The organism is Shewanella sp. SACH, from assembly GCF_001887095.2.
Lineage (GTDB): Bacteria > Pseudomonadota > Gammaproteobacteria > Enterobacterales > Shewanellaceae > Shewanella > Shewanella baltica.
The window spans coordinates 749,575-807,245 of the sequence record NZ_MPDG02000002.1 but is presented as its reverse complement, the minus strand read 5'-3'; the positions used below and the strand labels follow the sequence as shown (position 1 = coordinate 807,245).

Below are 57,671 nucleotides of genomic sequence, written 5' to 3'. Positions count from 1 at the left end.
CAGATCTGTGCCAACGGCTTTATCGTCAATCAAGATACCTTCATAAGCGCCACTACCTGCGGTGCGAAGACGAGCAAACAAGCCAGGCAATAAGCTATTGTCTTCATTGTCAAAAGAGGCTCTCACGCGAATGGTACCGGTCTGTTTATCCATCGCATTATCAACAAAGTCGACCATACCGATATGTTGATAATCACGCTCATTGGCTAAGGCCATGTACACAGGGTTGTCGCCAGCGCGGGGATCGTTACGTTTCTTCTCGGCCGTTAATTTCACGTATTTAAGATAGGTTTGCTCATCCACATCGAAATAGGCATACATGCTGGCGGTAGAGACTAAGCTGGTCAGCACACTCTGCCCTGCGGTGACATAATTGCCCGCGGTGACATTTGCGTAGGACACGCGACCATCAATCGGCGCTTGCACTTGGGTATAAGCTAAATCAAGCTCGGCGCGCATCAGGGCCGCTTTCACCGAAGCCACTGCAGCCGCGGTCTGACGTTTGTTTGACTCACGGGTATCGAGTAACTCGGCAGACACCGCTTTTTGGTCAAACAATTTATGGGCTCGTTCAAAGTCATTTGTGGCCAGTTGCTCTGCAGAGAGTGCGCTAGCAAGATCTGCTTTTAACCGGGCCACTTCCACTTCAAAAACACTTGGATCGATGCGGAATAATACGTCGCCTTTTTTCACTAAGGCGCCTTCTTTAAAATTCACTGAGTCGATATATCCAGATACACGCGGGATAAGGATGACACTTTCTGGCGCCTGTAAACGGCCGGTAAACTCGTCCCATTCGGTCACTCGCTCATGCAATACTTGGGCGACATCCACCATAGGCGCACTTGGTGCTGGCCCCTGCTGCGCTGTTTGCTCACCACAAGCAGAAAGAACGAAAGCGGCCACAGCCGTTAACATCATTATTCGTAAGGGTTTATTGCTCTTCATATTACTATCCTCAAAGTGGCGGGCATGTCACGCTGTTCGAACCACACACATTTAAATACCGACTGGTAAAAAATATTCTGTACTGGACGGTAATATATAGCGTAAAATGACTCTGTCAACAAATTTATGTACCGATTGGTATTAAATTAAAAGCGCGCACTGACCTTTACTTTGCAATGCGCCCTTAGGCGGAAAGCCACAAGTTTGATCTTCAAAGCATTTTTATGAATATTGAGGCGAACGCTGACTGACACGGATTGAATGCTGAACTTAGGTGACACCTTGGATGACTAAGTAGACAAATCCCCTTAGTCGGTCATCAGTCAGCAAGTGTGGCTGGACACGGACTAAACCCATGTCTATCCTAGGGGCAATTGAGAATTGAGGAGCCTAATGATGTCAACCGTCACCCAGACGCCCTGTGTAGGTCGCCCACGTGCCTTCGACACTGACGATGCATTAGCCAAAGCCTTAGAAGTCTTCTGGCGCAAAGGTTTTGAAGGTACATCGTTAACCGATTTAACCCAAGCTATGGGCATTAATAAGCCAAGCCTTTATGCCGCCTTCGGCAATAAAGAACAGTTATTTCTCAAAGCGATAGAATTATATGAACAACGCCCCTGTGCGTTTTTCTATCCCGCGCTGGAGCAGAAAACCGCCTATCTAGTGGTCGAGTCAATGCTGCTCGGGGCAGCGAGCTCTTTGGTGGATAAAAGCCATCCACAGGGATGTTTGATTGTTCAAGGGGCATTAACCTGCAGTGAAGCAGGGCAAGCGATTAAAGACACTTTGATTAATCGTCGCCGCGACGGTGAAATCGCTCTGTGCGAAAGATTGCAACGCGCCAAAGATGAAGGGGATTTGCCCGCAGATGCCGAGCCGTTACTGCTTGCCCGTTATGTCGGCACAGTATTGCAAGGCATGGCCGTACAAGCGACCAGTGGGATTTGCCCGAATGAATTACGCAAAGTCGCCGAGCTAGTGCTCGCTAACTTTCCGCGCAATGATGAGTCCTGATCCATAAATCCTGATGCGCACAAACAATAAACCCCAGTTGAGTTCTCACTTAACTGGGGTTTTATTTATGCTTTGCTTTATTTCTGTCCAACTATTTATTTCTGTCCAACCAAGAGTTCTCTAAACAGTTGCCTGAGTCGTTTCAATAATGGCAGGCTGCTTTTATCTTGATGCTGGATCACATCGACGTTTGCATACCAGCCTATCTGCTCAAACTCTATGGGGACCCGAGTCAAGTTACCCGATAAAACTGAGCTGGATGCCATATGCTCTGGTAACAGACACCAACCATGGCCCTGTAATGCGAGCTCCAATAACACATAATAGTTATCGGCATACCAAACATCAGGACTGAATGCCTGCTGAAAACTACTGGTTTTAGTATTACGTGAGCGGATGCATAATTGTCGATACAGACGCAATGAGTCCATGTTCGGTGCAACTGATTTCGCTAAGGGATGCGAACTCGCCACATACAGATTGAATTCAATCACACCAATACTCTCAAAATCGATACTACTTGGCATAGATAATTCGCTAAAAATCAGTCCTGTAGATGCTCTTCCCGAATGCACCATGTCGATAATATCTATGCTTGAGGCACTGAGAAACTCGAGTTCGATATTAGGGAAATCACTTTCTAACAACTGAATGATTTCCGATATTCTCTGTATAGGAATGCCTTCATCCATCGCAAGGCACACTTCTGAAGATTGACGACCAAAAAGCGATAAGGCGGTATGTTTGAGTCTACGATGTTGAAGAATCGTCGCTCTTGCGTAGGGCAGTAATTTACTGCCTTCGGCCGTTAATACTGGGTAACGACCCGAACGGTCAAATAACTCAACCCCACAGTCAATTTCAAGATTCATCACATGCTGGCTAACCACGGATTGTGCTTTCTTAAGTTGCCTTGCGGCATTCGAAAATGAACCAGATTCTACGGTTTCCATAAAGGCTTCAAGCTGTTCGAGACTAAACATATCGCTTTTACCGATACTATCTAACTATTAGTTATCCCTATACTAGATAAAATTATGGCCATAGTCACATTGAATGAATGGGAATAGCCATGAAAACGACAGAACGTATCTTTAACGCCTTACTCTTTGAAGCGATTGCACTCGCGATTATTATCCCGGTTTCTGCCCTCATATCAGGCAAGGGAACCAGTGAGCTTGTCATAGTCGGTATCGCTTTGAGTCTTTATACCGTGGTATGGAACTACTTCTACAACCTAGGATTCGACAGGGTATTTGGGGCAAATCGAGAGCAACGCACTTTAAAAACCCGAATACTGCATACCTTTGGATTTGAAGGGGGACTTATTTTTATTAGCATACCGACCATCGCTTGGTTTTTACAGATAGGCTGGTTGGCAGCCATGGGCTTAGAAGCAGTTTTTTTGATCTTTTTCTTCTTCTACAGCACGCTATTCCATTGGTGCTATGACAAGTATCAGCCCTATAAGACTTGGTTTACGATGCAAGCCACCAAGGTCAAATAGCCCAGCGAACATCAACACAACACACCATCAAACGAACCTCACAAAGCACTTTAGTGGTTCGTTTGATGGCCGTTTTGAAACCTATCCATTTCAATTAATCAGCAAAAATGCTAATCCTGTTCATTCGTTGCCCAGCGCAAAATCCCACTTAAGCACAGTAAACACAGTAAACACAGTAAACAAAAGTAATAGACCCACACGGTGAACTGAGGCTGTAGGAAGATCATATAAACATCACAAAAGTACTCGCTATCAATAATTAATATTCAAATCATTAGTCTAGATATAATTCTTTATGCTATAAAAGCCATATATTAAGCAGGGAGATGGCAGCAAAATGCGTGTAGGGAACAGAGTGAAGCTCAGGATGCAGCAGGCATTAAATTTGCCATCAGCATTGATACTTAGCATCGTTTTATTACTCGCATCCATGACTTACAACATGGCATTCGCCCAAGAAAGCAATGCCGTGCCCGCAGAATCGCAGCCTCAGGCGATAACCTTAGCCGCAGAAGACAGTTGGCCGCCCTTTGCCAATCAATTTGGCCAAGGCATTTCCCATCGTTTAATCCAAGCCGCCTTTAAACAATCGCATATTGAAGTAAATAGCTTAGTCGTGCCCTATTCTCGCGCCTTAATGATGGCGGAAAAAGGCGCCGTAGACGGGGTATTTAACGTCACTCGCGAGAACAGCACCGAACAGCGCTTCATCTTCGGTAAAACCCCATTATTTATCGCCACCGCATCTTTTTATCAAAAGAAACAGAAGCCTATTTTGGCTGATAATAAATGGGCGCTACCTAAAGGCACGGTTATTGGGGTGATTAAAAGCTATGAGTATGGCGATGATTTTCCCAAGTTAGTCAAACAGCAACAGCTCAATATCGTCACCGTCGCTAATCAGCAGCAGCTAATCAATTTATTGTTGATTGGCCGCATAGATGCTGCATTGATGTTTGACTTAGTCGCCAAGGAGAACCTAAAAAAAATGGGCGTGGATGATGATGTCATTCCAGTATTTGCTAACCACAGCAGCGATATTTTTTTGGCATTCTCGAAGGAAAACCCACAGGCGCAGACCTTAGCGACCCAACTCGACGCGGGCTTATCACAGCTAAAAGCCACAGGCCAATACGAAAAGCTACTCTTAGTCGCTGACTAATTCCCTATCGCTGCAAGCGAATGATAGATTACCGCTGCGAGCGAATGATCTCTTGATTTACCCAATATAACAGCTGCTTGATGGCCTTAGACAGGATCTGATTCTGGCGCACAATATAGCCCAAACTGGTTGTGGGAAATTGTGGCAGAGGAGTCACTTTAGTGGTCAAATTCGCCTTAGTATAAACCGAAAACTCCGGCACGATCGCTACCCCAAACCCCGCCTCGGCCCAATCGATTTGCGCGTCAACACTGCCCACCTCCATAATTCGGTAATTCGGCAAACTCAGCGACGGCAGTGCGGGGTCCAGCAATTCACGGGTTCGCGTATCGTGACCCAGTAGAATTAACGTCGGTTGCTCGGCCAATGGCGTATCCACAGAGAGATTTGCCTGCTGCCATTGCTGTAAATTGTCCCCTATTGCACACCATTTAATCTGCTGTAACTCAGTAAAATGCAGCGGCTGACTCTCCTTTTGCGCGATCACAAACCCTAAATCGGCTTCAGCATTTTTCACCAGTTCAGAAGCTTGGGATGATGTGGTATTGAGCAGCGAGAAATCAATCCCCGGAAACTCCGCCTTAAAGAGCTGAAACGGCTGGATCAACAATAACCGCGAGATAATGTCGCTGGCGGCAATGGTTAAGGTGCCTTGGCTAAGGTCATTAATCGCATTGAGGTCCGCCTGACAAATTTGCAGCTCCATTAACGTCTTCTGACTGCTCTCTAACAGGCGAAATCCCGCTTGCGTTAATCGAAAGGGATTACGGTCAATCAGCTTGACTCGAGTGCTTTGCTCTAACTGCTTAATATGCAAGCTAACATTAGGCTGCGTCATGTGCAGCGCCGTAGCCGCTTTGCCAAAATGCTTATGTTCAGCCAAAGTCACAAAGGTCTTTAACCAATGGATATCGAGCATAAAACCCCCTTTTACTGTGTATTCGCGTTAATTATAGCCAATGATATATGAAATCCTTATTGAGATGATAACCATAATTAATTTCTCTTATTCAAATGACGGGTCTAGCATAGCGTCTTAATCAATGAGGAGATGTTGTTATGCCGTCGATCGTGGTTGTGGGTGCAAATTGGGGTGATGAAGGCAAAGGCCGCATCGTAGATTATTTAGCCGCGGATGCCGCTGCCAGTATTCGCTTTCAAGGCGGTAACAACGCCGGACATACCGTAGTCAACGACTATGGCACCTTTAAATTACACCAATTACCGAGTGGCATTTTCAACCCTAACTGCATTGCAGTATTAGGCCCTGGCATGGTGATCAGTCCAGAAAAGCTCAGCATTGAAATTGCTGAAGTACAAGCGACTGGTGTTGATGTTAAGTTATGCATTTCTGACCGTGCGACCCTGTGCTTACCTTTGCATGCATTAGAAGATACCTTAGAAGAACAACGTCTTGGCGATTTAGCCTATGGTTCAACCCGTCAAGGGATTGCACCTGCCTATGGTGATCGCGTGATGAAAAAAGGCATTTTAGTCGGTTGGTTAAACCAACCTGAAGTGCTGCAAGAACGTATTCAATTTATGCTCGACTGGAAAATGCCACAATTAAAGGCACTTTATCCAAGCTGCGATTTTAATCAAACCGCCGCTGAAATGACCGCATGGTTGTTAGAAGTGACTGCGCCATGGCGTCCATTTATTTGTAATGTGACTGAGCCATTAAAAGCATTACAAAAACAAGATGCAAGCTTACTGTTTGAAGCGCAATTAGGTGCTGGCCGCGACTTAGTCTACGGCGAATATCCTTATACCACCTCATCAAACGTGACTGCGGCTTACGCAGGTATCGGTAGTGGTTTACCTGCCCTGCGCCCAGAGCGCGTGATTGCTGTGGCGAAAGCCTTTAGCTCATCTGTGGGTACTGGCACTTTAGTGACAGCTATGGAAGAGCAAGACGCTTTCCGTGAAAACGCCAATGAATTTGGTGCAACCACAGGCCGTCCACGTGACATGGGTTACTTCGATGCTGTTGCCACCCGTAATGGTGTGGAGCTGCAAGCGGCAACTGAAATTGCCCTGACTAAGATTGATTGCCTGTCAGGCATGAAAGATCTGAAAATCTGCGTAGCCTATGAAGGTGAGCACACTGAGAACCCAATTTGGCCACAAACTGCCGCGTTGAGCCCAGTGTATGAGCAAATGCCAAGCTGGAGCGAAGATATTACCGGTTGTCGCACCTTCGAGAGCCTGCCAGTGGCAGCACAACACTATGTTGAACGTATTGAAGCCCTAATGGGTGTGCGCGTTAGCATGGTTTCTGTTGGACCTGAGCGCGATCAAATGATCATCCGCTAGTCGCGAAGTTTACCCTACAAAAAAGCCATATTCGCTTCGTTGAATATGGCTTTTTACTTTTATATCGTTTGTCATTGAAGAATCTCTCAAGACCTTGGTAGCTGCGATTCACATATCTAGTACTAAGTATCTGATATTCAAATATCGCAGCGTAATGAAATGGCATTACTCTTCGAATACGTATTTATCTATCATACCGACCATACGGCCAATTTCTGGTTTAGTAATAGTGTCATTTGCCCCCAATGCCATCGCTTTTGTGCGGTTATCCTCGCTCATTAAGGAAGAAAACATCACAATCGGCATTTGTTGGTATGCCTTGGATTCTCTTAATCGTTTAACCAGATGCATCCCATCCATCCGAGGCATTTCAACGTCCGTGATAACAGCACTGACAAAATCAGAAATAGAGGCATTATCTTGCTCAGCCAGGCTCTCAAATTCCATTAGCATTTCAAGAGCATCACCACCATCTTTAGCGGTGATAATGTTGTAGCCTGCGCTACGGAGCGTATTTTCAATCATTTTACGAATGAAGGCAGAGTCATCGACGATTAAAATCGTTTTCGCTTCACGTTTGGCCAGCATTTTGTCATTAATCAGCACACTCCTATCGAGCGTGACATCGTACTTATCCATACTCAGTTCAGGATTGATATCGGCAATAATCTTCTCAAAATCCAATATCATAATCAGCATACCATCACGGCGAACCACAGCAACGACACAATCATTTTCACCCGCTTCTAAAAATTGACTCGGCGATTCAACTTGCTCCCACGACACACGATGAATGCTACGAACACTATCAATTAAGAAACCATTAATCATCTTATTAAAATCAGTGACGATAACGACTTTGTGGGTTAAATCCTCCGGTGTAGAGATCCCGAGCCAACCGGCAAGATCGACTAAAGGGATCAGCTTTTCTCGCAACGAGAACACCCCCACCATGTGCGGCTGAGCATTGGGATAATCAGAGGTTTCTGGCACCCTAATCACTTCCCTCACTTTGGCGACATTGATCCCGTAATGACACACTTTATGGCCCCCATTAGGGAGTATCTTATGCAGATGAAACTCAATAATTTCGAGTTCATTTGTGCCACTTTCGGTCAATATTTCTGATTTTTTTATTTCGCTCATATAAAGCTCTCAACCTAGCAAATCAACTTAAGAAAGGTATTCCAGCTATCAGTATAGGAAGGGATTAATGATTTAGGCACGCACTTAGACACGATAGTGTGATTTTACTGCCTGATTAGCGTGATATTTCTTGAGCATGGATTAATCAGAGGCTTACTTTTATCGAAAAAAGAGGAAAACGTCCCATAATCGAATCTCATTGCTTTTTCAGCAATCACATTTAAATCATGATCAAACTCACCCTGCCTGTCGCCAACCTCAAATAGCCTTTGCGTTTCACATAACAGCGCTTTTGTATCTCCGTTTTAAAGGTTTTGTTTAAAGAGATAAGCCGCTAAACTATTGCGCAATAAAACTATCTAAAATAGCCGTAACCCATGCCGCAATTTAGCCCGACCTTCTCCTTCCCAGTGCAAATCTACTATGAAGATACTGATTTTTCTGGCGTGGTGTATCACCCCAACTTTTTGAAATACTTCGAGCGCGCCCGAGAGCATGTGATTGGTGCCGAGCGTTTAAGTGCGTTGTGGCAACAAAACCAACTGGGTTTTGCAGTGTATCGTAGCGATATGCTGTGCCATGAAGGGGTGGAGTTTGCCGATATTATCGATGTGCGCACTAAGTTTTACTTTGAGAGTAAGTACCGCACTGTGTGGCAGCAGGAGATTTGGCGTCCACAGGGTAAAAAGCCCGCTGTCACTGCCACAATTGAGATGGTATGTATGAATCAAGCCCGCCAACTAGCGCCTATGCCGGCAGATTTAATCGCCGTTTTAAGTCAGGGTTTTGTCTCAAATGAACAAAACTAATATTCTTACATAACCTTAACTCGGGATAACGAGTGTCGAAAAATCTAAATTTAACAAACTAAATCAATGCTATAAATGATTAGTTTGAAACAAAAAATCTATTTTATGACTGAATGCGCAGATTTTTGCGCATATCAAGGCGCTCTGTCGTACGCCATAGCGAGCTATGGTTAGACAGTGCAGTGCAACGCAGAGAGGTCCGAAAAGATGCCTATTCAGCGGCTCTGCTTATCCCGAGCTCAGGTTACATACACTTGCACGCGCGATTTCCTGAGCTGACTTTCGACATAAGCGTAAGCGGCGATTACAAATAGTAGCTGTTACAAAAGTGACTGCAACAAAAGCCTCTGCAAAACCACTTCAAACAACGGCAACTTGAAAAGGTGAGTTAGCAACACACTAAGGCTCTGTTGAGCAGCCTTAGTGACCGTGGGTTAATGAGCATTGGGTTTACATGGCGTTATGCAGCCGGGCCCAGTTCATTTCCAGTTCTGCTGCTCTCATGGGCTTAGCATAATACATGCCTTGTAGGGTATCGACGCCCATAGCGACGAGTATCTCCCTAATTTCAGGGGTTTCAATCCCTTCGACAGTCACCTCATAACCGAGTTTTTTAGCAATATTAATACTGGCTTCGAGGATATATTCCGACGGTTTATCCTGCTCAAGATCCTTTAGAAAAGCTTTATCGATTTTGACTTCATTGACGGGTAGATGCTTCAAGTAAGCCAGTGAAGAATGACCGGTACCAAAATCATCAATTGCGAGCCTAACCCCTAACGCACGAATTTTATCTAAGGTTTCGACCGCCTTAGTTAAATCCGCCATTAAGGTACTTTCCGTAATTTCAATCATTAAGGATTCGGGCGGAAGTTTGTAATGCGCTAATCTCGCCGCAATTTCTTGGGGCAAGGTTTCACTGTCAAGATCCCGTGTTGATAGGTTGACTGCGACGCACAATTGTATTCCTGCCGCGCGCCATTTTGCCTGCTGCGCTAAAACCTGATCGAGTGCCCATTGGCTCACTAAATCAATCATGCCGGCATATTCGGCTAAGGGAATAAACTCACCCGGAGAAATAACCCCAAGTTCGTCGTGTTCCCAGCGCATCAAGGCTTCAACCTGAAAACACCGTCCCGTCGCAATATCCTGTTTCGCTTGATACACCATATACACTTGATTGCGTTGCAAACCTTTAGGCAAGCTATCGATAATTCTCAGTTCTCTTAACTGTTGAATATCATCATTCTCGGCATAGTAAGCAATCGCGCTACGAGAGTGACGGGCTTTCTTCAGCGCCAAATCGACGCGACGTAACATCTGACTCGTGTCGGCGTGGTGTTCTTGTAAATGCACACAGCCGATTTGAAGTTTAACGCTGACTGGCGTGTTCTTAATGCTAAAAGGCACCTGCAAACGACCTCTTAAATGGACTAATTGCTCTTCAGTCAACGCTTGCTCGTAATATAGGCAAAATTCATCACCATTGAGCCGTGCGATTAATCTTGGGGATAAACTTAAGGTGTTTAACCGTTCCGCAAATTGCTTTAGCAGGATATCGCCAAACACAAACCCAAAGAGATCATTCACATAGCGAAATCGATAAATATCAATCAGCACTAATGTCCCTTGAGTCAGCGGCATCATGGAGGTCAGCGTACGTTTAAGGCCGACGCGATTCACTAGTCCAGTCAACTTGTCTTTACCTGCGCTTGCGGGTAAGGCCTTCAATAATTCATCTAAGGTATGGTAGAGAGGCGCAAACTCTTGGGGAACCGTGCCAAGGTTTAATGCTTGGCGCTCAACCTTTTGTTGCTCTAGCTGGAGACAAAGTTGAGCTAAGAATTTTTGCTGTGACCGTTGCGATCTATATTTTGCCTGCAGTATATATAATGAAAATATCAATAAAATGAGAGAAGCAACAACTAACCCGATTTCGAACATACCTTGGCCTCTGCTTTACCGCGTAAGCTTTTTATCAAATGGCACTGCAATTCAGTGCTCACGTGCCATTTGAGTTCCATTTAGGCCTAACGATTATTGGTAACTTTCTCTAATTGAATGGAATTTTTCCATAAATTCATCACTGGCTAAATCATCGGTTGTCACGGGTAACCCGCGGGCGACAAACACACCAAGACGTTGTTCTAATTCAGTGCCTGCACGTAATTCACCGGTATAGAAGGCCGCTGCACGGATAAAGTCGAGATAGGTAACGTGATCGGGCAAATAAGGTAAATCGGCCCAGCGCTCAACCACTTCCATCACTTCGGTAGAAAAATCCCAACTCTTTAACACAGCACGACCTAAGGGCCCCTGCATTTTACGAACGAGCGCGCGTAATTGATCAATGCTCGTAAATAAATGCGGCTGCGCCTCAGCTTCGGTCAACACAGGTAAAGCGCCAATGTTATGTACGAGTCCGGCTAAGGTTAAGGTATCAAAATTTAATCGACTGGTTGAATGGCGTTTATTATACATCTGCAACATGGCACAGGCGGCTGCGGTCACATCGATCGAGGTGCGCCACACTTCATCCATGACCTCCCACACCATTTCATTGGTGGAAATGAACAATTGCTCCATCGCCACCGAAGTTGCGATGCTTTTAATTTGAATTAAACCAATGCGAGAAACCGCACTGTTAATGCTTTCAGCGGGTACGCCTCGGCTGTATAAGGCGCTATTGGCCACCTTAATGATACGGGCAGAAATCGCCGCATCTTGACCGATCACTTCAGCCACTTGTTTAAGGCTCGCATCGGAGCGTCCGACCACTTCTTGCACCCGCATCGCCACTTCAGGCAACGTCGGTAGCACTAAGGCATCATCTTTTAGTTTTTTTAATAAACTGACTAACAGTAGATGTTCGGTAGACATCTTAGCTCCCATCAATCTGTAAACATGAACATTGGATAGTTGGAGTATATCAGCTGACCGTCATTAGATACGTAGAAAAAAGCAACGGACGTTAATAAATTGTATGATTGCGTTATCAATTTTGGCTTAATTATCGGCTGTAATCTTCTGCATCAATCATCACCAGAGCTGAAATGTTTCTCGCTGCTTGCTCAAAGCTAAACGCGCTATATTCGTAAAATGTGAAGTACCACTAAAGTTAGTAAGGGCAATTTGCATAACCCTACTTTCATTGTGTAAAATCCCGCCCCCGCGCACCGCGCCATTTATTCATCGATTAATTAACCAATTTGAGAGTGATTATGTTTAAACCTGAGCTGCTGTCTCCAGCTGGAACCCTGAAAAACATGCGCTACGCCTTTGCCTATGGTGCAGATGCCGTGTATGCCGGTCAGCCGAGATATAGCCTAAGGGTACGTAACAATGACTTCAAAATGGAAAACCTTGCCACAGGCATACAAGAAGCCCATGCGCTGGGTAAAAAGCTGTATGTTGTGAGCAACATAGCGCCCCACAATGCCAAGCTAAAAACCTATATCAAGGACATGGAACCCGTAGTGGCGATGAAGCCAGACGCGCTGATCATGTCCGATCCGGGTTTAATCATGATGGTGCGTGAAACGTTTCCCGATCAAGTGGTGCATTTATCCGTGCAGGCAAACGCCATCAACTGGGCCTCAGTCAAGTTTTGGCAAACCCAAGGGATTAAACGTGTGATCCTGTCGCGCGAATTATCCTTAGATGAAATCGAAGAAATTCGTCAACGTTGCCCAGATATAGAACTCGAAGTGTTTGTGCATGGCGCTCTCTGCATGGCGTATTCAGGCCGTTGTTTGCTCTCGGGTTATATCAACAAACGCGATCCAAACCAAGGCACTTGTACTAATGCTTGTCGCTGGAAATACGATGTACACGAAGCGCAGCAAAACGACAGCGGCGACATCATTGCCATGCCTAATGCAGTACAAATCGAAACGCCGACAACTTTAGGTGCGGGTGCGCCCACGGATCAAATCTTCCTACTACAGGAAGCCAATCGTCCCGGCGAATACATGCCAGCCTTTGAAGATGAGCATGGTACTTATATCATGAACTCTAAGGACTTACGTGCGATTCAACACGTTGAGCGCCTGACCAAAATGGGTATAGACTCACTTAAAATTGAAGGGCGCACTAAGTCTTTCTATTACGTCGCCCGCACCGCACAGTTGTATCGCCGCGCGATTGAAGATGCTTCATCGGGTAAAGATTTCGACCGCAGCCTAATGAATCAATTAGAAGGCCTAGCCCACCGTGGTTATACCGAAGGCTTTTTACGTCGCCATGTGCATGATGAATATCAAAATTATGACTATGGCTACTCAGTCAGTGACACCCAACAATTTGTGGGTGAGCTAACGGGTAAACGCAACCTTGCGGGACTGGCTGAAATCGAAGTGAAGAACAAGTTTTCCGTTGGCGACAGTGTCGAACTGATGACGCCACAGGGCAATATCAGTCTGACGATTGAACAACTTGAAAATCGCAAGGCTGAAGCGGTTGCAGCGGGCTTAGGTTCTGGGCACACTGTGTATCTGCCCGTGCCAAAAGAAGTCGATTTGAGCCACGGTATTTTGCTGCGTAACCTGCCCCAAGGTCAGGATACGCGCAACCCACATGAACTAGGTTAAGGTCATGGCATTACTGATCGACGATAGCTGCATCAACTGCGACATGTGTGAGCCTGAGTGTCCTAATCAGGCCATCACTATGGGCGAAGAGATCTATGAAATCGATCCCGACCGCTGCACCGAATGTGTGGGTCATTACGACAAACCGACTTGCGTGTCTGTCTGCCCAATTGATTGCATCGACCCAGATCCAAACCGCGTCGAGTCCAACGACGAACTGTTAGTGAAATTTGCCGTGTTAACGCAAAAAGCTTAATCACTTCGCCAGACCGAGTGGTTATCTAACCTCTCGGTCAAATCTACCTCATCCCCGCCTAAAACAATGCAACAGACATGCATATAAACAGTATGCAAAACTATTTAAGCGCATAAATCCGAGCATTCATTCCTGGTTTACTAAAAACACTACTTTAGACTGACTTTGATTTAGTTCTGCCTGTCAAAAAACTAACAGACGGTATTTATCCCTTCTTCGCAATTTATAGTTCAAGACATAATGTCGCTTGATAAATCACCACTTTTACAAACATTGTTACTTTAATAGACTGAGAGTTATTATTTTGACGCTTATTTGTACAGCTAAAAAATCATTCCAGTAAAAATTCACTCAGGCCCAAATTGTAAATCAAGTGTTACATTTTGATATTGTGAATGAGGTAAGCCTTAAGCATTAAACTGGGCAGGTTGAAAATACCTTCTACATTGGATTATGTCTCGAAGTCCGTGGAGACATAAAAAGAAAATGGAGTTCAACATGCATAAGAAACATTTAATAGCAGTCGCAGTCGCAACTGGACTTGCTTACTTCCCTGTTAACGCTAATGAATACCAAGCGACTATGGTAAGTGTCCCACAATCTAAAGCCATCAAAGATACTTACATCGTTGTATTCAATACCCCAAGTGTTCTTAATCTAAGTAATAACAACACCATAGCTGAATTCGCGGTTCAACAAGCCGAGAGTTTAGTCAATCAATATGATGTCAGAGTGATGAAAAACTTTGGCAATGTGCTCAACGGTGTACTCATCAATGCCAGTGCCCAACAAGTTAAAGCACTGCTTAAAGATCCAAACGTGAAGTACGTAGAACAAGATCAAGTGATGTCAGTAACGCCCATGATGGAAGCCAATGCGGACCAACCGAGTCCGACCTGGGGCATAGACAGAATCGATCAACGCAACTTGCCATTGGATAACAACTATCACACGGATTACGATGGCTCAGGTGTGACCGCCTTTGTTATTGATACTGGGGTGCTAAATACACACAATGAGTTCGGCGGCCGCGCAAGCAGTGGCTATGACTTTATCGATAATGATTACGATGCGACTGACTGTAACGGTCATGGTACCCATGTGGCGGGGACGATTGGCGGCTCAACCTACGGTGTCGCGAAAAACGTCAATGTGGTGGGCGTCAGAGTGCTCAACTGTTCAGGTTCTGGCAGTAACTCTGGCGTGATTGCAGGGATAAACTGGGTGAAAAACAATGCTTCAGGCCCCGCTGTAGCGAACATGAGTTTAGGGGGCGGTGCCTCCCAAGCCACGGATGATGCCGTCAATGCCGCTGTTGCCGCAGGGATCACCTTCGTCGTCGCAGCCGGCAATGATAATAGTAATGCCTGTAACTACTCCCCAGCTCGTGCCGCAGATGCCATCACTGTCGGTTCAACCACCAGTAACGATTCCCGCTCGAGTTTTTCTAACTACGGGACTTGCCTTGATATCTATGCGCCCGGTTCGAGCATAACTTCCTCTTGGTATACCTCAAATTCAGCGACCAATACCATTAGTGGCACCTCAATGGCATCCCCCCATGTGGCAGGCGTGGCGGCATTATACTTAGATGAAAATCCTAACCTCTCCCCCGCACAGGTGACTAACTTACTCAAGACGCGCGCCACTGCGGACAAAGTCACAGATGCTAAGACAGGCTCACCGAATAAGTTACTGTTTTCACTTGCAAACGATGATGGTGGCTGTGGCAATGATTGCCCCGTTGACGAGACTCAGCTGCAAAATAATGTGGGTATTGCGATCAGTGGAGCCACAGGTTCAGCGACTTATTACTATATCGATGTCCCCGCAAATGCGGCAAGTTTAGGCATCAACCTCGCGGGGGGCTCTGGCGATGCGGATATTTATGTGAGCCAAGGACAAAAACCGACTACGACCAGCTATCAATGCCGCCCATATCAAAATGGCAACAATGAGAGCTGTAATTTCACTGCACCTACGGCGGGTCGTTGGTACGTGATGGTTCAAGGCTATAGCAATTATGCCAACGCCCAGCTGACAGCTAGCTACAACCTCAATGGCGGCGGAAATTGTACCGATGCGAACTGCTTAACCAATGGCGTACCCGTCACGAATTTAAGCGGAGCAACGGGAACTGAAGCCCTGTATAAAATCGTCGTCCCAGCGAATAGCCAACTCAGTATTACCACCAGTGGCGGGACTGGAGACGTGGATCTGTATGTCAAAGCAGGGACTGTCCCAACGACCACCAGCTATGATTGTCGTCCCTATAAAAACGGTAATAATGAAAGCTGTTCAATCACCGTGACTCAAGCGGGAACTTACCATGTGATGTTACGTGGTTATGCTAATTACTCGGGCGTTCAACTGAGTGCAAGCTACTAGCGAGTAAATCAGCTCAGTCAGTTTTGACTCACACTTAAGCCCACTAAGGTAACAACTTAGTGGGCTTTTTAGTGGTTTATTCAGAAGCCAATCCCGCGAAATGGCATTAATCACTTGATCAATAACTTGGAGACTTAGCGAGGATAACCGTTGGTTTTGCTTCGATTTGCAGACGCTCAATCACAGCGGCGAGTTTTGAAATGCTGAGGCGAATTGGGGTCGGCATACTGGCAAATTCGATGCTGAGCAGCAGGTTTTTCACTTCGAGCCCTAATTCTGTATCGCCTTCAATACTCAACTTACGCTGAAAGAATAGCGTGTCAGGGTCTTCCTTTGCTGCTGCCACGAGTATGAGTTCGGCTGAGTTGGCACTAAAGGTCACCTGCGCATCGGTTAACGCTCTGACTTGCCACTTGCCATTAAAACTCACCTCAAAGGCCAAGTTTAAGTCTTCCACTTGAATCGCGACCCATTTATCAGTCAAAAATCCGAGTTCATCGTCTGCCGCTTGTTCGGCGAGTAACAGCCCAAGTAATTGGCTGATGGCTTTCGCTTTGAAACTAAAAGGCAACTTAGCGAGGGGAAAGCCGATGGCTTTTGGGGTGAATTCTAAAAGTTGTTGAGCGATTTTTGCGGAAAAAACAGCGGACATGGCGGGAACCCTACAAGAATAAAACATATATCTCCCAGTTTATCGGGATTTTATGATCTTAAACCTGTTTTAAATCAATTCATCGCCATTCAATCTTACCTACACTCAGCGGCTATCATTTTATCGGGAGCATCACTATGGAGCTGTTGTGTCCAGCAGGAAATCTGGCCTCGCTAAAGTCGGCATTGCATGCCGGAGCCGACGCTGTGTATCTGGGACTAAAAGACGACACCAACGCGCGCTCGTTTGCAGGATTAAACTTCACCCCCGCAAAGTTGCAAGAAGCCACTGAGCTCACGCAAAAATACGGTAAGAAAATCTTCTTAACCTTAAACACTTTCCCAAAGCCCGGCGAAGAACATCGTTGGTATCAAGCCATAGATTTAGCGGCAAAACTGGGTATCGATGCGTTGATTGTTGCCGATCTTTCTTTGCTCGATTATGCCCATAAACATTATCCACACTTACCGCTGCATTTGTCGGTGCAAGCCAGTGCGACCAATCTGGGTGCGCTGAATTTTTATAAAGAAGCTTTTAACATCGCCCGAGTCGTGTTGCCACGGGTGTTATCCATGAAACAAGTGCGTGACCTTGCCAAGGTCAGCCCAGTGGATTTAGAAGTGTTCGCCTTCGGTAGCCTATGCATTATGGCCGAAGGGCGTTGCCAACTGTCATCCTATGTGACGGGTCAATCGCCCAACACGGGCGGCTCTTGTTCACCAGCAAAACACGTGCGCTGGCAGGAAGAAGGACAGAACCGATTAACGCTGCTCAACGATGTGTTGATTGATAAGTCGGCCCTCGATGAACAGATGGGCTATCCCGTGGTGTGTAAAGGCCGTTACATCACGGAAGATCAAGATTCGCCGCAGTATTTGCTCGAATCACCGACCAGTTTAAATACCTTAAGCTTACTGCCCGAACTCGCCAAGGCGGGCATAGTGTCGTTGAAAATCGAAGGCCGTCAACGCAGCCCTGCCTATGTTGAGCAAGTCACGAGAGTTTGGCGCCAAGCCATAGACACCTATCTGGATAATCCTGAGCTGTACTCAACAAGCCAGAACCAACCCCATTGGGAACAAGCCCTTGCAAAAGTTTCCGAGGGTCAAATCACCACACTTGGCGCCTATGAGCGTGATTGGCAATAAAGGTTAATGAACAGAGCGCCAGATTAACAAAGGACAAGTTATGCATATTTCCCTAGGCCCGCTGTTGTATTGCTGGCAAAAACAACAGGTCACAGATTTTTATCAGCAAGTTGCCGCCAGTCAAATCCCCTTAGTGTATTTAGGTGAGGCCGTTTGCAGTCGCAGGCGCGAACTCAAATGGGGCGATTATCTGGAGCTGGCGCAAATGCTCAAGCAGGCCGGTAAAGAAGTGGTGATTTCAACGCTGGCGTTAATCGAAGCACCATCGGAATATACTGAGCTTAAACGCCAAGTCGATAACGGCGAATTTATGGTCGAAGCGAACGATATGGCGGCGGTCTATCTCGCCAACGAGCACAAGCTGCCCTTCGTCTGCGGCGCGAGTATCAATAACTACAATCGCGCCAGTTTAGACATTTTGCAGCGATTTGGGATGCAAAGGTTTGTGATGCCAGTGGAACTTTCAAAAGCTTGGCTTAGCCAAGTGATCCAACAAAAGCCGTCATTTGAAGTGGAAGTGCTCGGCCACGGCTATTTACCCCTCGCCCATTCGGCGCGCTGCTTTACCGCTAGGCACAAACAGCTCACCAAAGATCATTGTGAAACGGTGTGCCGTGAATACAGTAAAGGACTAGTCGCGCAAACCCAAGAGCAGCAGCCTTTGCTCAGACTCAATGGGATCCAAACTCAATCCGCCAGTTGTTTAGATTTACGTAGTGAAATAACGACAATGGCAAAGATGGGGGTCGATGTGTTTCGGGTATCACCCAGCAGCCTTGACTGCATCGCCACAGCCAATGCCTTGGTCGATGCGATTAACACGCCTGAAAATGCTCAAGACTTCTCGATTGGCAGCGATGCGAACCTAGAGAGAACCCAGTGTAACGGCTACTGGTTTGGAGAAGCAGGCCTTGCTGTGCATGCCAATCCCTAGCCTGACTAAGAGCCTGAGCCTTAGTCTGAGCCAGAGTCTGAACATGAGACTGAGCTTGGGCCTAAACATGAGCCAGAGCTTAATCTAAGTGAGAATCGGAGCGGGAAACATAATCTGGATTTAAGCCAACATCGAAGTTAACTTAAGGAATGAGTTTAACCAGTGAGGTTTCACTCTTGGCTGGTTCGCTCTTGGTTGGAGTGTAACTGACTCAAAAGCAGCACAGTGGTCCAGCACAATAGACTCCCCAACCCTATCCATTCCAGTAGGGCTGGCCACCACAAACTAGGACGCGGTAGCTGCAATACCATCTCCTGATAAAACGGCCTATCCCCTTCGGTCAAACCTAAATCCAATTGCGGCGCATACAGAAACGTCATCATGCTGCACAGCACAATGAGGGCTAACAACCCAGTCCAGCGACCAAAATGAGACTTACCGAAACAGACCAAGGCTAAGTAGAAAATCGCACTTAAGCTTCCCAGATAGAAAAACCATTTTAGCCCTAAAACGTGCAAGTGATACACGTTCACCGGAAATAATCCCACGCTCGCTAAGGCCAGAAAAGTGCATGCCAGACTGATAAAGAAGGGATATCCCCAGAAAGATGTCACCTGTTGTAACGAAGACAAGCAATAGAAGACGAGACTTAAACTGCCAAAGAACAATCCCCCGTTGAGGATCACAGCAAAAGATGAATGACCATAAGTCCCCAATTCGCTTAGGGTATGATTTAAAAAATTAAAGCGATGGGACTCGACATCATCGAATCCTAAAACAGTCATCACAATACCGATTAAAAGCCCAAAGATCCCCAGAAAACCAAACTTAATGGCCAGTGTCGAGCCGCCTTTAATCTTAACCTTCTCTACTTTTGCAGTCATGAATACTTGAGTTGGATAGGAATGATACTAACTTACATGGAAATGAGATGATTTAAAGCGGCGGGTATCCGCTTTATGAATAATATTTTTACTTTCATCGTTATTAGCGACTTTTTAGTCAGCCTCCAAAACATCAAGATGCTGAGGAAGATCACTATTATCTCTAAGCAGATTTAACTGCTTGTCGCATAAAAATGTGCCGAGCAGCAAAATACACTGAACATAAGCGTGGCATTCTTAAACAGTGCTTACCCACGCTATATAGAAAGTGTTATCACGACAGTCCGCTTAAATCGCACAAAAAACCAACCAAGAGGGCTGTAAGGCTAAAGTTGCTGATGTTTTTTCGTGCAAAAATAACATCTCAATCGTTTTAACCACATCATAATACAAGCGATTAACCTGCCAGAAACAACAACCCATAACACCATGTTTATAATAATTTTTTATGTGAAACCATCCAGAAGTATCGACATAATATCACCGACAACTTAAGTAAAATAACTATGCTGTTTTGCTGCTTATATCAAACTAACTAGCGAATCGTTTTACATAGACAAGCTAAGCGAGTAATCTTCCCCATTCTCGTTTTTGAGTTGAATTTAAATGCACCTTAATTGGCGTCAACAGCGCGTTACGTGCGGCTATTTATTCAAATTTACCATGTACGACTCGTACTTTAAGGTGTACAAAATTGACTACTGAAAATAAAAATCGAAACATTAAGACGATACTCACCTTTATCGTCCCTTCGCTGATCGGTCTGTTGTTATTTATGACCCCTATCAGCTACAACGATGCGATCACTATTCCAATCGCGATTATCTCTAAAGCACTGCAAGGTGCATTGAGCGGCGTGTTAACCCTCATAGTGACGATGATTATCGTGGCTACGGCGCTGGCCTCTTCGCTGTCAAAAGCATTTAAGCCTAAGTTTGTGGCCCAGAATCACTTCCTTAATGCCTTATTAAATGTCAGTCCTTTATGGTTGATCACGCGGATCATAGGTGCGGTGTTTGTCGTGCTAACCTATTTAGGCTTAGGCCCAGAGGCTATTAACTCCTCAAGCACAGGTGCATTAGTCTTAAACGACTTACTGCCTGTACTGTTTTCCGTGTTTATCTTTGCGGGTATGTTGTTGCCGCTGCTGCTGAACTTCGGTCTACTCGAACTCTTTGGCACACTGCTAACCAAAATCATGCGCCCCGTGTTCAATCTACCGGGTCGCAGTGCAATTGATTGTATGGCCTCATGGTTAGGTGATGGCAGTGTGGGGATTTTGCTGACCAGCAAACAATACGAAGCACGTTTTTATACCCAAAGAGAAGCGGCGGTTATCGGCACCACATTCTCGGCGGTATCGATTACCTTCAGTCTAGTGGTGATCTCACAGGTTAAATTAGAGCACATGTTTGTGCCCTTCTATTTGACTGTGTGTCTCGCCGGTTTTGCGGCGGCTGTGATTGTGCCTAAGTTGCCACCGCTGTCGTGGAAGAAAGACAACTACATCGACGATACCCCACGCATGCCAGATGATGAGTTGATCCCTGCGGGTCATAATGCTTTCTCTTGGGGTTTTGATAAAGCCTTAGAAAAAGCCGCCAGTGCCGGTGGCATCAAAGCCGTTTTGAATGAAGGCGTTAAAAACGTTGTCGATATGGTGTTTGGCATTATCCCTGTGGTAATGGCAATTGGTACGCTGGCGCTGATTATTGCCGAGCACACGCCTATCTTTAACTATCTGGGTATGCCGTTTATTCCATTACTCGAATTGCTGCATATTCCTGAAGCCACTGAAGCCTCTAAAACGATTGTGGTGGGTTTTGCGGATATGTTTATTCCGTCAATTCTGGCCAGCTCAATTGAATCGGATATGACTCGCTTTGTGATTGCGGCCTTGTCTGTGACTCAGTTGATCTACATGAGCGAAGTGGGCGCATTGCTTATCGGCAGTAAAATCCCCGTCAACTTTGTTGAGCTGTTCGTAGTGTTTATTCTACGTACCTTAGTGACACTGCCTGTTATCGCAGGTGTGGCGCATTTACTGTTCTAAAAGCTAACGGCAACAATAGCTCAGCTAAAAGGGGAGTCAGGTTAACTGACTCCCCTTTTTTGTAGTAACTCATACACGAACTGACAGTTTTGATTATATCGAGTGACTAAATCGTACAATCTCCACTCGACACCACACAACTCACTTTTGGACAGAAGTACTTTAAGAATTTCTGGATAGACTGCTGAAGGATCAAACTTGGTCATTTAATTCTTTAAGTGCTGGCTTATGATGAGCCATGGCATTCGCTCACCGACACGCAGCAAGTCCGTCCTTGGATGCTCGACCGCCCCGTCCATGGGGCGGACGGTCGTCTCGCTAATCACCATGGCTCACCTTTCTAGCATTGGCGTAGTCAGTAAGTTTTAAAGAAATAAACAGCACGTTTTTGGACAAAAACGAGCTAAGTTTTTGCGGGATAATCTTCATTTAGGATAAATAAAAATAATCCAAAGAACTGAATCGTGAGTAGTGATGAACTTAAGGATGCTACTTTTTTCTTACTTTTCTTTACTGTCTGTTATTTAAACTGATGATTAAGATTTCGCTCTAGTTCATTTATAATGGTGAGGAGTGTTGACATGGTGTTGTCGGAAATGACATTGCTATCCCTTACATCTTTTTCAATCATTGATTGAACATCGGATATTTTAGTTAATATCTCAGGCTCAAATTTTTTTAACTTTAACTCAAGACTCAGTCTGGTTATTCTAAATCCTGTTTCACCGAATTTTTGGTTACCAATGATCGGTGTATCTTTGTTGAAAGCGATGGTTAATGTGGTTAGCAACGCGTCTTGAAGTTCTGAGGATAGGTTATAAATGTGGCTTCCTCTTAACTGGGACTTCCATGCGTCAAGAGCGCGATACGCCAACACAACCCCAAGAACAGTCGCAATCGAAGCAAGTACCGACGTTATTACCTGTGCTCTATTGAACCAGATATCAATAGTCGAAGAAGAGTAAAATAAACCGATCAGGAGGCCTACAAATCCTGAAACTAAGATAAACGCTGCAAGTAACATCTTTTTTAAAAGCATGGGAATTTGCTCTGATTCAATAACAATACTGGGCACTTTCTATCAACTAAAGTTTGGTCAATGCTCTGTAGCTGAAAGTTCTTGATCATGTGTTCAAAACAATCTTTGGGGCAAATTATGTTGAAACGTGATCTCTGAATTCAATTTTGTACTCATCCAATGACACACTAGCCTGAAATATATTGCATGATATTTCGTTGGATCTTATAGCTGATATGACTCTTTTCTTTGTATCTTTGTAGTGGCACACTAATTTTGGCCACCTAAATAGAGGTGATATTATTGCCTCGTAGATGACTTTAGGTGAAAACATGAGAGCAACAACCAGAAAAACATTTAGTGCTGAATTCAAACTTGAAGCAGCCCAATTAGTCCTCGATAAAAACCATAGCATCATCGAAGCTGCAAAGGCGATGAACGTAGGTAAGTCCACTATGGATAAATGGGTGAGACAGTTAAAACTAGAACGCCAGGGTGGCACACCAAAAGCATCTCCGATTACCCCTGAACAAATTGAAATCCGTGAGCTGAAGAAGCAAATAGCTCGTCTTGAGGAGCACAATCTTATCCTAAAAAAGGCTACCGCTCTCTTGATGTCAGACTCGATGAACAATTTACGCTAATCAGCGCACTCAAGCAGAGCCACTCTATTCTCACAATTTGTAATGCATTCAAAGTGCATCGAAGTAGCTATAAGTATTGGCTAAAAAGAAAAGAACATATTGATACAGACTTTACTATTTTATGCAGTGAAGTGAAGGCCGCACATCGTATTAGTCATGGCTCTGCCGGTGCGCGAACGATAGCGCAATTAGTGACTAACAAAGGGATTGGTCTCAGTCGTTATCGAGCCCGTAATTTAATGAAAAAGCTTGGGTTATTAAGCTGTCAGCAGCCTAAGCATTCTTATCGGAAAGCGACACAAGAGCATGTTGCAATCCCCAATACGCTTAATCGACAGTTTGCAGTAACTCAACCAGATCAAGTGTGGTGTGGCGACGTGACGTATGTTTGGGTCGGTAATCGCTGGGCCTATCTAGCCGTTGTTTTAGACTTATTTTCCCGCAAACCTGTTGGATGGGCTTTGTCATTATCACCAGATAGTGAGCTGACCTGTAAAGCTTTGAAAATGGCATTTGAGTTAAGGGGTAAGCCTGAGAATGTGATATATCACAGCGATCAAGGTTCGCATTACACGAGCTTGAAATTCAGACAATTAATATGGCGTCTTCAGATTGAGCAAAGTATGAGTCGTCGCGGGAATTGTTGGGATAACGCACCAATGGAGCGTTTCTTTAGAAGTTTGAAATCTGAGTGGATACCCGCCAGTGGTTATGGGAATTTTACTGAAGCAGATAAAGAGATCACAAATTACATCACTGGATATTACAGTGAGACCAGACCCCATCAATATAATGGTGGGTTAACGCCAAATGAGTCAGAACGTTTATATTGGAATGACTCTAAAACCGTGGCCAATTTTACTTGACCACTACATTTCCCAAAGCTCATTGAGATCAAAGAGCATTTGCTGTAATAACATATCTCTTTCATTCTTCATATCGATCAATGGCTGACATTCAAATGGATCATTAAGCGACATAAGCGGAGAAAATCTGATCTTAAGATTTTCTAAAACATCAATTCTGTCAATTGGGAGATACTTAAACAACATGCCGATTTTGCCTTTTCACATAACGCCAATTAGGGTGCATCACTACCGTACAATAGCTACTTTGTAGCATTATTAAAATCGGGTCAATCATGGTGTGCCAGTGTTTATCTAGATTCACGCTGCTAACTCGTTTTAGGGCGCTAACTATTTGAATGCTAATTGCAAAAAGCATTCCTATCAGATTTGTGCTGATGTCGAAAAAAAACAACATCAAAATTAGACCTAATATATTGTTGATAAGCTACTCTTGATGTCGTTGATAAAATGGTTCAAATTCACAATCATTCCATTCTGGATATTTATAATCGTCAGTAATACTCATAATTCTGCGGATACTGTCATATGCGGTATCTAAATCAGATATATCACTTAAAATGTGCAAAGAAAATGGTGGTTGAGGATAACTCCCCAAAATATCATTAAACATTCTATCTGCGATTTCACTATCATGATCAGGGCTGATTATTAATGACTCACCAGCACATTTTGCCAACTGGTAATTAATAAAGTGAGCCCACCCTTTATTGGCCTCATAGCCTATGGTGACATTGGGGTTGTGTGTGAAAGCATTCCAACCATTTGGCATAGAGCATGCCACAAAACATAATCGAGGGCTCAATGGGTAAAACAAACAACTTTCTGGACGCTCAATAAAACCTGATTGGAGCACAGGGTTGTCAGTTCGTACAAAGTAATCATCTTTATGAGCAAGAATTAAACACCAATCTCTATTAGCAACAAATGCAAGGTCCCCGCACTGTTGACAGCCTACTCTGTCATGCTGAGGAACGGTGGTCGTATTGTGTATATCCCTTATTTTCCTTTCATATTTCATGTACGAAGGAGTGCGAACTAACTGAGAAAGTAAAAACTGAGCCCATAAAAGTCTTTCATTTTCATCCAGCTCACTTATAGCGACAAGCTTTTCGTAAACAGGAGCTACTTTCGTTTCTAGATCTCTATCTAAAGAATTTTCAATATCCCATGAATATAATCCACGCTTGCGCCCCCATTGTTTCCTACCTTTTGACGTTTTTTTAACAGATGAAGTGTGCTCACAAAATAAGTAAGACACAAACTGTGAATCGTCAGCCCAATACTTACTACTAAACTTAGGTACATAATGCGATAGCGGCTTATTTTTAGACACTTCATTATCTCTGAAATTAACCTTGACTGTGATAAAACACTTTTCATGATCACTATATCAGTATGAATAAGCTTTAACTCTATTACCAATCATTAGGTATGCTTATGCAATTAGCAATGGCTTGTAACTAGTTTTGGGGCAATAGCTTTTTAGCTAAACGAACAGCAGAAGTGTTAATTAAGATTGGCATTGTTGCAACTGTGACCGTTGGCGGCATGAATGCCGTCGTCGAGCCCTCAGGGACGCTTCTTGTTAAATGCAAGGGCGGCGTGTCACTGGGGAAACAATGACAATTCATGCTGCAAACTGACAACAAAGTTATCTTGCTTTGGGGCAGAAGTGAGTTAAATCAACCTATCGGTTCTAATTGCATCCTGATGTGAATCTTGACAGGTTCAGTCTAGGCTAATCCACCTTTTGTCATCTGCATGTCATCTAAACTTCATCATTCAGTCAAAGCCCCTCACTAAGCTCATATTCGTTAACAGCCTAATGGGTGAATACGAGATGACAGGATTTAATTTCAAGGAATTTGAAACAACAGCGCAGGGACAGATAAATGACCCCAGCCTTTCACCTCCTATCTTTAACCGCTCGACGCAATCACCGACATCAGTTCCGACAGCTGCACCAACACCCTCAAATCGATTCAATTCAGCTTCTTTTACCCCATCCGCATTAACTTCAGACCAGACGGCTTCACCACATACCCCAAGCATCACAGTTCACGCCCTCTGGCTATCGGATATCCATTTAGGCTGTAAAGATTGCAAGGCCGACTATCTGCTCAGTTTGCTTGAAACCGTGCGTTGTCAGCACTTGTATCTGGTCGGTGACATAGTCGATTTATGGGCGCTGAAACGTAAGCTGCATTGGCCTGATAGCCACAATAAGGTGCTACAAAAATTCATTGAACTGGCACAAAACGGCACCCAAGTGATTTATCTGCCGGGCAACCACGACGAGCTGATCAAACCCTATGCCGAACTAAGCCTGTGGAATATCAAAATTGCCCGCCAACATATTCACCACGGGATTGGCGGCCATAAATTGTTGATGCTCCACGGGGATCAGTTTGATGCCGATGTGTGTGTCGGCCGTTTCTACGCCATATTGGGCGACCATTTATATGACTTATTGCTGTTCCTTAATCGCAATCTCCACAGCATGCGGGAACGTTTAGGTTATCCCTATTGGTCACTGGCAAGTTACATCAAATCCAAAGTGGGTAAGGCTCAAGCCGCTATCGGACATTATCGCCAAGCGGTGCTCAACTATGCCCAGCATTTCGATGTTGACGGCGTGATCTGCGGCCATATCCATCAGCCAGAACTCTCAACTCACCCCAGAGCAGCACAATACTGCACGCCCCAAAGTACGCCTGAGCAGCGGCAGATCATCTACGCCAACGACGGTGACTGGGTTGAAAACTGCAGCTTAATCACAGAAACCCTTAACGGTGAATTACAACTGTGTCGCTGGAATGAACAGACACTCAATCTAGATATTCTCAGCAGCATAGCGTTAGTGCAACAGCCGCCTGAGACGCACAAAAATAAACAACAAAAAACGGCAGCGCAGCAAATGCCAAACACAAATACCGGCGAAACTCGCCCAAGGGATGTTGCCTAACACTATGAATCAACTAAATAACATGACTCATCAATCAGATAACGCTATGGAACACAATGACCAGACGCTAAACAGCAACCTTAACCATAATAACCATGCCGTGCAGCTTGCTGCGCTAAAGCCGAAGAGCATGATTTTTACCGTTGATAATATGGTTGAACAAAATCTGCCGTCGATCAACGACAAACCTTGGCTCGCTAAACCCGCCAAGGCCATGCTGCGTTACCTGCTCAATGAAAAACAATGCAACGATATCGCCAATCAATATGCCTATTTACAGGGCGTGGACTTTGTCGAGCAAGTGCTAGCGAGTTTCGACTTTAGCTTTACCGTGCCCGCCAACGAGATAGCAAACATTCCCTGCGAAGGCCGAGTGGTGATTTTCGCCAACCATCCCATAGGTTCGCTCGATGGCTTAGCGCTGATCAAACTGATCAGTGAAATTCGCCCTGATATCAAAGTCGTCGCCAACGAACTCTTGATGGCACTGGAACCGCTGCACTCAATCTTACTGCCGGTGCGCAATATGACGGGCGGCACACCGAAACAGCATTTAGAAAAAATCCACCAGCACCTCCGTAACGAAGGCGCTGTGCTGATTTTCCCGTCTGGCGAAGTTTCGCGATTGCGTCCTAACGGCGTGCGTGATACCCAATGGCACTCTGGCTTTTTAAAAATGGCGATTTCCTGTAATGCGCCCTTACTGCCGATATTTTTAGATGCCAAAAACTCTGCGACCTTCTACGGCGCATCTATGATTTACAAGCCACTCGCCACACTGCTGCTGGTGAAGGAAATGTTCAAACAGGCCAAACGTAATATGCCGATCCGCATTGGCGAGCTTATTCCCAATGAAGCCGTGCGCTCGATGGACTTTCCGCTCAAGACCAAGATAAAACTGCTTAAAAATCACTTGTATCGTATCGGCAAAGATAAAGATCCGCTGTTTATTACCCAAAGTGCTATCGCCCACCCTGAATCGCGCCGCGAACTGCAAGCGGCGCTACAGCAATGCGAACTGCTCGGGGAAACGCAAGATAACAAGTTGATTTATCTATACCAGCACCACGACAGCAATCCCATCATGCGGGAAATTGGTCGCCTGAGGGAAATCGCCTTTCGCGCCGTGGGTGAGGGGTCGGGCAAACGCCGCGATATCGACAAATACGATTCCTACTACCAGCACTTAGTGCTGTGGGATAAAGAGCAATTTGAAATTGTCGGCGCCTACCGTTTTGCCAGTGGCGACAAAGTCTTAGAAAAATACGGCGAAAACGCCCTCTACAGCCAATCGCTGTTTCAATACGCCGACAGCTTTATGCCCTTCGTGAAGCAAGGTTTAGAGCTTGGCCGCAGTTTTGTGCAGCCTAAATATTGGGGCAAACGCAGCTTAGATTATCTGTGGTTTGGCATAGGCGCTTATCTCGCCAAACACCCTGAATACCGTTACCTATTTGGCCCAGTGTCTATCAGCAATCAACTACCCGGCAGCGCCAGAGAAATGCTCGTGCACTTTTACTCGCGGGAATTTGCGCCTGCGCAGCAGATGGCGGTTTCCATGTCGCCCTTTGGTTTATCAAAATCCCAAAAAGCCAAGTTAGATGATTTGTATTTCTCCGAGGATTATCAGAGCAACTTCAAGCAACTCAAACAAGTACTCGCGAGTATGGGCGCCGCCGTGCCGACGCTCTACAAGCAATATGGTGAGCTGTGTAAGGCTGATGGGGTTAAGTTTCTCGCCTTTGGTATCGACGCCGACTTTGGCGATTGTATCGATGGCTTAGTGCTGGTGGACACCCACAAACTGAAAGGCAAAAAGTATCAACGCTACATAGGCGCGCACTTGCCCGAATCGGAGCGGATGCCAATCACAGCCGATGATGAGCCAGAGGTTCAAGATCTTTGAGTTAAAACTTTGTAATGGGTGTTGGCTAAACATGCACCACTCTGTTATAAGTAACTGTAATGCAGCGCATTAACAGAGTGCATCCTAGGATGCGCAAGCTTAACAGGGGATCATCATGCCGATCATTATCGCCGATATTATGAGCACCCGAGTCGTCACGGTTGAAATGGACGACAGATTAACTGTGGCGAAGGAAATCTTCGACCAAGCGAACTTTCATCACTTGTTGGTCGTCGATGAGTATCAACTTGAAGGCGTGTTATCGGAGCGGGATCTGCTGCGTGCCATTAGCCCCAACTTGGGCAGTAGCGCCGAAACCGCAAGAGATTTAGAAACCCTGCAAAAACGTGTGCATCAAGTGATGACCCGTAATCCGGTTACCGTTGCGCCCCACATCAATTTAGACACGGCAACGCGTATTTTGTTAGACAACGATATAGGATGCTTGCCGGTGTTAGAAGACGGTAAATTGGTTGGAATTGTCACTTGGAAAGACTTACTGCGGGCCTATTGTGAATACCGGGCACAAAATCAAAGCGAGTGCTAATCCTAAGACCGCACTCGCTTCTGTTTTCAATAACTCATTTCAAATCACTCAGTTTGCCTAACTTAAATCGCCCAACCACCCATATAGAACACCACTAAACCTAAGGTAATGGCGAGCACGCCTACTTTCAGTTTGCGCCATTCGCCGCTACAGATACGGCCGACAACCAGAGTCACGAAGCCCAACATAATACCAGTGACGATATTACAACTTAAGATGATAAACACAGCGCAGGTTAAGCCTGCCATGGCATCGACTTTATCGTCAAAGTCGAGCTTTGCCACGTTACTCAGCATCAACAAACCCACGTACATTAAAGCAGGTGCTGTCGCATAAGCTGGCACTAAATAACTTAATGGCGCTAAAAACATCATCAATAAAAACAGTACGCCAACGATAGTCGCAGTTAAACCTGTCTTACCGCCCGCCGCAGTACCCGCCGCCGACTCGATATACACAGCCGCTGGTGCGCCGCCCACTAAACCCGCCACCATGCTGCTGACTGAGTCTGAGGTTAAGGCTTTGCCGCCGCCAACAATATTGTCGTCTTTATCGAGCAAATTCGCTTGGCCAGCCACAGCACGGATGGTGCCGGTCGCATCGAAAATTGCCGTCATCACTAACGCTAATACGATAGGCAATACCACAGGATTAAAGGCGCCCATGATATCGAGCTGACCAATCAGTGAATGCTCTGAGGTTAAATCAGGCAAGGCAAACAAACCTTGGTATTTCACGCTCGGATCGAACACTAAACCAAATACCGATAACGCGATAATCACCAACAGAATACCACCAGGTACACCGCGGCGCTCTAAACCGATAGTTGCCGCTAAACCTAGAATAGTCGCGATAACAGGTAAGCTGTTAATGTCGCCCAACTTCACCGGCAAGCCTGCACTATTAGCCACAATCAATTGCACGCTGTTAGTCGCAATCAATAGTAAAAACAAGCCGATACCTATGCCAGTACCGTGGGCAATGCCCTTAGGTAAATTAGCCAGCACCCACTGACGAATACCCGTCACACTCACAAGCGTGAAGGTCACGCCCATTAGGAAAATCGCGCCTAAGGTAACCGGAATCGACATTCCCTGACCTAGCACTAAGCTAAAGGCGGTAAATGCGGTGAGCGAAATAGCGCAGCCAATCGCCATAGGTAAGTTTGCCCATAAACCCATGAGCAAAGAACCAAATGAAGCAATTAAACAGGTGGCGATAAACACGGCACCAGGATCAAATCCCGCTTGGCCTAACATGTTAGGCACCACAATCACTGAGTAGACCATAGCGAGGAAAGTTGTTAATCCCGCAATCACTTCTTGGCGAACTGTGCTGCCACGTTGTTGAATAGAAAAATAACGGTCCAGAAACGAACCAGAGGGTACGGCTGTTGAACTCAATTGCTCAGACATAATGTTGTTATACCTTGTGATCTCTTAAAATGGGGTCGGTACCAATTACCCTAAAACGCAATTGGCGACGCTGGCTGCGGCAGATTAGAGCCCCAAATCAATCAGACTTGGGTGAGAGATCCACATCATTTTCCTACTGTGGGAAAAATCCATGATCTGCAAGCAGTGATGCTTCGCGATGATTAAAAAGCCATTAATCATGTAGACGCAGCCGTTGTTGGCCGCGGATGATACTGGAATCTCCCAAAGATAGCTAAGACATCACCTGCACTTCGATAAAAAATTAGCGGCAAAAGCCGAAATCAGTTGTTCAAAAAACCGCCCAAACCTAGGCAATAACTGCCCATTGAACTCACATTAATCACCACCAAAGTCTGCCAGAGCAGCGCTAAGCTTACGCCCTTAAAAAGTTTTCATAATCTTTCATATATTGTCAAACCCCATTCATCACAGCAAGCAAGTCCATTCATATCTCCCCTCTATAGTGCTCCTATCAAAAATCGCTTTCGATCGGAGTCGACCCCAATGACAAAGCCAAACATACAAACACCTACATCAGAGAAATCCACGCGCAAAAATGAATTAAAAGCGCTCGGGTTCATCATCTTTTTACTCTTCCCCGCGCTCACTATCGCAGGGATCAGTATTTACGGCTTCATCATTTGGATGATCCAAGCCTTCGGCGGCGTTGTCGGCCACTAATTTATACCTATTTACCATATAGTTACTTTTTGAGGACGCGATTATGAAGTGGTTAACCAACCTCTGGCGCACACTGAACAAACCCACCAAAGCGCTGACCTTAGGCGCCGTCAGCATCAGCGCTTTTATCATGGGTATCATCTTCTGGGGCGGATTTAACACTGCACTCGAAGCCACCAATACCGAAGCTTTTTGTATTAGTTGCCACAGTATGGAAAGCAACCCCTACCAAGAGCTGCAGGAAACTGTGCATTGGTCGAATCACTCTGGCGTTCGCGCCACCTGCCCCGATTGCCACGTGCCCCATAATTGGAGCCGTAAAATCGCCCGTAAGATGGAAGCCTCCCACGACGTCTGGGGCTGGTTATTTAACACAGTCAACACCCCTGAAAAATTCGAAGCCAAACGCTTAGAAATGGCGAGCCGCGAATGGAAACGTTTCGACCGCGACAACTCCTTAGCATGTAAAAACTGCCACAACTACAACTCGATGAAATGGGAAGCCATGTCACCGCTGGCACAAAAACAGATGAAACGCGCCGCAGAAATCGACCAAAGCTGTATCGATTGCCATAAAGGTATTGCTCACCATTTACCGGAAATGGGCACAGCCCGCGCACCAGAACTGATTGCAGAAGTCGGTTCGGGTGTTAGCTCAGTTGAAACGAATCAAACTTACTATAGCGCCCTGACTAAACCCTTATTCTTCACTGATAAAGGCGATGTGGAAGCAGGCACGCTCAACGTAGCAACGAAAGTCAAAGTGCTCGAAACCCAAGGCAAACGCATCAAGATCGGCATCGATGGCTGGCGTAAAAAGATTGGTGCTGGCCGCGTGATCTACATGGACTTTGGCGTGAACATTCTGTCGGCACAGTTAACCAAAGACGCAGCCGAAACCGAAGGTGTTATCCAAACCTTTGAAGAAAAAGAAGATCCTATGACTGGCCTTAAATGGCAGCGTATCGAAGCGCAAATCTGGACCGATAAGGATTATCTGCTGACCGAGCTGCAACCACTTTGGGGTTATGCCCGCGATACCTTCCGCTCCAGCTGCAGTGTTTGCCATACCCAACCCGATGAGGCGCACTTTGACGCCAATACTTGGCCGGGAATGTTCCAAGGCATGTTGGCCTTCGTGAATATGGACCAAGACACCCAAGCACTAGTGCAGAAATATCTGCAGGAACATTCGTCAACTTTTGTGAAAAAAGAGCACTAATTCGGGAGTAATACCATGAACAGAAGAGACTTTTTAAAGGGTATCGCCTCATCCTCTTTCGTTGTCTTAGGTGGCAGCTCGGTGTTAGCGCCCTTAAATGCCTTAGCCAAAGCGGGCATCAATGAAGATGAATGGCTAACCACAGGTTCACACTTCGGCGCCTTTAAAATGAAGCGCAAAAACGGCGTCATTGCCGAAGTGAAACCCTTCGACTTAGATAAGTATCCAACGGATATGATTAACGGCATCCGCGGCATGGTCTACAATCCATCGCGTGTACGTTACCCTATGGTGCGCTTAGATTTTTTACTCAAAGGTCATAAGAGTAATACCCATCAACGGGGTGATTTCCGCTTTGTTCGTGTAACGTGGGACAAGGCATTAACACTGTTTAAGCATTCATTAGATGAAGTCCAAACCCAATACGGTCCATCAGGTCTGCATGCGGGTCAAACCGGTTGGCGCGCCACGGGTCAACTGCATTCCAGCACGAGTCATATGCAACGCGCTGTGGGGATGCACGGCAACTATGTGAAGAAAATCGGCGACTACTCCACAGGTGCAGGCCAAACGATTCTGCCCTACGTGTTAGGTTCAACCGAAGTGTATGCCCAAGGCACTTCATGGCCGCTGATCTTAGAACACAGCGACACTATCGTGCTCTGGTCGAACGATCCGTACAAGAACCTGCAAGTGGGTTGGAATGCGGAAACCCATGAATCTTTTGCTTATCTTGCGCAGTTAAAAGAGAAAGTGAAGCAAGGCAAGATCCGCGTTATCAGTATCGACCCTGTGGTGACTAAGACCCAAGCCTATTTGGGCTGTGAGCAACTCTACGTTAATCCACAGACAGATGTGACCTTAATGCTGGCCATCGCCCACGAGATGATCAGCAAAAAACTCTACGACGATAAATTTATCCAAGGCTACAGCCTAGGCTTTGAAGAGTTTGTGCCCTATGTGATGGGCACTAAAGATGGCGTCGCCAAAACCCCAGAATGGGCCGCGCCTATCTGTGGTGTTGAAGCCCATGTTATCCGCGACTTGGCTAAAACCTTAGTCAAGGGCCGCACTCAGTTCATGATGGGTTGGTGTATCCAGCGCCAGCAACACGGCGAACAACCCTATTGGATGGCGGCGGTACTGGCGACCATGATCGGCCAAATCGGTCTACCCGGTGGTGGCATCAGTTATGGTCACCACTACTCGAGTATCGGCGTGCCTTCATCGGGTGCCGCTGCGCCAGGTGCCTTCCCCCGTAACTTGGACGAAAATCAAAAGCCACTCTTTGATAGCTCAGACTTCAAGGGCGCGAGCAGCACGATTCCCGTTGCCCGCTGGATTGATGCGATTCTCGAACCCGGTAAAACCATTGATGCTAACGGCTCGAAAGTAGTTTACCCCGATATCAAGATGATGATTTTCTCGGGTAATAATCCTTGGAACCATCACCAAGACAGAAACCGCATGAAGCAAGCCTTCCATAAGCTTGAGTGTGTAGTCACTGTTGATGTGAACTGGACGGCAACTTGCCGCTTCTCGGATATCGTACTGCCCGCTTGTACTACCTATGAGCGCAACGATATCGACGTTTACGGCGCCTATGCTAACCGCGGTATTTTAGCCATGCAGAAAATGGTTGAGCCACTGTTTGATAGCTTGTCGGATTTTGAAATTTTCACTCGCTTTGCCGCCGTAATCGGCAAAGAGAAAGAATACACCCGTAACATGGGCGAAATGGAGTGGTTAGAAACCCTCTATAACGAATGTAAAGCCGCCAACGCGGGCAAATTTGAGATGCCTGACTTTGCGACTTTCTGGAAACAAGGTTATGTGCATTTTGGTGACGGTGAAGTCTGGACGCGCCATGCAGACTTTAGAAACGATCCTGAAATCAATCCACTAGGCACGCCTTCAGGTTTGATTGAAATCTTTAGCCGTAAGATTGATCAATTCGGTTACGATGACTGTAAAGGTCACCCAACGTGGATGGAGAAAACCGAGCGTAGCCATGGCGGTCCGGGCTCTGACAAGCATCCGATTTGGTTGCAGTCATGCCACCCAGACAAACGCTTACACTCGCAAATGTGTGAATCGCGAGAATACCGCGAGACCTACACAGTCAATGGCCGTGAGCCTGTGTATATCAGCCCTGTCGACGCCAAAGCGCGCGGCATAAAAGATGGCGATATAGTGCGAGTCTTTAACGACCGTGGCCAACTGTTGGCGGGTGCTGTGGTATCGGACAACTTCCCTACTGGTATTGTGCGGATTCACGAAGGCGCATGGTATGGGCCAGTAGGTAAAGATGGTAGCACTGAAGGTGGGGCAGAAGTCGGCGCCCTGTGCAGTTATGGCGATCCTAACACCCTCACTTTAGACATAGGCACCTCTAAACTTGCCCAAGCTTGCTCAGCCTATACTTGCTTAGTCGAGTTTGAAAAATACCAAGGCAAAGTGCCTAAGGTCAGCTCCTTCGATGGCCCTATCGAAGTCGAAATCTAACCTTAGAACTAAAACGCTGGATGCGCCGAACGCGGCGCGTCTCTGCATCCAATCTTAGCGCCAAAACTGGGGCGTGTTGAGGAATATACAATGAGTCAAGTCGATATCAACCACGCCAGAGCCTTGGTTTATCAGCTGTTATCATCACTGTTTGCCCGCGAAGTTGACGAGCAAAGACTTAAGGAACTCACCAGCGAAGCGGCGCAGCAATTCTGGGAACAGCTTAGCCTAGAGGCTAAGCTCACTCAGTCAGTGGATAAAATTCGCTGCACGCTCAATGGGATAAAAAGCGATGAGGCGTTACTCGAACTCGCGGCGGATTACTGCGGCTTATTTCTCGTTGGCACCAAACACAGCGCTTCACCCTATGCTAGCCTGTATTTAAATGGTGAGGATGAACCTCTGCTATTTGGTCAGCAACATCAGCAGATGAGTGAATTTTTACACCAGAGTAAACTGCAAGTGCAGAGTCATTTCCCTGAGCCCGCCGACCATTTGGCCGTGATGCTCGCCTATATGGCGCACTTATGTTGTCACAGTGAAGACAGTGTCCAATTAAGCTTTTTGCAAACCTGCATCGACTCTTGGTTAGCAAAATTTATTAACCAACTCACTCAATGCGACAAAAACGGTTTTTATAGTGCCGTTGCCACACTCACCTTAGCGTGGGTGAAGCTAGATATCGCACAGCTTGAACCCGCTGTGGCGGTGATTAGCTAAACGTTCTAGAGCGACTTATCTTTAGACTAACGCTATCCAATGGGTTTATGAGCAGGCAAGTTCAGTCGTTTTGTGCAGCTAACCATTGGCTCAAGGCGGCAATGGATGCCTGCCTGCAAGACTCAAGGCGTTGAAATTCACTAAGCTCCAACGCGTTATTTGCACTGGCTTTTAGCGCCAGCTCTAACTCCTTACATAATTTAGCTAACGCTATCAATCCCATACTGGCACTGCTGCCCTTAAGCCCGTGCAGCAATTTGGCGACCTCTTCCTTGGGATTAGCTAGAGACAGTTTGGCAAGCTGCTCACGACTCGAATCACTAAAAAGATCGAGCATAGACATCATAGCTTCGCTGCCGAGTACATCCTTATCCTGCACTAACTGCTTGAGATCTAATAACGGCTCATCATCGACATCCGCTATTGTCGTTGCAATCTTAGCTTCCGTTGTGACTTGAGGCATGGATGCAGACAAGGGAGAAACCGCAACACCAAGCCATTCTGTAAGGGTTTGTAGACTTAGGGGCTTAGCCAATACAGCATCAAATCCTGCCTCGCGGTAATGCTGTAAATCCTCGCTCTGCATTTGGGCGGTAAAGGCGGCAAACTTCACATTAGGATTGGCGATCAACTTTTTTAACTGCGGCAATAAATCGATTCCAGAACCATCACTGAGCTGAATATCCAGCATCACAGCATCGAAAGCCACGCCGCTAGACTCGACAAATTCAAGCGCCTGTTGGCAACTGACAGCAAGAACTGACTTGTGACCTAAGTGCGCTAAAAATCCCTGCGCCACCATAGCATTCACTTTATTGTCTTCTACCACCAGCACTTGGCGAGCTGGCACTAACATCCTCTCTTTTACCGCTTTGGCATAGGTCATATCGCATTCATTAAAGGTGAGTTCAAAACCAAACTCACTGCCTTTTCCTGGCTGACTTTTAACCCAAATCCCGCGGCCGCTAGCATCCATTAACTCAACCAATTGCTTACAAATGGCGAGCCCTAAACCCGTGCCGCGACTGCGACCTTGATTAGGTAAAGCACTGTAGGGCACAAAAAGTTTATCAAGTGCCGCAGGCACAATACCAACGCCCGTGTCCTGCACGACGAAGGACAATTGGGTGCCTTGCAGACTAACAGTTAGCGTCACGCAGCCCTCTTGCGTAAATTTAATGCCATTGCCGATTAGGTTGAACAATACTTGGCGCAACTTAGGCCCATCGATATTGATGCAGTTTGGTAGCTTAGGCTTATTCATTTTGAGGCTGAGCCCAGCCAAATTAGCACCCGCAACCATGATTGCCAGCACTTCATCGAGCAAGGTATTGATATCGGTTGGCCTTGGCTCGTGGCTGAGTTTCCCTTGTTCAAGACGCGAAAAATCCAAAATGTCGTTCAACACCGTTTGTAATAAAGTGCCGCTATATTGCGATAGCGCTAACATTTGCTGCTGCGCTGGCGGTAGATCACTGTGACCGAGCAAGGTTAATGTACCGAGTAAACCGTTGAGAGGCGTACGAATTTCGTGGCTCATGGTCGCAAGGAATTGGGATTTTGCCTGACTAGCCTCTTCAGCTATTTGCCTTGCTTTAGCATGGCCCTTGGCTTCGGCATCGAGGCGATTATTGGTCTCTGCCAATTCTTGCGTACGGGCAACAACCGTTTGCTCCAACGCCTTTTTATGCTCGGTCAACTCATCTGCCACCTGACGTAAATCAGCCTGTAATTTAAGATTATGGGCAGTTTTACGCTTGAAGGCTTCGATAGCATTTGCCATCGCAGTCAGTTCATCATCCCCGTGGGCCTCTAAACTCACGTCCGTGTCACCTAAGCTCAAGCGGGACATGGCCTCGGTCGCCTGATTTAACCTAAGGGCGATACCGCGATAAATCACTCGATAGATTACAAAGCCAATTACCACAAACATCAAGGCACCTGTGCCCCAAAGCCCAAGCCTAGCAAGGGACAATTGGTGTAGATAATCACTACGTGCAAATTCCGCCTGTTGTTGCTGTTGATTTAGGGCTCTATCCACCAGCGTATTGAGTCCATAAAGTTTTTCGGCTAATTCTTGCTGCTTACGCTGTTGCTGCTGCAGTGTTTGGCTTAATTCCCGCTGTAATTTAATGATTTGTGGTGTGTGCGCTAACACTGCTAATTCGGTTTTTAACGCCTGCAAACGCCCCGGATCGCGAATTATCTCGGGCACATTATCGAGTGCCATCAAATCGATATTGATGTCACTCGAAGCAAGCGCTGAATCCGTCTTATGGGCAAGCGCCCTGTCCATTGCCGTCGCCATCTCAGGCTCAGGAAGCGTAAAACTCGGGGAAGGATTCGTGCTTGCAAACGTCGCCAGCAAATTCGGCACACTTAATTGCAATTCTGACTGCAATTCGGAGGATTCAAATAACTGACTTAACAAGGCAATTTGATGAACTAACTTAAGGGCACGATTGAGCTGCTCTTGAATATCAAGTTCGCCCTCAATCACATCGTCGAGTAATCGGCCGCTGCGCTTCGCGCCTGCCATATCAGGATAGGCCTGACTCAACTTCGCCAAGATGGCAGAATTCACGACGGCGAGCTCAGATTGAAGTAATTCGGAGGCATGTCCTGCGGCGATGGACAATTCATGAGCCTTGAGCTGCAACTCATCGCCCATGGTCAAACGCCTACCCACACTTTTGCCAAGTGAGGTTAATTGGCTGATGATTTGTTCGGCCAGCTGGTTAAGATTTTGGCCTTCGTTAACATCCAATATGGTTAAGGTTTTGATGCCATTAAACATATTGACACTTTCAAGGCTCAGTTTACGACCAATAAACTCCCGTTGACGCTCATCTTCTACCCGCCCTAACTGCTGCACACCATCGGACAAAGCATTAGAAGCTTGCACTAGCTGCCTCGCCGCTTGGGATGCGGGGAGTGACTCTTCGTACAAGTAACTATCGGCCTGTTTTAGCCAATGTAGACTCAAGCTACCTAAGCTAACAAGCAGCATCAGCAATACGCCTAACACACTGAAGGCGAGCATTAATCGACCGGTTAAACTGGTTCGCGATAAAGATAAAGGAGCCACACATCTTCCTTAAACTGTTACAATGTCATCCAAGATTATGCTTAGCGGATAATACGGGATGATGCGAAAATATTGGCAACGATTGTTCACACTCGCCACATTTGGCCTCGTGTTTTCAGGCTATGCGACAAGTGAAACCCTCACTTGGCCATTAGAGCAGCGCACGCCATTCAATGTCAAAATCCAGCAATCCCAAACATTAAACTACTTACCGCTGACAAAAGCTCAAAAGCCTTGGCGGATCTGCGCCCTAGTGCCACACCTTAAAGATGCCTACTGGATTGGCATTGATTATGGGCTGATCCATCATGCCAAAGCCCTTGGCGTCTCACTCGATCTCTTCGAAGCTGGCAGTTATTACCATAAAGATAAACAACTGGCACAGCTGCAAAACTGTATGCAAGGCGACTATGATGCCATCTTGCTCGGCTCAGTCAGCCCAGATTTACTCGCCCAATTTACAACACCGCTCACTAAACCCGTGTTAGCCCTAGTCAACAAACTCAATAGCGACCGAGTCCAAACCCATATTGGCGTGAACTGGTATCAAATGGGGTTACTGGCGGGTAACTTCATCAAAGCCGATGCTGCATCACAACATCCACATCAAACGGCAAATTTGGCACTCTTGGCCGGACCAGAAAACGTAGGTGGCACAGATTTAGTTGAGCAAGGTATACGTCAGGCGCTTGAAGGGAGCCAAGTCAAGATTAGTGCCATTCAGCACGCCGATAATAATCGCAATCTGTATCGTGACCAGTTGCAGATACTGCTTAAAGCTCAGCAGCCAGATTATATTCTCGGCAGCGCAGTGGCGATTGAGGCCGCCATTAGTACTTTGAAACAAAAGGGATTAAGTAACAGAGTCAAGCTAGTAAGCAGTTACTTGTCCCCCGCCATTTTACGTGGGCTAAAACGGGAAAAAGTCATCTACAGCAATGATGATTTAGTCGTGTTACAGGGGAAACTCGCAATTGATATCACAGTGAAACAACTCGAAGGCGCTAAGATATTTGGCGATATAGGACCAGCGATCATCAAGCGAACATCATCCTCTAACACTTTGTCCCAATTAGATTTCAGCCTAGCGGAAGCCGACTTTTATCCTCTGTACCAAGTGCGACCTAACTCCCATTAATCGTCCACTTTAGCGGCAAATAAATAGCCTTCACCATGAATAGTGACAAACAATTCAGTGTCGAGTTTATTGCGAAGACGGCGAATGATCACATCGATCGTTCTGTCATTAACATCCAGATTACGGTGGCTGGTTTGCTGCATTAAACGCTCGCGGGATAAGACTTGCTGCGGATGCAGGGCAAATGCGGCCAGTAGCTCGAATTCCGCTTTGGTGAGTTTGATCAATACATCACCATGGCGTAATTTGCGGCTGTTGAGTTCGAGTTGATAACCTTCGAAACTGATCACATCGTCCGGTTGAGATAATTCTTCGGCAACCGCCAGCTCAGCTTGCTTCACAAGGGAAATCCGCCACAGAAGGTTTTTTACCCTAACCAGCAACTCCCTCAGTTCGAAAGGTTTAGTTACATAATCATCAGCGCCCATTTCGAGACCAACGATTTTGTCGATAGATTCATCCCGCCCAGACACCAGAATGATGCCCACATGGGAGCGACTGCGCAGCTCACGGGTCAGGCTCAAACCATCGATACCGGGCAAATTGATATCTAGCATGATCAAATCGATATGTTGGCGATTAAATTCGTACCACATTTGCTCGCCATCGGCAGCTTCAACGACGCGATAACCTTCCTTTTCAAAATATCCCTTCAATCGCGCACGAATAACCGCTTCATCATCGACAACGAGCACACTATAAGCCATTTTCAATTTCTCTTATTTTACTTACGTGAATTATTCATACTTTTTCATATTTGCATATGCGTGAAAGGTTAAATATGCGATCTCGGTAGCTTTATTGAACAAAAAATTGCTCTGCTTTTACAGTCACATCAATATGACATATGCTTAGGGGCACTGATGGGACTACACTTAGCTGACTATGAAAGAAAAAGGATTGGGTATGGACGAAAGGCGCAAGTTTTCGCGGATTCTATTTGCCACGAATGCACATCTACAACAAGGTGTTGCACAGTGGGAGACGACCATTCTCGATTTGAGTCTAAATGGCGCTTTGGTCGAAGAGCCGCAAAATTTTATCCACTCGGGTGATGCTATTACCCTCAGTTTTATCTTGCCCGAATCTGATATTGAGATCCGTATGGAAACTGAGTTGGTCCATCAAAAAAATGCCCAATTAGGCTTGAAGTGTAACTTCATCGACGTCGACAGCATCAGCCACCTAAAACGTATGGTGGAGCTGAACTTAGGTGATGCTTCCTTGCTGAATCGCGAACTTATGTTGTTTATCGAAAAACACAATATCACAGATTAAGACACTCGCTCACAAACACAAACAGCGCCTAATGGCGCTGTTTTGCTTGCTGGCGTTAATCTCGCTTGGGAGCATTTAATGCCAGCTAGCGCCTAAATTTAGCTAGCCTCTCATTTTACTCAGCCTAATGACTAAATCGCTTCTAGCGCTTCGGATAACTTAGACACACCCACGACTTCCATCCCCGCAGGAGGCTTTTTCGGCACATTGGCCTTTGGCACAATTGCGCGCTTAAAACCATGCTTAGCAGCTTCGATTAATCGCTCTTGGCCATTGGGCACAGGCCGAATTTCGCCAGATAATCCCACTTCACCAAAGGCGACTAAATCGCTGGGCAAAATATCCCCACGAAAACTCGATACCATAGCCAAGAGTAGCGTTAAGTCGGCACTGGTTTCTGTCACTTTCACGCCGCCCACCACGTTCACAAATACATCCTGATCTGACATCTGTAAACCGCCGTGGCGGTGCATCACAGCAAGCAACATGGCTAAACGGTTGGCATCCATACCCACAGCCACGCGGCGCGGGTTAGACATGGCCGAGTTATCCACCAGCACTTGCAGCTCCACAAGTAGCGGCCGCGTGCCTTCCCAAACCACCATAACAAGCGAGCCAGAAGATTCCTCTTCACCACGGGAAAGGAAGATTGCCGAAGGATTGGCGACTTCTTTTAAGCCGCGCTCTGTCATGGCAAATACACCTAACTCATTGATGGCGCCAAACCGGTTTTTGTGGGAACGCAAGGTGCGGTAACGACTATCACTATCGCCTTCGAACATCACAGAGCAATCGATGCAATGCTCCAATACCTTAGGTCCCGCCAGACTGCCATCTTTCGTCACATGGCCGACCATGATCACGGCAATGCCATTTTCCTTCGCAAAACGTGTTAAGTAAGAGGCGGATTCACGGACCTGCGATACACTACCAGGGCTCGATGCCACATCACTCATGTGCATCACTTGAATCGAATCGACCACTATGACTTTGGGCAATTCTTTAAGGGCAACTTCGCAAATTTGTTCGACGCTGGTTTCAGACAACATCCGCAGCTTATTGGTTGGTAAACCAAGGCGATGGGCACGCATGGCCACTTGCTGCAAGGACTCTTCACCCGTGACATACAGTGCAGGCATTTGCTCGGCCAGATGACACAGGGTTTGCAATAAAAGCGTACTCTTACCCGCACCAGGATGCCCGCCAATCAAAATGGCTGAACCTGGCACTATCCCGCCACCGAGCACTCGGTCTAACTCCCCGAAATGGCTCAATATTCGTGGCAGAGCATTGAGATCGATTTGATCTAATGTCTTCACTTCATTACTGCTCGCACCGGCATAACCGACAAACTTAGTACTGCGCCCAGGGGAAGCCGCACCGAGCCTGACCTCAGTAATCGTATTCCATTCCTGACAAGCACTGCATTGCCCTTGCCAACGGGGGAAGTCTTGTCCACACTCATTACACACGTACGCTGTTTTATTCTTTGCCATAACTCATTAAAATCTGTATAAAATCAATTTAAGTAACGATGAATACTGCCGACATAAGACTAACAGTCCAATACAAAATAAGCATTAAAAAGAACCCTACATGAGTTTAGATAACCATAGTGCACTCATCGAACAGCTCAAGCCGTTACTCATGGAACCTAACTTCCAAGAGATTTTCCAGCAGCTGACGATAGATGAAACCAATTCGACCCGTTTTCTATTGAAAATGGAGCTCAATCGTTTGGCTTCGCCTTGCACTCGAATTATCGATCTCAGGGATAAATCAGAGCTTGCTTGTACTGAAGTCATGTTAGGTCAACAGCGACATTTTTTAGATGAGCCAGCCAAAAACAGTATGCATGAGGCCATGTCACTGTTTCGCAACCAATATACCTTAGGTGTGTATGAGTATGTGCTCAATGCTCACCAACAGCGTCGGGTAAAATTACGTCAAGGTGTGACTCAAGTTGAAGCCGCCGAACCAGAACCTTTTATGGTGCCAGGCGTAGTATTAGGCAGTTATTTCAACCGTGCCGAAGAGCGGATGAATTACAGTATTCGCATTGCGGCATCACAAACGGGTCGCAGTGAAGTGCCTGGGATCACGGCAGATTTATCTATTGGCGGCGCCCGTATTCGTCTTGCAGCCAATCATCCCTTCGATCTCGACCAACCACTCAAAGTTAAGTTATTGGAACTCAGTGAAGAGTTTTACTATCCCGATCTCCAGCTAGGAGTGGATTATCAGATTGTCGATAGCCAAACCAATGGCGAATATATTTGGCTAAGACTCAAACGCCTTGGTGGCAGCGAAGCCTTAAGTGAAATGCTCGGCAATTTAATCCGCGGCTATAAACTGCGTTACAAGGTAGATGTCAATGATGTGATAGTGAGTGCAACAGGACTCGGATTTGAACGCCATTATTTACCCCACCTGCCTCACTTACCTTTGTATTTCAATACTCAAACCCAAGGTTTGAGTCACATGCTACTCAGCCGTGACAACCAACAGATAGTGCATTATTTTCAAGATGAGAATGATGTCAGCCAGTTACCAGCCATGTTGACGCCAACCCGAGTATCGGCACTACTGAGTCATCCAGAGAATCCCGACCACGGGTTATTTTTTAGTTTTACCTATAACGCCCAAGGCTGCTTATATTTTTACTCTGCCACCTTAGCCGAGCTTAAAGCTAAGGGCATGATGCCTTTATTTTTAGGCTTTGCGTCGACCAAACCTAGCTGGCGAGTTTTTAAAGTCACCCAAGATAAAATTTATCATGATAAAGGCTATGGCCGTGCAACTTTGCCGGGCGATGAGGCTAAATTCAGCCCGCTGGTCGAACAGCAGTTATCGCAGTTTAGTCATTTACTGCAGCTCATCGATATCAGCAATGAAGATGCCAGAGGGCATTACAAAGCCTGGCAAGACAACAGTAATGCCAACGCCCTAAAAACCTTTGGTCAACAACGATTAACCACCAATCAAATTAAGTTAGTTTCCATGCAATTTAGCGAGCGACGCCAAGAGGCTCGTTTCGCCTTTAAAACCTTAGTCAACGTGACGCAAGACAAGCTAAAAGCCACGGGCATTACCTTAGATATTTCTAGCCGCGGCATGCAATTAACCTTAGACAACCCGACAGATTTCTCATCGAATAAACCACTACTATTAAGCTTTCCCAAACTACAAACTATTGCAGGCAAAACACAGCTAGATAACCTCCCCTACCGTTTAGTGCGCACCCGCAAGAATGGCGTGACACTGCATTTAACCGCAGTCATGGGCCATACCCCCCATGTGGGGGTGGAGTTTTTAAATAAACTCATTGCCCATAATAAGGAAAAGCTAGAACAACTGACCGAGAACAATAGTGAGGCTAATGAACTTGCAGATGGTTTAAAAAACATTTTGATGCATGATCTGCATTCTGTGCCCTACTTTGTTGAAAAAACGACAAAATCGGCCCAAGTCGCGTGTTTAGGCGTCGGCACGCGACAAGATGAGATCAGCGATATTTTTGCTGCGGGCACCTCAGATACTCTGCAATATAATTTAGCGCCGCTGCTAAAAGACGGTTTCTTTAAACGGGATATTCTCGAACCTATTCGCCAGATGAAACCCCAGCAAGATATGGATTTTATTGAAGTGTTTGTTCAATTGATCCGTCAATCACGTGGCAAAATCTTTTTAAAGTGTACTCCCGCCACGGAAGTCGGTGAAGTTGATGCTCAGATAACCTTTATCAATCAGAGCAAAGCAGTAGGCCGATTCCTCGCCCTACGCATTTACCGTGGCGCGACAGAGAAGCCAGATATGAGTTACCTGCGCCGCGAGTTGGAATACATTAATATTCATGCAAACCATAAAGCCAAACAGTTAGAAGAACAACTATGGCGAGTGATTGGCGTCGGTGAACTCTTGGATATCACCCAAGAGGTTGAATTAAGATACCCAGTGCTCCACAAAAAACAGTCTTAACCATTTAACACCGCCAAATCAAAACTTAAATACCAATCACTAATTTTGGGAAAATGATCGCTGGTGGCATCTAAATGCGTCAGCATATCGGCATGACCATAGTCATGCTTAAAGCCATTCTCCATAGAAAGAAGCGTTGATTTAACTCGTTTAAAGCCGCACTCTGCGACCATATCCGCCACATCTTCGGGATGCCCCAGCACAGTATCGTTCTGCCCTGAGATAAACCAAGCCGGTGGCCAATTAGCGCGCTTTGCCGCTTTCGCATAATCAAATCCATCGTCGTGATCGATCCAATCACCCTGCACCCAATCGATACTTTGAACTAACGAGGCGCGGCTCTCATTATCCATACCGATGCGCAGCTTATCGGCAGCAAGGTAACCTTGGCCCATCGCTAAGCCTGGCGCTAGACGGTTCCAAAAGACATCGACCATCAACCACTTTTTGAAGGACTTAACCCGAATCGTCCGCTTGCTACCGAAGGTAAGCAGTGAACGAACGCTTTGTTGTAACTCAGGATAACGGGCCAGACTGCTCGCCATTAACACCCCGCCCCATGAATGGGCGCACCAATGCACCTGCGAAGGCGACACGGCTTTGCGATCATCTTGAGCCGCTTGTTCTTGACAAGCTTTTTGATGTAAATCGAGAATGGCCTGCTGCACTAAAGGTAATTGCTCACGGATCACTTCACCTTGCCCTAAGGTAAAATCGCGATCGATTTTCGGCAAGCTGAGCCCTCTGCCAGCGGTATCCAACACATACACCACAAATCCCGCCTTAGCCAAAAAACAACCTAGGCCACGGCCATTTTGGCTATAGAACACCCGACCATTAGACATGGCGCCATGGAGCATGAGAATAGGCGTTTTAGAAAAATCAGGCACCGACGGTAATAACTGCCGTAGATGCAGCTGTCCATCGCGGTACGGCAGGTAAATTGAAGACTGTGAAATGGGTGATGTTGAGCCTTGGGCGAGCTGAGTCAAAATAAGTCACTGGTAGTTTATCAATCTCCCTAAACTACCAGCTCATCGATAAAAGACAAGAGTCATTACTCTAACTCAGCCCTTACTTAGACTTTCATCTCGACTCAAATTTCAAATAAATGAATAACCTAGATTTGCAACAGATAAGGTAAAACGCGCAGGTCAAGATAGCGAATATTCGCATCCGCCGCGGCTGCCAGCTTAGGTTTGGCATGGAAAGCGATACCAAAATCCGCCGCCATCACCATAGGGATATCATTCGCGCCATCACCGATAGCGACTCTTTGACCTTTTTGAATGTCCCACTGCTCACTGCAACGCTCAACCACATCCGCTTTAAACTGCGCATCCACGACTTTACCCGTCACTTCACCCGCGAGTTTGCCATCAGTGATGACTAACTCATTAGCAAAGGCCGCATCTAGGCTTAACAGCTGCTTTAAATGGCCCACAAAAGGGGTAAAACCGCCAGATGCCACCACTAAGCGCCAGCCATGGGATTTAAGCTCCAAAAGCATGGGCTCAAGCCCTGACATTAAAGGCAAGTTATCGCACAAAGTCGTGATAATACTGGCATCAGCGCCCTTAAGCTGCGCCACGCGCTGACGCAGACTCTGTTCAAAATCCAGCTCGCCTTGCATAGCACGTTCAGTAATCGCCGCCACGCGCTCGCCAACGCCCGCCATGGCCGCTAATTCATCAATGCATTCAATCTGAATCGCCGTGGAATCCATGTCCATCACTAATAAGCCGGGATGATGCAAGCGAGGCAAATCAACATGGAGCACATGCAGTTCAGCCAAAGACTGAGGGAATGCCGCTAACTGCGCCTGAGAAGGCACATTCACCAGCGCCAACTCGATGCAATGCAAACCGACTTGGCGTTCGATATGGGCAATACCGATAACATCAGACGAAGGTAATGCCGCAATCCAGGCCGATATCCCTGCCTGCGCTAACGTATCTTGATAGATCACCCGCAAACGCGAAACACCAGCGGGGTTTGCTGACTCTTGATAACGTTCAAACACTTGCCCTTGGCATTCAAACCTTGGGGAATGGTCAGAGACTAACCACAAAAAAAGCGCATCTTGGTTCAAGCTTTCCATCGGACTTAAATTCTCCAACTATCGGGCTCACTCAGAATCAATTATGATTAGGCAAGCGCTCTACATTTTAAGGGTCAAAGTGTTATATCTTAAAGGGCTAAAGAAAAGCCATAAAATCAGTAGACTGATCCAAATTGCCGCCGCCTTCGCCTTGATATTCGGCTTAGTGCAATTGTGGCAGACAAGCCTACTACAAGGTCAGCTGCTTCTAAAGTCCCAAACTCAAAAGATGGCCAGATTACTGGTACAGCAAACCGCTTATGGTGCAGCGCCCGCGCTACAACTGCAAAATGACGAGCAGTTGCAATGGCTCGCCAGTGCTTTAGTGGAAGATCCTAAGGTGATGTCTGCGGCGATCTTCAGCGACCAAGGCATGCGGTTATCCTTCGCCCAAAGTATCACTAAGGATGTTGTCGATCCTGACTCGGAAGAAATGAATTTGCTACTAAGCAAATATCCTCCCTATGTTGAGCCTGTGATCCAAGAAGGGAAAAATCTAGGTTATGTCGAAGTCAGGCTCGATACCAAGCTGTTTTTCAACGAAATCAAAGAAGCCCATAATTTAAACATGGAGCAACAACAAATCATGCTGCTGGTTGCAGGCTTGATTGGTATGTTGCTTTCGCGCTCTTTGTCTTTCAAACGCGCCGATTTTGACCGCCGCCGCTTTCGGGTTAAATTGCGTCAATCGCCGAAAAAATCTAAGAAAGAATCCTCAGCTGAAGAGCCATCTGAAAGTACGAGTGATGGATCAGCGCAAGTGATAACCGAAGATCAACCGGTGTCGACCACTGATCGTCCACAAGAGAAAGCGGCTAAAGCCACTAAGGCGCCAAAAGCAGTGACAGAGACTCGTGTCGATAAGCTCACTCAGACCAGCGTGCAAACTAAGGCCGAAAAAACGTCAGAAAAATCATTGGAGTTACAGGATAATACAGCAGTTAAAAACGCGACAAACGATGCGGAACAAGCGGCACCGGTAAAGGTTAAACCTAAAGTTAAAAGTGTCCGTCAGATAAAACACGCGACTAAAGCAACAGCCGTTACGGCCGAAACCTCGACGCCAAAAACGCCCAGCGAGCCAAGCGATCTCGACACTGATTCAACCGGTTAATAGTTATCCCAATAGATAGGGTAAATCACTAATCTATTGATAGCTTCGCTATAAATACTAAGCCATAAACAACCAATTTCTAATAACCAATCCATAAATAACAAGGTCGAATAGAAAAGCCGCTAAGAATTGGCATAAAAAAAGGGTCCGCAATGCGAACCCTTTTTTCAGTAGCACACTCTTATACAGTAGCACACTCTTATACAGTTACAGTGTAATCGCTGCTTCTAATGTCATGATGATCATGTCATTGAATGTGGTTTGACGTTCTTCTGCAGAAGTCTTTTCACCGGTGCGGATGTGGTCAGAAACAGTCACAACACACAGGGCACGTGCACCAAACTCATGGGCAACACCGTACAGACCAGCCGCTTCCATTTCAACGCCTAACACGCCCATCTTCTCCATCACGTCGAACATTTGTGGATCAGGAGTGTAGAACAGGTCCGCAGAGAAAATGTTACCTACGCGAACTTTAGTGCCACGAACTTTCGCTGACTCGATAACCGCATTCATCAGCTCATAGTTAGCGATAGCGGCAAAATCTTGGCCTTTAAAACGTAAACGGTTAACCGCTGAGTCAGTACATGCACCCATACCGATGATCACGTCACGCACTTTAACGTCAGTGCTGATCGCACCACAAGTACCCACACGGATCAGGTTTTTAACGCCGTAATCACGAATTAATTCAGTTGCATAGATAGAGCATGAAGGAATACCCATGCCAGAACCCATAACTGAAATACGCTTACCTTTGTAAGTACCAGTAAAACCTAGCATGTTTCGAACATCAGTCACTTGCTCAACATTTTCTAAGAATGTTTCAGCAATATATTTTGCACGTAATGGATCGCCTGGAAACAGCATTGTCTCAGCGAATGCGCCCTCTACAGCATTAATGTGTGGTGTTGCCATCGAAATAACCCCTGTTTATTTTATTAAGACTTAAGTCTTTGTTTACTGGCGGCAAATGTCAGCCGCCAAATCGAAATAAATGCTAATTTGCCTAAAGGAAAGATTCACCATAGGCCATAGGTTCAAGCTTAAAGTGGCTCGCAATAGATTGGCCGATATCGGCAAAGCTCTTACGACGCCCCAGAGAACCCGCTTTCAATCCAGCGCCAAAGGCTAATACTGGCACATATTCACGGGTATGATCCGTACCTTGCCATGTTGGATCGCAACCGTGATCCGCCGTTAAAATCAGCAGATCGTCTTCACCCAATAATGCGAGCATCTCAGGCAAACGGGCATCGAAATATTCCAACCCTTTAGCGTAACCAGCCACATCACGGCGATGACCATAGTGAGAGTCAAAATCCACGAAGTTAGTAAACACTATAGTGTTATCACCCGCAGATTTCACTTCGGCTAAGGTCGCATCGAAAAGCGCTTCTAAGCCGTTCGCCTTCACTTTTTTAGTGATACCGCAGTAAGCATAAATGTCGGCAATCTTGCCCACACTCACCACTTCACCGCCCGCTTCATTCAGCTTATCTAATACGGTTTTTGCAGGTGGCGCCAGCGAATAATCTTTACGATTACCAGTACGGGCAAAGTCACTTGGGCCAGTACCATCAAATGGACGGGCAATAACGCGACCTATGTTGTAAGGCTCTAACTCTTCACGGGTTATTTCGCAAAGACGATAGAGATTGTCTAAACCAAAGGTTTCTTCGTGGCAGGCGATTTGAAACACAGAATCGGCTGAGGTATAGAAAATAGGCATGCCAGAGCGCATATGCTCTTCGCCTAACTCTTCTAAAATAGTTGTGCCAGAAGCATGACAATTACCTAAAAACCCATCCAGACCCGCACGGGCTAAAATCTTATCCGTCAGTTCTTTAGGGAAAGAATTTTGGTGCTCGCTAAAGTAGCCCCATTCGAATAGTACGGGCACGCCCGCCATTTCCCAGTGACCGCTCGGCGTATCTTTACCCGAACTTAACTCTTGAGCGTGGCCATAAGCACCAATCAGCTCAACATTGTCACCAAAACCGGGAGCAAAGGCGCCAGTACTTTCCATCGCCGCATGGCCTAAACCTAAGCGTGCTAGGTTAGGTAATTTAAGTGGACCTTCACGGCCGATATCGGCTTTGCCTTCAGCACATGCTTTAGCAATATGACCAAAGGTATCGGAACCGACATCACCAAAGCTTGCTGCATCAGCAGAAGCACCGACTCCAAAGGAGTCCAACATCATAATAATGGTACGTTTCATAATTCTTCCTTAAAGATCCGATGCACGAATATAGGCATAGATCTCAGGTGTTTTTTCTGGAGCGGTTTCACCAATGTGAATCGCTTTTTTCACCGCGAGTTCCGCTTCCGCGAAGGCGGCTTCAGATTGTGCATGGATAACGGCAATCGGCGTCGATGAATCCACTTTATCGCCTAGGGCACACACTTGGGTTAAGCCAACACTATAGTCTAGTGCATCGCCAGGCTTACGGCGGCCGCCACCTAAGGTCACAACCGCTAAACCTAACTCACGGGTATCCATGCTATAGGCATAACCTTGCATATCGGCAAAGACGGGACGAATAATTTGTGACTGCGGCAGGTATTTACTGTAGTTTTCAACAAAATCAACCGGACCACCGAGACCCGACACCATCTTGCCAAAGAGTTCTGCAGCGCGACCATTGTCGAGTACACGATTCAGTTTAGCGCGAGCATCGGCTTCATTGCTTGCAAGACCGCCAAGCAGCAGCATCTCAGCACAAAGACCCATAGTGACTTCATATAAACGCGGGTTACGGTAAGCACCCGTTAAAAAGTCGATGGCTTCTTTCACTTCGACCGCGTTACCGGCGCAAGATGCAAGCACTTGATTCATATCAGTAAGCAAAGCAGTCGTTTTAGTACCAGCGCCATTTGCAACGGCGGCGATACTGCGAGCTAATTCTTCCGATGCCTCATAGGTTGGCATAAAAGCGCCGCTACCGACTTTCACGTCCATCGCCAACGCATCTAAATTACAGGCTAATTTCTTAGACAGGATCGATGCTGTGATGAGGGAAATGGATTCAACGGTGGCGGTATTATCGCGGATAGAATAGAAGCGTTTATCGGCAGGAACGAGATCACCCGTTTGGCCAATAATCGCCACCCCGACTTCTTTAACCACTTTGCGGAACAATTCACTTGAAGGCTCAGTTTGGTAACCCGGAATGGCATCAAACTTATCGAGCGTGCCGCCAGTATGACCTAGGCCGCGCCCAGAAATCATAGGCACATAACCGCCACACGCCGCAGCCATAGGGCCGAGCATGAGGCTAATCACATCGCCCACACCGCCAGTGCTGTGTTTGTCGATGACAGGACCGTTGAGTCCCAATGATTGCCAATTAAGCACAGTGCCAGAATCACGCATTGCTGTCGTTAAAGCGATTCTTTCATCCATATTCATGTCATTAAAATACACCGCCATGCCTAATGCGGCGATCTGACCTTCAGATACGGAGTTGGTGGTAATACCTTGAACAAAGAACTGTATTTCTTCGGAACTTAGCGCTAAACCATTACGTTTTTTACGAATAATCTCTTGAGCTAGAAACATGATACTGCCTCCAAGATAAGCACTAACAACCCTGTCGCTAGTGCTTATCTTTGCAATGAAACATCAAAACTGTAGCAATATTACAAGTTCATACTATCGAAGTTTTGAGTTTGCCAAATAGATTTAGGTCACACTTAATTAGGCTCGCTATACGCTGATAGTATTAATCAGCGACAGTTTGCGATTAATAGCCTTGAGTTGGCTTAGGCGCATCAGCTAGTTCTAATGTGTGCAGCAAGCTGTTTAATAAGCTTGAAGCACCAAATCTAAAGGTACGTGGTGAAACCCAGTTAGCCCCTAAAATACGCTCTGCAACACCTAGGAATTCAGCAGCTTGGGCAGCATCACGCACACCACCGGCAGGCTTGAAGCCTACTTGGGTATTCTTTTCGCTGATCACAGTTAACATGATCTCAGCCGCTTCGAGTGTGGCGTTTACAGGCACTTTACCCGTAGAAGTTTTGATAAAGTCAGCACCCGCATCGATTGAAAGCTCAGATGCACGGCGGATAAGCGCAGGATCAGCTAACACGCCAGATTCGATGATGACTTTTAACAAGACTTCACCACAGGCTTCTTTACAGGCTTTAACTAATTCAAAACCAATCGTTTCATTGCCTTCCATCAGCGCACGGTATGGGAATACCACGTCAACTTCGTCCGCACCATAGGCAACGGCAGCGCGGGTTTCTAGTACGGCAATGGCGATGTCATCGTTGCCATGGGGGAAATTAGTCACAGTGGCGATTTGGATATCTTCAGCACCGATTTCATCTAGCGTCTTACGTGCAATCGGGATGAAACGTGGGTAAATGCAGATAGCGGCAGTATTGCCCGCAGCCGTTTTCGCTTTGTGGCACAGGTCGATCACTTTTTGATCTGTGTCATCATCATTCAAAGTCGTTAAGTCCATTAACTCAATGGCGCGTTGTGCTGCTTTTTTTAAATCAGTCATAATAGCTCTCCAAAATAAAAATTAAATGAATAGAAATCAGTCGCATAAAAGCAACGCATAAGAGGTGGCATTATTTTGATTATTTTTATGGCCGGGCCTTCAGGCGGTGCCGAGTAATTTGCTTGTACAAACTACCTTGTTGTAGGTATTCAATCTTGCCTAAGCCCGAAAGAGCAATAGGCATCCTGACACTTAAAATAACTTATAAGTGACCACGACTTGAATCCTTGAAGACCGGAAGAGAGGATACGAATAAAATCTTGCTCCTACTTTTCCGCGAAAAATCCATTTTAGCGCGAGAAAAACACAAACCTTTATATAAACCCACTTGTTAGCCTAATAGGCTGAGATAAAGACTCATGGTAAAACAAAGATGGAGCCGCATAATGCGGCTCCAACAAGCAACTAGTATTACAAGAAATTAGAACTTGTAGGTAGCTGACAGGTAGTGTGACCAACCTGTTGATTCTAGAGCTAGTGCACCAGCACCATCTTCTAACAGATAAACGTCTTTGAAGCCTTTCAAACCATAGCCCAGAGCATAACGATCTGAGTGCCAGTAAAGACCGAAGAAGATGTTACCGCCGTTAGAAGTTTTTGGAACGAAAGCAGCTTTGTCTTCGTCTGCACCGAATTGGTAGTCGATATAACCTTGGAATGACAGGAAGCTCTTGTTATCAAAGAAGTAGAAAGGTTTGAACCAGTTTGCAGAGAACTGGTAACCGTTCCACTCTTTAGCATTCATGTCATAGAAACCGTACAGGTTCATGCCAGTTTTACCTAACCAAGGCATGTCTACGTCAGCACCAACACCCCAGAAAGTAGAGTTAACGCCATTACCATTCATGCCATCCCAGTTGAACAGGGTAGAGAAATAAACCTCTTGGATTGGACCGAAAGATAGATCTTTGCCAGTCAGCGCATCAATTGATACACGCGGCGCAAACTTCATGAACAACTTACTTGTTCTTAAGTTAGGATCTTCTTGAGGGTTTTTATCACCATGCTCAGTTGTTTGGTTTGCTAAGTTGAATACGTCAACATAACCGTATAGATCGAATACGCCAGAACGGCCGCCAAATTCCATTTCTAAGTAGTTGTGTTGATCGCCTGTAGCTTGGTTATCTGGTTTTTCACCGATAGAGTACATAGCGTTGAACTGCATCCACTTGTAATCAGTACCGTGAAGATCTGTACGATCAGCGGCAAATGCGTTGCCAGAGATTGCAGCTACAGCAGTAGCGGCTAAAGCTAAAGTTTTAACGTTTTTCATCATCAACCCCATTTATCTTGTTTACTACCATCGAGGGTAGCGTTCTTTTTGTGGCGCTCGCATTCTACCTAGATTAAAAAAAATCTCAATAATCTAGCGTAAAATCACAAACACAAAATTCTTAATTGTGAACAAAGTCGCGACTTCTGCATTACGATTAATTAACGTAACCGTGGAACTACGACATTTAAGACAGAATGACAGCTACATCTCAGTTGCATTCTGTGTTTTTCAATTGGAGAAACTATTCACTACAGGAATCACTACTGGAAAATGGTTGAATTAACTTAGGTCCCGCCCTGCATGGTCAGGACCCAGTTAGTGGGGTTTCCCCCGACTGCCGCTCAATAACTTACATAGCTAAGAACAGACCAGCAAGTGTCGCACTCATTAAGTTAGCTAAAGAGCCGGCGATAACCGCACGAATACCCATTGTAGCTAAATCATGACGACGAGTAGGAGCCATAGCACCTAAACCACCAAGCAGAATCGCGATTGAAGACAAGTTAGCGAAACCACACAGAGCAAAGGAGATAATCGCTTGTGTTCTATGAGTCATCACAGCTTGTGTCTCAGCAACGCATAACGGCAGACCTTTAGTTACTTCGGCAGCTACAGCAGTACAAGTCGTTGCAACATCAGAGATATATGGAGCAAAGTTCAAGTAAGCAACGAATTCGTTAACAATGATCTTTTGACCGATGAAAGAACCTGCTACTAATGCTTCATTCCAAGGCACACCGATAAGGAATGCTAAAGGCATGAATACATAGCCAAGGATCAGTTCAAGTGTTAGCCCTTCAAGACCAACCCATCCACCAAGCCAACCAATCAAACCGTTGAGCATGGCAATTAAACCGACGAAGGCTAACAACATAGCACCTACGTTCAGCGCTAAGTGCATACCAGATGAAGCACCAGCTGCTGCTGCGTCTAACACGTTAGCTGGCTTATCAGGATCTTCTGGCAAATCGCTCATGTCATTTTTAGCAACTTCAGTTTCAGGGTGCATCAGTTTAGCCATTAATAGACCACCTGGTGCTGCCATGAATGATGCGGCAACTAAGTATTCGATAGGTACACCCATCTGCGCGTAACCAGCCAATACTGAACCCGCGATTGATGCCAAACCACCCACCATGATCGCAAACAGTTCAGACTGCGTCATAGTTGGAATGAATGGACGAACCACTAATGGGGCTTCAGTTTGACCTACGAAGATGTTAGCTGTTGCTGACATTGATTCTGTACGGCTTGTACCTAATGCTTTTTGTAGCCCACCACCAATAATACGTATGATCCACTGCATAATGCCTAAGTAATACAGCACAGCAATCAATGAAGAGAAGAACACGATAACGGGTAACACGTTAACTGCGAAGATAAAGCCAAGTTTAAAGTTAGCTAAATCACCGAACAGAAAACTGATACCGTTTTGTGCATAACTAATAATACTTGACACAAAATCAGATACACTTTTCAGGATATCTTTACCAACTGGAACGTACAGTACAAAACCACCGAAAGCGGCCTGAATAGCTAAAGCGCCACCCACTGTACGTAAATTAATTGCTTTTTTGTTATTCGATAGGAGGAAACCTATCGCAAGTAGGGTGACCACCCCTACTAAACTCATTAATATATCCATTAACCATCACCCTATTGTTAACACTTTTTAATTATGTTGTTAATCAACCTATTTCCGAGTCAGATTATACCCGAGCCTAAGTCGAAAATCGTCGTTTTGATCATATTTTTGGAGTTTAATTTCAATCGCTTAGTGCAGAATGCTAGTGCGACCTACACCTGTTTATTTAAAAATAGCTAAAGGTCAAACAGTTGCACTGCATTCAACATCAAGTGTTCTGATATTAGAACACTTGATTTTTTTTGCAAAGCGGCGATTTTGTCTATAAAAAGAACAAGGTTAGCGGGTTGGTTACGTTTTTCTGCAACATTTATCGGCGTCATAGCCGGAGAATCAGTCTCAAGCATGAGGTGCTCGAGCGGGAGTTCAGTGACTGTTTTGAGTAATTTTTTGGCATTAGGATTCATAATCAAACCACCAATTCCCAGCTTAAAACCTAACTTGATATATTCCTGTGCAATCTCAACACTGCCAGAAAAAGCATGTATCACACCGCCTCTAGGCAATTGATACTTTTTTAAACAGGCCAAAACCTCGGGATGTGCCTTCACACTATGGATAATCACTGGCAGATTAACGGATTTAGCTAACGTCAGTTGCGCCTCAAAAAACGCTAACTGCTGTGGCCATGTTGAGGAATAAAGCTTATCTAAGCCACATTCACCAATAGCAACAAAACGAGGACATTCGAGCAACGCGGCAACTTTAGATGTTAATGCTAAGATCGCTGTATCAACATCCTCTGGACAAAACCAAGGATGGATACCAAGGGCAAAATAGGTTTGATATTGTTCGGCAACTGCGAGCTGTTTGTGCCAGTGCTGCGGGGATATGCCAGGAATAATCAGATTATTAACGCCAACACTGTGCATTTGCTGCACCACAGCATCGCGGTCAAGATCAAACTCGGCAAAATCTAGATGTGCGTGGGTATCAATCACTGCAAATACCTCACTCTACGGTCGATTTGCCGTTTGAATGCGCTTCGGGCGGCAATGCAGTTTCGTCAGCCGTAGTCGCTTTGGCACATTTTACCGCTAATGGCGGATCTTCAAGGCGTGGCATACAACAACGACAATTTTCGGGTGTCAGCCCCATGCGGTCGCACCACTGAATATAAACCTGCCATGTTTTTGTGATCCAATTCGCCATCATTCACATCCAGAACCGTTTTTAGATTTCATTAGATACAAAAATGGCGGTGAATTCAC

47 protein-coding genes (1 of these 47 running past the window's edge) are annotated in these 57,671 nt (G+C 46.0%); 23 read left to right on the top strand and 24 right to left on the bottom strand.

Annotated elements, in window-relative coordinates:
- Positions 1–948: the 5' portion of an efflux RND transporter periplasmic adaptor subunit gene (locus BM607_RS11440; RefSeq protein WP_071938369.1), read on the bottom strand. It extends 291 nt beyond the left edge of the window; 948 of the gene's 1,239 nt are visible here — the first part of the coding sequence; the start codon lies at positions 946–948; the stop codon falls past the left edge of the window.
- Between the two features lie 393 nt (positions 949–1,341).
- On the opposite strand from BM607_RS11440, the gene BM607_RS11435 reads away from it, so the two are divergent.
- Complete coding sequence (locus BM607_RS11435) at positions 1,342–1,965, top strand: TetR/AcrR family transcriptional regulator (RefSeq protein WP_011847480.1); 624 nt, start codon at positions 1,342–1,344, stop codon at positions 1,963–1,965.
- A gap of 95 nt (positions 1,966–2,060) precedes the next feature.
- Here the strand turns inward: BM607_RS11435 and BM607_RS11430 are convergent, their stop codons facing one another.
- A complete protein-coding gene (locus BM607_RS11430; protein WP_071938370.1) occupies positions 2,061–2,948 on the bottom strand; it encodes a LysR family transcriptional regulator in 888 nt (295 codons plus the stop codon).
- An 89-nt stretch (positions 2,949–3,037) separates the two neighbouring features.
- Between BM607_RS11430 and BM607_RS11425 the strand changes: the two genes are divergently transcribed.
- Both BM607_RS11425 and BM607_RS11420 read left to right on the top strand, forming a co-directional pair.
- Complete coding sequence (locus tag BM607_RS11425) at positions 3,038–3,472, top strand: PACE efflux transporter (RefSeq protein ID WP_006086899.1); 435 nt, start codon at positions 3,038–3,040, stop codon at positions 3,470–3,472.
- Positions 3,473–3,809: 337 nt separating this feature from the next.
- A complete protein-coding gene (locus BM607_RS11420; protein WP_071938371.1) occupies positions 3,810–4,634 on the top strand; it encodes a transporter substrate-binding domain-containing protein in 825 nt (274 codons plus the stop codon).
- Between the two features lie 28 nt (positions 4,635–4,662).
- On the opposite strand, the gene BM607_RS11415 is transcribed toward BM607_RS11420, so the two are convergent.
- Positions 4,663–5,553, bottom strand: coding sequence for a LysR family transcriptional regulator (locus BM607_RS11415; protein WP_071938372.1), 891 nt, complete (start codon positions 5,551–5,553; stop codon positions 4,663–4,665).
- 140 nt (positions 5,554–5,693) lie between these two features.
- Between BM607_RS11415 and BM607_RS11410 the strand changes: the two genes are divergently transcribed.
- A complete protein-coding gene (locus BM607_RS11410; RefSeq protein WP_006082670.1) occupies positions 5,694–6,950 on the top strand; it encodes an adenylosuccinate synthase in 1,257 nt (418 codons plus the stop codon).
- 165 nt (positions 6,951–7,115) lie between these two features.
- Here the strand turns inward: BM607_RS11410 and BM607_RS11405 are convergent, their stop codons facing one another.
- Positions 7,116–8,096, bottom strand: coding sequence for a chemotaxis protein (locus BM607_RS11405; protein WP_006082671.1), 981 nt, complete (start codon positions 8,094–8,096; stop codon positions 7,116–7,118).
- A 377-nt stretch (positions 8,097–8,473) separates the two neighbouring features.
- Here BM607_RS11405 and BM607_RS11400 point away from each other — a divergent pair, with 377 nt between their 5' ends.
- A complete protein-coding gene (locus tag BM607_RS11400; protein WP_071938373.1) occupies positions 8,474–8,905 on the top strand; it encodes a thioesterase family protein in 432 nt (143 codons plus the stop codon).
- 450 nt (positions 8,906–9,355) lie between these two features.
- Here BM607_RS11400 and BM607_RS11395 read toward each other — a convergent pair whose 3' ends face one another.
- Positions 9,356–10,849 (bottom strand): bifunctional diguanylate cyclase/phosphodiesterase, encoded by a 1,494-nt coding sequence (locus BM607_RS11395; protein WP_071938374.1) that lies wholly within the window; start codon positions 10,847–10,849, stop codon positions 9,356–9,358.
- A 93-nt stretch (positions 10,850–10,942) separates the two neighbouring features.
- A complete protein-coding gene (locus tag BM607_RS11390) occupies positions 10,943–11,785 on the bottom strand; it encodes an HDOD domain-containing protein (protein WP_006082674.1) in 843 nt (280 codons plus the stop codon).
- 341 nt (positions 11,786–12,126) lie between these two features.
- On the opposite strand from BM607_RS11390, the gene yegQ reads away from it, so the two are divergent.
- The 3 genes from yegQ to BM607_RS11375 all read left to right on the top strand — a co-directional run bounded on the left by yegQ (position 12,127) and on the right by BM607_RS11375 (position 16,138).
- The gene (gene yegQ, locus BM607_RS11385; protein ID WP_071938375.1) at positions 12,127–13,494 is read left to right on the top strand and encodes a tRNA 5-hydroxyuridine modification protein YegQ; all 1,368 of its coding nucleotides are present in this window, start codon (positions 12,127–12,129) and stop codon (positions 13,492–13,494) included.
- Between the two features lie 4 nt (positions 13,495–13,498).
- On the top strand, positions 13,499–13,750 hold the full coding sequence (locus BM607_RS11380; protein ID WP_006082676.1) for a YfhL family 4Fe-4S dicluster ferredoxin: 252 nt from the start codon (positions 13,499–13,501) through the stop codon (positions 13,748–13,750).
- A 498-nt stretch (positions 13,751–14,248) separates the two neighbouring features.
- Entirely contained in the window at positions 14,249–16,138 is a 1,890-nt protein-coding gene (locus tag BM607_RS11375; protein ID WP_071938376.1) for a S8 family peptidase, read from the top strand.
- 118 nt (positions 16,139–16,256) lie between these two features.
- On the opposite strand, the gene BM607_RS11370 is transcribed toward BM607_RS11375, so the two are convergent.
- Positions 16,257–16,790 (bottom strand): SCP2 sterol-binding domain-containing protein, encoded by a 534-nt coding sequence (locus tag BM607_RS11370; RefSeq protein ID WP_071938377.1) that lies wholly within the window; start codon positions 16,788–16,790, stop codon positions 16,257–16,259.
- 137 nt (positions 16,791–16,927) lie between these two features.
- On the opposite strand from BM607_RS11370, the gene BM607_RS11365 reads away from it, so the two are divergent.
- Positions 16,928–17,938 (top strand): peptidase U32 family protein, encoded by a 1,011-nt coding sequence (locus tag BM607_RS11365; protein ID WP_071938378.1) that lies wholly within the window; start codon positions 16,928–16,930, stop codon positions 17,936–17,938.
- Positions 17,939–17,978: 40 nt separating this feature from the next.
- Positions 17,979–18,872: a U32 family peptidase gene (locus tag BM607_RS11360; protein WP_071938379.1), complete on the top strand. Its 894-nt coding sequence runs from the start codon at positions 17,979–17,981 to the stop codon at positions 18,870–18,872.
- Positions 18,873–19,042: 170 nt separating this feature from the next.
- On the opposite strand, the gene BM607_RS11355 is transcribed toward BM607_RS11360, so the two are convergent.
- Positions 19,043–19,756 carry a hypothetical protein gene (locus tag BM607_RS11355; protein ID WP_071938380.1) on the bottom strand — a complete coding sequence of 238 codons (714 nt, stop codon included), beginning with the start codon at positions 19,754–19,756 and terminating at the stop codon, positions 19,043–19,045.
- Positions 19,757–20,450: 694 nt separating this feature from the next.
- Here BM607_RS11355 and BM607_RS11350 point away from each other — a divergent pair.
- Positions 20,451–21,809 carry a YjiH family protein gene (locus BM607_RS11350; RefSeq protein ID WP_011847491.1) on the top strand — a complete coding sequence of 453 codons (1,359 nt, stop codon included), beginning with the start codon at positions 20,451–20,453 and terminating at the stop codon, positions 21,807–21,809.
- A 520-nt stretch (positions 21,810–22,329) separates the two neighbouring features.
- On the opposite strand, the gene BM607_RS11345 is transcribed toward BM607_RS11350, so the two are convergent.
- Positions 22,330–22,884 (bottom strand): hypothetical protein, encoded by a 555-nt coding sequence (locus BM607_RS11345; protein WP_140393426.1) that lies wholly within the window; start codon positions 22,882–22,884, stop codon positions 22,330–22,332.
- A 275-nt stretch (positions 22,885–23,159) separates the two neighbouring features.
- Between BM607_RS11345 and BM607_RS11340 the strand changes: the two genes are divergently transcribed.
- Positions 23,160–24,337, top strand: a protein-coding gene (locus BM607_RS11340; protein WP_087486472.1) for an IS3-like element ISSba5 family transposase whose coding sequence is annotated in 2 segments (ribosomal slippage) — positions 23,160–23,418 and positions 23,418–24,337 — 1,179 coding nt in all. Because the reading frame shifts where the segments join, the coding sequence is not laid out codon by codon here.
- Between the two features lie 427 nt (positions 24,338–24,764).
- Here BM607_RS11340 and BM607_RS11330 read toward each other — a convergent pair.
- Entirely contained in the window at positions 24,765–25,673 is a 909-nt protein-coding gene (locus BM607_RS11330) for a DUF4238 domain-containing protein (RefSeq protein ID WP_071938382.1), read from the bottom strand.
- 492 nt (positions 25,674–26,165) lie between these two features.
- Between BM607_RS11330 and BM607_RS11325 the strand changes: the two genes are divergently transcribed.
- The 3 genes from BM607_RS11325 (at position 26,166) to BM607_RS11315 (ending at position 29,758) form a co-directional block, all read left to right on the top strand.
- Positions 26,166–27,305, top strand: coding sequence for a UDP-2,3-diacylglucosamine diphosphatase (locus tag BM607_RS11325; RefSeq protein ID WP_140393425.1), 1,140 nt, complete (start codon positions 26,166–26,168; stop codon positions 27,303–27,305).
- A 4-nt stretch (positions 27,306–27,309) separates the two neighbouring features.
- Positions 27,310–29,211 carry a lysophospholipid acyltransferase family protein gene (locus BM607_RS11320; RefSeq protein ID WP_170927466.1) on the top strand — a complete coding sequence of 634 codons (1,902 nt, stop codon included), beginning with the start codon at positions 27,310–27,312 and terminating at the stop codon, positions 29,209–29,211.
- A gap of 115 nt (positions 29,212–29,326) precedes the next feature.
- Complete coding sequence (locus tag BM607_RS11315; protein WP_071938385.1) at positions 29,327–29,758, top strand: CBS domain-containing protein; 432 nt, start codon at positions 29,327–29,329, stop codon at positions 29,756–29,758.
- Positions 29,759–29,820: 62 nt separating this feature from the next.
- Here the strand turns inward: BM607_RS11315 and BM607_RS11310 are convergent, their stop codons facing one another.
- Complete coding sequence (locus tag BM607_RS11310; protein WP_006082687.1) at positions 29,821–31,173, bottom strand: NCS2 family permease; 1,353 nt, start codon at positions 31,171–31,173, stop codon at positions 29,821–29,823.
- Between the two features lie 525 nt (positions 31,174–31,698).
- Here BM607_RS11310 and torE point away from each other — a divergent pair.
- The 4 genes from torE to torD all read left to right on the top strand — a co-directional run bounded on the left by torE (position 31,699) and on the right by torD (position 36,322).
- Positions 31,699–31,875: a trimethylamine N-oxide reductase system protein TorE gene (gene torE, locus BM607_RS11305; RefSeq protein WP_006082688.1), complete on the top strand. Its 177-nt coding sequence runs from the start codon at positions 31,699–31,701 to the stop codon at positions 31,873–31,875.
- 43 nt (positions 31,876–31,918) lie between these two features.
- Positions 31,919–33,097: a pentaheme c-type cytochrome TorC gene (torC, locus tag BM607_RS11300; protein WP_071938386.1), complete on the top strand. Its 1,179-nt coding sequence runs from the start codon at positions 31,919–31,921 to the stop codon at positions 33,095–33,097.
- 15 nt (positions 33,098–33,112) lie between these two features.
- Complete coding sequence (gene torA, locus BM607_RS11295) at positions 33,113–35,602, top strand: trimethylamine-N-oxide reductase TorA (protein WP_071938387.1); 2,490 nt, start codon at positions 33,113–33,115, stop codon at positions 35,600–35,602.
- 90 nt (positions 35,603–35,692) lie between these two features.
- Positions 35,693–36,322 (top strand): molecular chaperone TorD, encoded by a 630-nt coding sequence (torD, locus tag BM607_RS11290; protein ID WP_071938388.1) that lies wholly within the window; start codon positions 35,693–35,695, stop codon positions 36,320–36,322.
- 61 nt (positions 36,323–36,383) lie between these two features.
- Here torD and torS read toward each other — a convergent pair whose 3' ends face one another.
- On the bottom strand, positions 36,384–39,410 hold the full coding sequence (gene torS / locus BM607_RS11285; RefSeq protein ID WP_071938389.1) for a TMAO reductase system sensor histidine kinase/response regulator TorS: 3,027 nt from the start codon (positions 39,408–39,410) through the stop codon (positions 36,384–36,386).
- 58 nt (positions 39,411–39,468) lie between these two features.
- Here torS and torT point away from each other — a divergent pair, with 58 nt between their 5' ends.
- A complete protein-coding gene (gene torT / locus BM607_RS11280; protein WP_071938390.1) occupies positions 39,469–40,548 on the top strand; it encodes a TMAO reductase system periplasmic protein TorT in 1,080 nt (359 codons plus the stop codon).
- Here torT and torR read toward each other — a convergent pair.
- Complete coding sequence (torR, locus tag BM607_RS11275; protein WP_071938391.1) at positions 40,545–41,255, bottom strand: two-component system response regulator TorR; 711 nt, start codon at positions 41,253–41,255, stop codon at positions 40,545–40,547. The two genes, torT and torR, sit on opposite strands and share 4 nt — an antisense overlap.
- 199 nt (positions 41,256–41,454) lie before the next feature.
- Here torR and BM607_RS11270 point away from each other — a divergent pair, with 199 nt between their 5' ends.
- Positions 41,455–41,826 carry a PilZ domain-containing protein gene (locus BM607_RS11270; protein ID WP_006082695.1) on the top strand — a complete coding sequence of 124 codons (372 nt, stop codon included), beginning with the start codon at positions 41,455–41,457 and terminating at the stop codon, positions 41,824–41,826.
- Between the two features lie 131 nt (positions 41,827–41,957).
- Here the strand turns inward: BM607_RS11270 and radA are convergent, their stop codons facing one another.
- Positions 41,958–43,322 (bottom strand): DNA repair protein RadA, encoded by a 1,365-nt coding sequence (radA, locus tag BM607_RS11265; protein ID WP_006082696.1) that lies wholly within the window; start codon positions 43,320–43,322, stop codon positions 41,958–41,960.
- 100 nt (positions 43,323–43,422) lie between these two features.
- Here radA and BM607_RS11260 point away from each other — a divergent pair, with 100 nt between their 5' ends.
- Entirely contained in the window at positions 43,423–45,804 is a 2,382-nt protein-coding gene (locus tag BM607_RS11260; RefSeq protein WP_071938392.1) for a PilZ domain-containing protein, read from the top strand.
- Here BM607_RS11260 and BM607_RS11255 read toward each other — a convergent pair.
- Together BM607_RS11255 and serB are read right to left on the bottom strand one after the other, a co-directional pair.
- Entirely contained in the window at positions 45,801–46,796 is a 996-nt protein-coding gene (locus tag BM607_RS11255; protein ID WP_071938393.1) for an alpha/beta hydrolase, read from the bottom strand. The two genes, BM607_RS11260 and BM607_RS11255, sit on opposite strands and share 4 nt — an antisense overlap.
- Positions 46,797–46,924: 128 nt before the next feature.
- The gene (gene serB / locus BM607_RS11250; RefSeq protein WP_071938394.1) at positions 46,925–47,905 is read right to left on the bottom strand and encodes a phosphoserine phosphatase SerB; all 981 of its coding nucleotides are present in this window, start codon (positions 47,903–47,905) and stop codon (positions 46,925–46,927) included.
- 43 nt (positions 47,906–47,948) lie between these two features.
- Between serB and BM607_RS11245 the strand changes: the two genes are divergently transcribed.
- Complete coding sequence (locus tag BM607_RS11245) at positions 47,949–49,019, top strand: AhpA/YtjB family protein (RefSeq protein ID WP_071938395.1); 1,071 nt, start codon at positions 47,949–47,951, stop codon at positions 49,017–49,019.
- A gap of 207 nt (positions 49,020–49,226) precedes the next feature.
- Here BM607_RS11245 and deoD read toward each other — a convergent pair whose 3' ends face one another.
- The 8 genes from deoD to BM607_RS11205 form a co-directional block, all read right to left on the bottom strand.
- A complete protein-coding gene (gene deoD, locus BM607_RS11240; protein ID WP_006086929.1) occupies positions 49,227–49,937 on the bottom strand; it encodes a purine-nucleoside phosphorylase in 711 nt (236 codons plus the stop codon).
- 91 nt (positions 49,938–50,028) lie between these two features.
- Complete coding sequence (locus tag BM607_RS11235) at positions 50,029–51,243, bottom strand: phosphopentomutase (RefSeq protein ID WP_006082702.1); 1,215 nt, start codon at positions 51,241–51,243, stop codon at positions 50,029–50,031.
- Between the two features lie 9 nt (positions 51,244–51,252).
- A complete protein-coding gene (gene deoA / locus BM607_RS11230) occupies positions 51,253–52,584 on the bottom strand; it encodes a thymidine phosphorylase (RefSeq protein ID WP_006082703.1) in 1,332 nt (443 codons plus the stop codon).
- Positions 52,585–52,768: 184 nt separating this feature from the next.
- The gene (gene deoC / locus BM607_RS11225) at positions 52,769–53,539 is read right to left on the bottom strand and encodes a deoxyribose-phosphate aldolase (protein ID WP_071938396.1); all 771 of its coding nucleotides are present in this window, start codon (positions 53,537–53,539) and stop codon (positions 52,769–52,771) included.
- Positions 53,540–53,960: 421 nt separating this feature from the next.
- Positions 53,961–54,812: an outer membrane protein OmpK gene (locus BM607_RS11220; protein WP_071938397.1), complete on the bottom strand. Its 852-nt coding sequence runs from the start codon at positions 54,810–54,812 to the stop codon at positions 53,961–53,963.
- Between the two features lie 352 nt (positions 54,813–55,164).
- Positions 55,165–56,460 (bottom strand): NupC/NupG family nucleoside CNT transporter, encoded by a 1,296-nt coding sequence (locus tag BM607_RS11215; RefSeq protein WP_071938398.1) that lies wholly within the window; start codon positions 56,458–56,460, stop codon positions 55,165–55,167.
- Between the two features lie 176 nt (positions 56,461–56,636).
- A complete protein-coding gene (locus BM607_RS11210) occupies positions 56,637–57,401 on the bottom strand; it encodes a TatD family hydrolase (RefSeq protein WP_071938399.1) in 765 nt (254 codons plus the stop codon).
- A gap of 10 nt (positions 57,402–57,411) precedes the next feature.
- Positions 57,412–57,615, bottom strand: a complete 204-nt coding sequence (locus BM607_RS11205; protein ID WP_071938400.1) for a DUF5363 family protein — start codon at positions 57,613–57,615, stop codon at positions 57,412–57,414.
- Between the last annotated feature and the right edge of the window lie 56 nt (positions 57,616–57,671).

Excerpts from the sequence above, each read along its gene's own strand:
- deoC (WP_071938396.1), bottom strand. The coding sequence starts at position 53,539 with ATGACTGATTTAAAAAAAGCAGCACAACGCGCCATTGAGTTAATGGAC.
- BM607_RS11320 (WP_170927466.1), top strand. The coding sequence starts at position 27,310 with ATGAATCAACTAAATAACATGACTCATCAATCAGATAACGCTATGGAA.
- BM607_RS11360 (WP_071938379.1), top strand. The coding sequence starts at position 17,979 with ATGCATATTTCCCTAGGCCCGCTGTTGTATTGCTGGCAAAAACAACAG.
- BM607_RS11365 (WP_071938378.1), top strand. The coding sequence starts at position 16,928 with ATGGAGCTGTTGTGTCCAGCAGGAAATCTGGCCTCGCTAAAGTCGGCA.
- BM607_RS11420 (WP_071938371.1), top strand. The coding sequence starts at position 3,810 with ATGCGTGTAGGGAACAGAGTGAAGCTCAGGATGCAGCAGGCATTAAAT.
- deoA (WP_006082703.1), bottom strand. The coding sequence starts at position 52,584 with ATGTTTCTAGCTCAAGAGATTATTCGTAAAAAACGTAATGGTTTAGCG.
- BM607_RS11390 (WP_006082674.1), bottom strand. The coding sequence starts at position 11,785 with ATGTCTACCGAACATCTACTGTTAGTCAGTTTATTAAAAAAACTAAAA.
- BM607_RS11205 (WP_071938400.1), bottom strand. The coding sequence starts at position 57,615 with ATGATGGCGAATTGGATCACAAAAACATGGCAGGTTTATATTCAGTGG.
- BM607_RS11215 (WP_071938398.1), bottom strand. The coding sequence starts at position 56,460 with ATGGATATATTAATGAGTTTAGTAGGGGTGGTCACCCTACTTGCGATA.
- BM607_RS11260 (WP_071938392.1), top strand. The coding sequence starts at position 43,423 with ATGAGTTTAGATAACCATAGTGCACTCATCGAACAGCTCAAGCCGTTA.
- BM607_RS11400 (WP_071938373.1), top strand. The coding sequence starts at position 8,474 with ATGCCGCAATTTAGCCCGACCTTCTCCTTCCCAGTGCAAATCTACTAT.
- torD (WP_071938388.1), top strand. The coding sequence starts at position 35,693 with ATGAGTCAAGTCGATATCAACCACGCCAGAGCCTTGGTTTATCAGCTG.
- BM607_RS11370 (WP_071938377.1), bottom strand. The coding sequence starts at position 16,790 with ATGTCCGCTGTTTTTTCCGCAAAAATCGCTCAACAACTTTTAGAATTC.
- serB (WP_071938394.1), bottom strand. The coding sequence starts at position 47,905 with ATGGAAAGCTTGAACCAAGATGCGCTTTTTTTGTGGTTAGTCTCTGAC.
- BM607_RS11220 (WP_071938397.1), bottom strand. The coding sequence starts at position 54,812 with ATGAAAAACGTTAAAACTTTAGCTTTAGCCGCTACTGCTGTAGCTGCA.
- BM607_RS11310 (WP_006082687.1), bottom strand. The coding sequence starts at position 31,173 with ATGTCTGAGCAATTGAGTTCAACAGCCGTACCCTCTGGTTCGTTTCTG.
- BM607_RS11355 (WP_071938380.1), bottom strand. The coding sequence starts at position 19,756 with ATGACTGCAAAAGTAGAGAAGGTTAAGATTAAAGGCGGCTCGACACTG.
- BM607_RS11435 (WP_011847480.1), top strand. The coding sequence starts at position 1,342 with ATGATGTCAACCGTCACCCAGACGCCCTGTGTAGGTCGCCCACGTGCC.
- BM607_RS11395 (WP_071938374.1), bottom strand. The coding sequence starts at position 10,849 with ATGTTCGAAATCGGGTTAGTTGTTGCTTCTCTCATTTTATTGATATTT.
- BM607_RS11315 (WP_071938385.1), top strand. The coding sequence starts at position 29,327 with ATGCCGATCATTATCGCCGATATTATGAGCACCCGAGTCGTCACGGTT.
- torC (WP_071938386.1), top strand. The coding sequence starts at position 31,919 with ATGAAGTGGTTAACCAACCTCTGGCGCACACTGAACAAACCCACCAAA.
- BM607_RS11430 (WP_071938370.1), bottom strand. The coding sequence starts at position 2,948 with ATGTTTAGTCTCGAACAGCTTGAAGCCTTTATGGAAACCGTAGAATCT.
- BM607_RS11425 (WP_006086899.1), top strand. The coding sequence starts at position 3,038 with ATGAAAACGACAGAACGTATCTTTAACGCCTTACTCTTTGAAGCGATT.
- BM607_RS11415 (WP_071938372.1), bottom strand. The coding sequence starts at position 5,553 with ATGCTCGATATCCATTGGTTAAAGACCTTTGTGACTTTGGCTGAACAT.
- BM607_RS11270 (WP_006082695.1), top strand. The coding sequence starts at position 41,455 with ATGGACGAAAGGCGCAAGTTTTCGCGGATTCTATTTGCCACGAATGCA.
- torE (WP_006082688.1), top strand. The coding sequence starts at position 31,699 with ATGACAAAGCCAAACATACAAACACCTACATCAGAGAAATCCACGCGC.
- torA (WP_071938387.1), top strand. The coding sequence starts at position 33,113 with ATGAACAGAAGAGACTTTTTAAAGGGTATCGCCTCATCCTCTTTCGTT.
- torR (WP_071938391.1), bottom strand. The coding sequence starts at position 41,255 with ATGGCTTATAGTGTGCTCGTTGTCGATGATGAAGCGGTTATTCGTGCG.
- torT (WP_071938390.1), top strand. The coding sequence starts at position 39,469 with ATGATGCGAAAATATTGGCAACGATTGTTCACACTCGCCACATTTGGC.
- yegQ (WP_071938375.1), top strand. The coding sequence starts at position 12,127 with ATGTTTAAACCTGAGCTGCTGTCTCCAGCTGGAACCCTGAAAAACATG.
- BM607_RS11410 (WP_006082670.1), top strand. The coding sequence starts at position 5,694 with ATGCCGTCGATCGTGGTTGTGGGTGCAAATTGGGGTGATGAAGGCAAA.
- deoD (WP_006086929.1), bottom strand. The coding sequence starts at position 49,937 with ATGGCAACACCACACATTAATGCTGTAGAGGGCGCATTCGCTGAGACA.
- BM607_RS11375 (WP_071938376.1), top strand. The coding sequence starts at position 14,249 with ATGCATAAGAAACATTTAATAGCAGTCGCAGTCGCAACTGGACTTGCT.
- BM607_RS11325 (WP_140393425.1), top strand. The coding sequence starts at position 26,166 with ATGGGTGAATACGAGATGACAGGATTTAATTTCAAGGAATTTGAAACA.
- BM607_RS11235 (WP_006082702.1), bottom strand. The coding sequence starts at position 51,243 with ATGAAACGTACCATTATTATGATGTTGGACTCCTTTGGAGTCGGTGCT.
- radA (WP_006082696.1), bottom strand. The coding sequence starts at position 43,322 with ATGGCAAAGAATAAAACAGCGTACGTGTGTAATGAGTGTGGACAAGAC.
- BM607_RS11380 (WP_006082676.1), top strand. The coding sequence starts at position 13,499 with ATGGCATTACTGATCGACGATAGCTGCATCAACTGCGACATGTGTGAG.
- BM607_RS11245 (WP_071938395.1), top strand. The coding sequence starts at position 47,949 with ATGATTAGGCAAGCGCTCTACATTTTAAGGGTCAAAGTGTTATATCTT.
- BM607_RS11405 (WP_006082671.1), bottom strand. The coding sequence starts at position 8,096 with ATGAGCGAAATAAAAAAATCAGAAATATTGACCGAAAGTGGCACAAAT.